This window comes from Stenotrophomonas sp. STK16_22 (genome assembly GCF_051984505.1).
Taxonomy (GTDB): Bacteria; Pseudomonadota; Gammaproteobacteria; order Xanthomonadales; family Xanthomonadaceae; genus Stenotrophomonas; species Stenotrophomonas maltophilia_A.
The window spans coordinates 1,163,462-1,219,059 of the sequence record NZ_CP196972.1; the positions used below are offsets into that span (position 1 = coordinate 1,163,462).

The 55,598-nt window shown below is 64.5% G+C and carries 54 protein-coding genes and 2 pseudogenes (2 of these 56 running past the window's edge); 31 read left to right on the top strand and 25 right to left on the bottom strand.

Annotation, left to right across the window (positions count from 1 at the left end; all coding sequences use genetic code 11):
* The 3 genes from ACSYAO_RS05310 to ACSYAO_RS05320 all read right to left on the bottom strand — a co-directional run.
* Positions 1–1,404, bottom strand: partial view of an ABC transporter permease/M1 family aminopeptidase gene (locus ACSYAO_RS05310; protein WP_100437495.1) — the start only. 2,181 nt of this gene lie to the left of the window's left edge; 1,404 of the gene's 3,585 nt are visible here — the first part of the coding sequence; it begins with the start codon at positions 1,402–1,404; its stop codon lies off the left edge, out of view.
* Between the two features lie 12 nt (positions 1,405–1,416).
* Complete coding sequence (locus tag ACSYAO_RS05315) at positions 1,417–2,319, bottom strand: ABC transporter ATP-binding protein (protein ID WP_100437496.1); 903 nt, start codon at positions 2,317–2,319, stop codon at positions 1,417–1,419.
* Between the two features lie 131 nt (positions 2,320–2,450).
* Positions 2,451–3,482 (bottom strand): LacI family DNA-binding transcriptional regulator, encoded by a 1,032-nt coding sequence (locus ACSYAO_RS05320; protein ID WP_100437497.1) that lies wholly within the window; start codon positions 3,480–3,482, stop codon positions 2,451–2,453.
* Between the two features lie 139 nt (positions 3,483–3,621).
* On the opposite strand from ACSYAO_RS05320, the gene ACSYAO_RS05325 reads away from it, so the two are divergent.
* From ACSYAO_RS05325 to ACSYAO_RS05350, 6 genes are all read left to right on the top strand, one after another.
* Positions 3,622–4,017 carry a hypothetical protein gene (locus tag ACSYAO_RS05325; protein WP_180847428.1) on the top strand — a complete coding sequence of 132 codons (396 nt, stop codon included), beginning with the start codon at positions 3,622–3,624 and terminating at the stop codon, positions 4,015–4,017.
* A gap of 170 nt (positions 4,018–4,187) precedes the next feature.
* Positions 4,188–4,751, top strand: a complete 564-nt coding sequence (locus ACSYAO_RS05330; RefSeq protein WP_440566623.1) for a single-stranded DNA-binding protein — start codon at positions 4,188–4,190, stop codon at positions 4,749–4,751.
* A 139-nt stretch (positions 4,752–4,890) separates the two neighbouring features.
* Positions 4,891–6,216 (top strand): site-specific integrase, encoded by a 1,326-nt coding sequence (locus ACSYAO_RS05335; RefSeq protein ID WP_223276829.1) that lies wholly within the window; start codon positions 4,891–4,893, stop codon positions 6,214–6,216.
* Positions 6,203–7,783, top strand: coding sequence for a site-specific integrase (locus ACSYAO_RS05340; RefSeq protein ID WP_049397656.1), 1,581 nt, complete (start codon positions 6,203–6,205; stop codon positions 7,781–7,783). Before ACSYAO_RS05335 ends, ACSYAO_RS05340 begins: the two co-directional genes overlap by 14 nt.
* Positions 7,776–9,632, top strand: coding sequence for a hypothetical protein (locus ACSYAO_RS05345; protein ID WP_049397655.1), 1,857 nt, complete (start codon positions 7,776–7,778; stop codon positions 9,630–9,632). The genes ACSYAO_RS05340 and ACSYAO_RS05345 overlap by 8 nt, the downstream gene beginning before the upstream one ends.
* A 6-nt stretch (positions 9,633–9,638) precedes the next feature.
* Positions 9,639–10,091: a hypothetical protein gene (locus tag ACSYAO_RS05350; protein ID WP_049397654.1), complete on the top strand. Its 453-nt coding sequence runs from the start codon at positions 9,639–9,641 to the stop codon at positions 10,089–10,091.
* A 55-nt stretch (positions 10,092–10,146) separates the two neighbouring features.
* On the opposite strand, the gene ACSYAO_RS05355 is transcribed toward ACSYAO_RS05350, so the two are convergent.
* Positions 10,147–11,148 carry a DUF6602 domain-containing protein gene (locus ACSYAO_RS05355; RefSeq protein WP_111007898.1) on the bottom strand — a complete coding sequence of 334 codons (1,002 nt, stop codon included), beginning with the start codon at positions 11,146–11,148 and terminating at the stop codon, positions 10,147–10,149.
* Positions 11,149–11,510: 362 nt separating this feature from the next.
* Here ACSYAO_RS05355 and ACSYAO_RS05360 point away from each other — a divergent pair, with 362 nt between their 5' ends.
* The 3 genes from ACSYAO_RS05360 (at position 11,511) to ACSYAO_RS05370 (ending at position 14,864) form a co-directional block, all read left to right on the top strand.
* Entirely contained in the window at positions 11,511–11,963 is a 453-nt protein-coding gene (locus ACSYAO_RS05360; protein ID WP_065427963.1) for an antitoxin Xre/MbcA/ParS toxin-binding domain-containing protein, read from the top strand.
* Between the two features lie 245 nt (positions 11,964–12,208).
* Entirely contained in the window at positions 12,209–13,789 is a 1,581-nt protein-coding gene (locus ACSYAO_RS05365; protein WP_111007899.1) for an ATP-dependent nuclease, read from the top strand.
* Complete coding sequence (locus tag ACSYAO_RS05370) at positions 13,767–14,864, top strand: UvrD-helicase domain-containing protein (protein ID WP_049397650.1); 1,098 nt, start codon at positions 13,767–13,769, stop codon at positions 14,862–14,864. The genes ACSYAO_RS05365 and ACSYAO_RS05370 overlap by 23 nt, the downstream gene beginning before the upstream one ends.
* A gap of 135 nt (positions 14,865–14,999) precedes the next feature.
* On the opposite strand, the gene ACSYAO_RS05375 is transcribed toward ACSYAO_RS05370, so the two are convergent.
* The 6 genes and pseudogenes from ACSYAO_RS05375 to ACSYAO_RS05400 form a co-directional block, all read right to left on the bottom strand.
* Entirely contained in the window at positions 15,000–15,278 is a 279-nt protein-coding gene (locus ACSYAO_RS05375) for a hypothetical protein (RefSeq protein ID WP_049397649.1), read from the bottom strand.
* Positions 15,275–18,472, bottom strand: a complete 3,198-nt coding sequence (locus ACSYAO_RS05380; protein ID WP_180854127.1) for an efflux RND transporter permease subunit — start codon at positions 18,470–18,472, stop codon at positions 15,275–15,277. The genes ACSYAO_RS05375 and ACSYAO_RS05380 overlap by 4 nt, the downstream gene beginning before the upstream one ends.
* A gap of 8 nt (positions 18,473–18,480) precedes the next feature.
* Positions 18,481–19,287, bottom strand: a pseudogene (locus ACSYAO_RS05385) (efflux RND transporter periplasmic adaptor subunit); the annotation flags it as partial.
* A 137-nt stretch (positions 19,288–19,424) separates the two neighbouring features.
* A pseudogene (locus tag ACSYAO_RS05390) lies at positions 19,425–20,692 on the bottom strand (TolC family protein).
* A 54-nt stretch (positions 20,693–20,746) separates the two neighbouring features.
* On the bottom strand, positions 20,747–20,899 hold the full coding sequence (locus ACSYAO_RS05395) for a hypothetical protein (RefSeq protein WP_162838286.1): 153 nt from the start codon (positions 20,897–20,899) through the stop codon (positions 20,747–20,749).
* The gene (locus tag ACSYAO_RS05400; RefSeq protein ID WP_049397646.1) at positions 20,896–21,513 is read right to left on the bottom strand and encodes a cation diffusion facilitator family transporter; all 618 of its coding nucleotides are present in this window, start codon (positions 21,511–21,513) and stop codon (positions 20,896–20,898) included. The genes ACSYAO_RS05395 and ACSYAO_RS05400 overlap by 4 nt, the downstream gene beginning before the upstream one ends.
* A gap of 104 nt (positions 21,514–21,617) precedes the next feature.
* On the opposite strand from ACSYAO_RS05400, the gene ACSYAO_RS05405 reads away from it, so the two are divergent.
* Entirely contained in the window at positions 21,618–22,052 is a 435-nt protein-coding gene (locus tag ACSYAO_RS05405) for a MerR family transcriptional regulator (RefSeq protein WP_049397645.1), read from the top strand.
* Positions 22,053–22,118: 66 nt separating this feature from the next.
* On the opposite strand, the gene ACSYAO_RS05410 is transcribed toward ACSYAO_RS05405, so the two are convergent.
* Positions 22,119–22,679, bottom strand: a complete 561-nt coding sequence (locus ACSYAO_RS05410) for a cyclin-dependent kinase inhibitor 3 family protein (protein WP_049397644.1) — start codon at positions 22,677–22,679, stop codon at positions 22,119–22,121.
* 238 nt (positions 22,680–22,917) lie between these two features.
* Here ACSYAO_RS05410 and ACSYAO_RS05415 point away from each other — a divergent pair, with 238 nt between their 5' ends.
* The 5 genes from ACSYAO_RS05415 (at position 22,918) to ACSYAO_RS05435 (ending at position 28,205) form a co-directional block, all read left to right on the top strand.
* Positions 22,918–23,877, top strand: coding sequence for an NIF family HAD-type phosphatase (locus ACSYAO_RS05415; protein ID WP_223276915.1), 960 nt, complete (start codon positions 22,918–22,920; stop codon positions 23,875–23,877).
* Between the two features lie 385 nt (positions 23,878–24,262).
* Entirely contained in the window at positions 24,263–25,159 is an 897-nt protein-coding gene (locus ACSYAO_RS05420; RefSeq protein WP_197655666.1) for a hydroxypyruvate isomerase family protein, read from the top strand.
* 27 nt (positions 25,160–25,186) lie between these two features.
* Entirely contained in the window at positions 25,187–26,872 is a 1,686-nt protein-coding gene (locus ACSYAO_RS05425) for a GMC oxidoreductase (protein WP_149908841.1), read from the top strand.
* A complete protein-coding gene (locus ACSYAO_RS05430; protein ID WP_094002095.1) occupies positions 26,872–27,447 on the top strand; it encodes a gluconate 2-dehydrogenase subunit 3 family protein in 576 nt (191 codons plus the stop codon). The genes ACSYAO_RS05425 and ACSYAO_RS05430 overlap by 1 nt, the downstream gene beginning before the upstream one ends.
* The gene (locus ACSYAO_RS05435; RefSeq protein ID WP_149908840.1) at positions 27,447–28,205 is read left to right on the top strand and encodes a 3-keto-disaccharide hydrolase; all 759 of its coding nucleotides are present in this window, start codon (positions 27,447–27,449) and stop codon (positions 28,203–28,205) included. The genes ACSYAO_RS05430 and ACSYAO_RS05435 overlap by 1 nt, the downstream gene beginning before the upstream one ends.
* A gap of 30 nt (positions 28,206–28,235) precedes the next feature.
* Here the strand turns inward: ACSYAO_RS05435 and ACSYAO_RS05440 are convergent, their stop codons facing one another.
* Genes ACSYAO_RS05440 through ACSYAO_RS05460 form a run of 5 tightly spaced genes read right to left on the bottom strand, consistent with a single transcriptional unit; the run spans position 28,236 to position 32,871 of the window.
* Positions 28,236–28,532, bottom strand: a complete 297-nt coding sequence (locus tag ACSYAO_RS05440; protein WP_012479397.1) for a c-type cytochrome — start codon at positions 28,530–28,532, stop codon at positions 28,236–28,238.
* An 18-nt stretch (positions 28,533–28,550) separates the two neighbouring features.
* Positions 28,551–29,417 carry a sugar phosphate isomerase/epimerase family protein gene (locus tag ACSYAO_RS05445; protein ID WP_149908839.1) on the bottom strand — a complete coding sequence of 289 codons (867 nt, stop codon included), beginning with the start codon at positions 29,415–29,417 and terminating at the stop codon, positions 28,551–28,553.
* Positions 29,418–29,436: 19 nt separating this feature from the next.
* Positions 29,437–30,561 carry a Gfo/Idh/MocA family protein gene (locus tag ACSYAO_RS05450; protein ID WP_149908838.1) on the bottom strand — a complete coding sequence of 375 codons (1,125 nt, stop codon included), beginning with the start codon at positions 30,559–30,561 and terminating at the stop codon, positions 29,437–29,439.
* A 12-nt stretch (positions 30,562–30,573) separates the two neighbouring features.
* Positions 30,574–31,791: a nucleoside permease gene (locus tag ACSYAO_RS05455; RefSeq protein ID WP_087802945.1), complete on the bottom strand. Its 1,218-nt coding sequence runs from the start codon at positions 31,789–31,791 to the stop codon at positions 30,574–30,576.
* 27 nt (positions 31,792–31,818) lie between these two features.
* Positions 31,819–32,871, bottom strand: a complete 1,053-nt coding sequence (locus tag ACSYAO_RS05460) for a sugar phosphate isomerase/epimerase family protein (RefSeq protein ID WP_197655667.1) — start codon at positions 32,869–32,871, stop codon at positions 31,819–31,821.
* A gap of 95 nt (positions 32,872–32,966) precedes the next feature.
* Here ACSYAO_RS05460 and ACSYAO_RS05465 point away from each other — a divergent pair, with 95 nt between their 5' ends.
* Entirely contained in the window at positions 32,967–33,974 is a 1,008-nt protein-coding gene (locus ACSYAO_RS05465) for a LacI family DNA-binding transcriptional regulator (protein WP_049422751.1), read from the top strand.
* 104 nt (positions 33,975–34,078) lie between these two features.
* A complete protein-coding gene (locus ACSYAO_RS05470; protein WP_032127639.1) occupies positions 34,079–35,131 on the top strand; it encodes a sensor domain-containing diguanylate cyclase in 1,053 nt (350 codons plus the stop codon).
* Here ACSYAO_RS05470 and ACSYAO_RS05475 read toward each other — a convergent pair.
* Positions 35,119–36,015, bottom strand: coding sequence for a LysR family transcriptional regulator (locus ACSYAO_RS05475; RefSeq protein WP_197655668.1), 897 nt, complete (start codon positions 36,013–36,015; stop codon positions 35,119–35,121). The genes ACSYAO_RS05470 and ACSYAO_RS05475 overlap by 13 nt on opposite strands.
* A 108-nt stretch (positions 36,016–36,123) precedes the next feature.
* Here ACSYAO_RS05475 and ACSYAO_RS05480 point away from each other — a divergent pair, with 108 nt between their 5' ends.
* The 13 genes from ACSYAO_RS05480 to ACSYAO_RS05540 all read left to right on the top strand — a co-directional run bounded on the left by ACSYAO_RS05480 (position 36,124) and on the right by ACSYAO_RS05540 (position 48,389).
* Positions 36,124–36,972 carry an isocitrate lyase/PEP mutase family protein gene (locus ACSYAO_RS05480; RefSeq protein WP_134950926.1) on the top strand — a complete coding sequence of 283 codons (849 nt, stop codon included), beginning with the start codon at positions 36,124–36,126 and terminating at the stop codon, positions 36,970–36,972.
* A gap of 135 nt (positions 36,973–37,107) precedes the next feature.
* Entirely contained in the window at positions 37,108–38,133 is a 1,026-nt protein-coding gene (locus ACSYAO_RS05485) for an AI-2E family transporter (protein WP_012510371.1), read from the top strand.
* Between the two features lie 162 nt (positions 38,134–38,295).
* On the top strand, positions 38,296–40,038 hold the full coding sequence (locus ACSYAO_RS05490; RefSeq protein WP_197655669.1) for a GGDEF domain-containing protein: 1,743 nt from the start codon (positions 38,296–38,298) through the stop codon (positions 40,036–40,038).
* A 72-nt stretch (positions 40,039–40,110) separates the two neighbouring features.
* The gene (locus ACSYAO_RS05495) at positions 40,111–40,548 is read left to right on the top strand and encodes a hypothetical protein (RefSeq protein ID WP_032127634.1); all 438 of its coding nucleotides are present in this window, start codon (positions 40,111–40,113) and stop codon (positions 40,546–40,548) included.
* A gap of 14 nt (positions 40,549–40,562) precedes the next feature.
* On the top strand, positions 40,563–41,066 hold the full coding sequence (locus tag ACSYAO_RS05500; RefSeq protein WP_197655670.1) for a GNAT family N-acetyltransferase: 504 nt from the start codon (positions 40,563–40,565) through the stop codon (positions 41,064–41,066).
* 128 nt (positions 41,067–41,194) lie between these two features.
* Positions 41,195–41,776: an NMCC_0638 family (lipo)protein gene (locus ACSYAO_RS05505; protein ID WP_197655671.1), complete on the top strand. Its 582-nt coding sequence runs from the start codon at positions 41,195–41,197 to the stop codon at positions 41,774–41,776.
* 182 nt (positions 41,777–41,958) lie between these two features.
* On the top strand, positions 41,959–42,426 hold the full coding sequence (locus ACSYAO_RS05510; RefSeq protein WP_154264921.1) for a DUF2975 domain-containing protein: 468 nt from the start codon (positions 41,959–41,961) through the stop codon (positions 42,424–42,426).
* Positions 42,426–42,650 carry a helix-turn-helix domain-containing protein gene (locus ACSYAO_RS05515; RefSeq protein WP_032127628.1) on the top strand — a complete coding sequence of 75 codons (225 nt, stop codon included), beginning with the start codon at positions 42,426–42,428 and terminating at the stop codon, positions 42,648–42,650. The genes ACSYAO_RS05510 and ACSYAO_RS05515 overlap by 1 nt, the downstream gene beginning before the upstream one ends.
* A gap of 43 nt (positions 42,651–42,693) precedes the next feature.
* A complete protein-coding gene (locus ACSYAO_RS05520; RefSeq protein WP_049422754.1) occupies positions 42,694–44,232 on the top strand; it encodes a TerC family protein in 1,539 nt (512 codons plus the stop codon).
* Between the two features lie 133 nt (positions 44,233–44,365).
* Positions 44,366–45,502, top strand: a complete 1,137-nt coding sequence (locus tag ACSYAO_RS05525; protein ID WP_164079582.1) for a metallophosphoesterase — start codon at positions 44,366–44,368, stop codon at positions 45,500–45,502.
* Between the two features lie 27 nt (positions 45,503–45,529).
* The gene (locus ACSYAO_RS05530) at positions 45,530–45,940 is read left to right on the top strand and encodes a hypothetical protein (protein ID WP_197655672.1); all 411 of its coding nucleotides are present in this window, start codon (positions 45,530–45,532) and stop codon (positions 45,938–45,940) included.
* A gap of 97 nt (positions 45,941–46,037) precedes the next feature.
* On the top strand, positions 46,038–47,051 hold the full coding sequence (locus ACSYAO_RS05535) for a hypothetical protein (RefSeq protein WP_197655673.1): 1,014 nt from the start codon (positions 46,038–46,040) through the stop codon (positions 47,049–47,051).
* A 78-nt stretch (positions 47,052–47,129) separates the two neighbouring features.
* Positions 47,130–48,389: an MFS transporter gene (locus ACSYAO_RS05540; protein ID WP_262220545.1), complete on the top strand. Its 1,260-nt coding sequence runs from the start codon at positions 47,130–47,132 to the stop codon at positions 48,387–48,389.
* Positions 48,390–48,393: 4 nt separating this feature from the next.
* On the opposite strand, the gene ACSYAO_RS05545 is transcribed toward ACSYAO_RS05540, so the two are convergent.
* Positions 48,394–49,341 carry a nucleoside hydrolase gene (locus ACSYAO_RS05545; RefSeq protein WP_197655675.1) on the bottom strand — a complete coding sequence of 316 codons (948 nt, stop codon included), beginning with the start codon at positions 49,339–49,341 and terminating at the stop codon, positions 48,394–48,396.
* Between the two features lie 151 nt (positions 49,342–49,492).
* Between ACSYAO_RS05545 and ACSYAO_RS05550 the strand changes: the two genes are divergently transcribed.
* Positions 49,493–49,825 carry a hypothetical protein gene (locus tag ACSYAO_RS05550; protein ID WP_197655676.1) on the top strand — a complete coding sequence of 111 codons (333 nt, stop codon included), beginning with the start codon at positions 49,493–49,495 and terminating at the stop codon, positions 49,823–49,825.
* A gap of 148 nt (positions 49,826–49,973) precedes the next feature.
* Here ACSYAO_RS05550 and ACSYAO_RS05555 read toward each other — a convergent pair whose 3' ends face one another.
* The 7 genes from ACSYAO_RS05555 to ACSYAO_RS05585 form a co-directional block, all read right to left on the bottom strand.
* Positions 49,974–50,693: a GntR family transcriptional regulator gene (locus ACSYAO_RS05555; protein ID WP_012510388.1), complete on the bottom strand. Its 720-nt coding sequence runs from the start codon at positions 50,691–50,693 to the stop codon at positions 49,974–49,976.
* Positions 50,694–50,798: 105 nt separating this feature from the next.
* Positions 50,799–52,166 carry an SLC13 family permease gene (locus ACSYAO_RS05560; protein ID WP_032127621.1) on the bottom strand — a complete coding sequence of 456 codons (1,368 nt, stop codon included), beginning with the start codon at positions 52,164–52,166 and terminating at the stop codon, positions 50,799–50,801.
* Between the two features lie 104 nt (positions 52,167–52,270).
* Positions 52,271–53,191, bottom strand: a complete 921-nt coding sequence (mdcH, locus tag ACSYAO_RS05565) for a malonate decarboxylase subunit epsilon (RefSeq protein ID WP_197655874.1) — start codon at positions 53,189–53,191, stop codon at positions 52,271–52,273.
* Entirely contained in the window at positions 53,188–54,045 is an 858-nt protein-coding gene (gene mdcB / locus ACSYAO_RS05570; protein WP_197655875.1) for a triphosphoribosyl-dephospho-CoA synthase MdcB, read from the bottom strand. The genes mdcH and mdcB overlap by 4 nt, the downstream gene beginning before the upstream one ends.
* The gene (gene mdcG / locus ACSYAO_RS05575) at positions 54,042–54,683 is read right to left on the bottom strand and encodes a malonate decarboxylase holo-[acyl-carrier-protein] synthase (RefSeq protein WP_197655876.1); all 642 of its coding nucleotides are present in this window, start codon (positions 54,681–54,683) and stop codon (positions 54,042–54,044) included. The genes mdcB and mdcG overlap by 4 nt, the downstream gene beginning before the upstream one ends.
* A complete protein-coding gene (gene mdcE / locus ACSYAO_RS05580; protein WP_197655884.1) occupies positions 54,676–55,380 on the bottom strand; it encodes a biotin-independent malonate decarboxylase subunit gamma in 705 nt (234 codons plus the stop codon). The genes mdcG and mdcE overlap by 8 nt, the downstream gene beginning before the upstream one ends.
* A 2-nt stretch (positions 55,381–55,382) precedes the next feature.
* On the bottom strand, positions 55,383–55,598 hold the end of the coding sequence (locus ACSYAO_RS05585) for a biotin-independent malonate decarboxylase subunit beta (protein ID WP_197655877.1). Its footprint extends 693 nt past the window's final position; 216 of the gene's 909 nt are visible here — the last part of the coding sequence; its start codon lies beyond the right edge, outside the window — the gene reads right to left on this strand; it ends in the stop codon at positions 55,383–55,385.

Here is a 55,598-nt window from a genome sequence, read left to right on the forward strand (position 1 = left end):
CTGCAGCACCAGCGCCAGGCCCCCCATCAGGATGTAGACCACCGAATCCAGCGCCAGGCTCCGCAGGTACAGCAGCGGCTCCAGATGCGTGTAGCCCTTGGCCAGCTGAACGCCCATCGCGGCCAGCGCGCCGGCGGCCTGGAAGCAGATGATCACCGCCAGCAGTGCGGTGAACTTGGCCAGCAGCGGTACCCAGTTCGGCACCGGCATGGCATCGGTCACTTCATTGATGCGTGCACTGCGTTCCTTCCAGACCAGCTCACCGGCGAAGAACAGCACGATGATCACCAGCAGCCAGCTGAAGGCCCCCTGCAGGCCCATGATCATCTGCGAGGTGACCGGCCAGATCGAGGTGCCGTACAGGGTCTGCCGGAACAGCGCGCTGGGCAGGAAGTTGGCCAGGCCCAGTACCAGCAGCACGATGAACGGCACGCTGCGCAGGACGCCGCGTGTATCGAAGCGCACCTGGCGCAGGAACTGCTGCCACGCCGTGGTGGCAGTGAACGCCGGTATCACGCGCGGCAGCGTCGCGCGGGTGGGACGGACCACGCTGGCATCGGCAACCGGTTGCGCCTGCCTGCGGCCCCAGCGCCGACGGCCACTGCCACTGCGTTCGGTGCGGAACAGCGCGAAGGTGGCGGCGAACAGCGCGGCAGCCACGCCCAACCACAGGGCGCGATTGACCAGCAGGTAACCGGCGAGCTCGGGAATCCCGTTGTTGCGTTCGGCGGTGGACCAGTAGCGGATCGTGCGGCCGAGTGCGCGCATGCCCAGCGGTTCGCTCAGCACCGCGATCCACGTGTTGTCGATGTCGCGCAGCAGGGCCGCGCTGGCGCCATACAGCACGAGGTAGGCCACCAGGCCGATGTAGACCCACAGGATCGAGCGCGTCAGCGCCGCCAGCAGCGACAGCAGCGCGGTGGTGAACAGCAGGTTCGGAATGACGATGACCGCGAACGTCCACGCATAGCCCTGCCAGCTGATCGGGCCCATGCGCTCGGGATCGACCCACGGCATGAACGGCGCCAGCCACAGGCCAAATGCGATCAGCACGTAGACCAGCAAGCCTGCCGCCAGGGCGGCGGCGATGCGTCCGGCCAGGTAATCGCGGCGCTTCACCGGGCTGGCGAAGATCAGTTCGGCGGTGCCGAGTTCGAAGTCACGCAACAGGGCGTTGCTGACGAACAGGGCGGTGACCAGCATTCCGAGCAGGGTGAAGATGCCCAGCATCTGCGCGATCACGGTGGGCGCGTTGCTGTGCACGTTGCCGACGCCGCCACCGATCTGCACGGCGTCGCTGGAGGCGGCGGCGAAGGCAAGCAGGGCGAACAGCCCGGCCAGCAGCCACAGCAGCGGGGAACGCAGCTGCTCGCGCAGCTCGAAGCGGAAGAAGTTGAGGATCATGGCGTGCTCCGCTCAGGCTGCCGCGCGGGCACGGGCCTGCAGGCGCAGGCGCTGGAAGTACACGTCCTCGAGGTCGGGAGCCACGGATGCGAAGCCGTCGCCGGGGTCGTTGGCGCTGTGCACGTGGATCACCGGGCGACCACCGACCAGGCGGGTGGACAGCACCACGTAGCGTGCCTCGTGGTCGGCCAGTTCCGAAGGATCAACCTGCTTGCGCCAGACCTGGTGCTGCAGGGCGTCGATAGCCTCGGCAGGGCGGCCGGTCAGCAGTACCTGGCCCTTGTTCATGATCGCCATCGTCGGACACAGGTCGGTCACGTCCTCGACGATGTGGGTGGACAGGATCACCGCCACGTTCTCGCCGATGGCCGCCAGCAGGTTGAGGAAGCGGTTGCGTTCTTCCGGGTCGAGGCCGGCGGTGGGTTCATCGACGATCACCAGCCGCGGGTCACCCAGCAACGCCTGGGCAATGCCGAAGCGCTGGCGCATGCCGCCGGAGTACGTACCGAGCTTGCGCTTGCGGGCGTCCCACAGGTTTACCTGCTGCAGCAGCCCATCGACCACCTCGCGGCGCTGGGCGCGCTGGGTCAGGCCCTTGAGCACCGCGAAATGCTCCAGCAGGTCCAGCGCGCTGACTTTCGGGTACACGCCGAAATCCTGCGGCAGGTAGCCGAGCCGGCGGCGCACCGCGTCCTTGTCGCGCAGTACGTCGATCGGCGCCTCGCCTGGAATGCTGAGGGTCGCCGTGCCGCTGTCGGCCTCCTGCAGGGTGGACAGCGTGCGCATCAGCGACGATTTGCCGGCGCCGTTGGGGCCGAGCAGGCCGAACATGCCGCGCGGGATGTCCAGGTTGACGTTGTTGAGGGCATGCACGCCGTTGGCGTACGTCTTGGACAGCGAATCGATCTTCAGCATGCGACGTACACCTTTCAATGGGCGATGTCTGCGCGTTATCCGCGCATCAGCCTCCGTGCGCATCCGCCGTTGGTCATGGGGGGGAATTCCGCCGTCGCACGTTGGGGCGTGGGGCGGTGGCCTGGCAGCGCTTACCCACGCAGCGAAGATTCCCGCACCACCAGCTTCACCGGGATGCTCTGGCTCTCCACCGGTTGCCGGCCGATCAGTGCCAGCAGGCGCTCCACCAGCAGCTGTCCGGCCTGCTTGGTGTCCTGCTGCACGGTGGTCAGCGCCGGGGATACCGAGGCCGCCAGTGGGATGTCGTCGAAGCCGGTCACCGCCACGTCCTGTGGCACCCGCAGGCCAGCCTCGCGGAGCGCGCGCATCGCACCGATGGCGATCAGGTCGCTGGCGGCGCAGATCGCATCGATCGGTTCACCGCGCGCCAGCAGCACCTGGCAGGCCTCCTGGCCGGAAGCCTCGGTGGTGATCGCATCGTGCTGCAGCGCCGGCTCCGCAGCCAGGCCGTGTTCCTGCAGGGCCGCGACATGGCCGCGGTAGCGCTCCTGGAATTCGGGGTAATGGCTGGAGGCATGGCCGAGGAAGGCGATGCGGCGGCAGCCCTGCTGCAGCAGGTGGGTGGTGATGTCGTGCCCGCCCTGGAAGTTGTCGCTGCCGATCGACACGCCGGGCTGGCCGGGCAGGGCGGCGCCCCAGCGCACGAAGTGCGTGCCCTGTTCGACCAGCCGCTGCAGGCGGTCGCGCGATTCGTGGTAGTCGCCGTAGCCGAGCAGGATGATGCCGTCGGCCTTGTTGCTGTCTTCGTAATCGGCCTGCCAGTCGGTGGACAGCTGCTGGAACGAGACCAGCAGGTCTTGCCCGTGCAGGGCGCAGGCGCGAGTGATCGAGCCCAGCATCGAATGGAAGAACGGGTTGATCAGCGAGTCGTCGTTGGTCGGGTCTTCGAAGAACAGCAGGGCCAGCGTGCCCGCATTGCGCAGGCGCAGGCTGGAGGCGTTCTTGTCGACCTTGTAGTTCAGCTCGCGGGCGATGCGCAGGATGCGCTCGCGGGTCTCGGCGTTGACCATCGGGCTGCCCCGCAGGGCCCGCGACACGGTCGGCTGGGAGACCCCGGCCAGGTGGGCGATGTCCAGGGAGGTGGCTTTGCCTTTGATGGTCATGGGCACGCGGGAGGGGGCAGGGTGGAAGGTGCCTGGGCATGATGCCATGCGGTGGCTGCCGGCCGTCCTGGCCGTCACTGCTTGTGGCCACGGTCGCGGTCGTGCGACGGTCAACACCATAGCCTGATGGAGCCAAGCGGTGACCTTTCGCCTGTACCCGGGTGTCCCCGACGATTTCGAGGCGCGGATCCGCATCCTTGCGCCAGAGGAGGGGGGGCGTCGCAGCCCCGCCCGGAATGGTATCCGCTGGGATTTCGCCTATGCCGATGACGCCGGGACACCCGAGCTGTTCATGATCTGGCCCGACTTCCGGCACGCTGAGGGCGACAGCTGGGCGACCGAGCTGCCGCTGCCGGTGGGAGAGTCCCTTCTGGCAGGCCTGACCGTGGTCAATGAGGTGCTGAGGGCGGGGTTGCACCGGGAGCGTATCCAGCCGGGCGTGCGCTTCCACTGCCATGAAGGGCCCAAGGTGGTGGCGGTGGGGGAGGTTACGCGGGTCACCGGCCTGCTGCTGGATCGTCCCCTGCTTCGTTGAGGCCGGTTCCGACCCGGATCGGCCGGATTCCCGACGGGCCGGGGGCGAAGGGAATGGTAAGATGCCTCGTTCCGATATCCCCCATTCGCAACCGTGGGAGGTCCAGCGTATCGGCACCCCGTCGGGTGTGCTATCACTGGTCCAGCCCCGGACAACGGAAGAATCCATCTATGGCGCGCGGCATCAACAAAGTCATCCTGGTCGGCAACCTCGGCAACGACCCGGACGTGAAGTACACCCAGAGCGGCATGGCGATCACCCGCATCAGCCTGGCCACCACCAGCGTCCGCAAGGACAAGGATGGCAACCAGCAGGAACGTACCGAATGGCACCGCGTGGTGTTTTTCGGCAAGCTCGGCGAGATCGCCGGCGAGTACCTGCGCAAGGGCAGCTCGGTCTACGTCGAAGGCAGCCTGCGCTACGACAAGTACACCGGCCAGGACGGCGTGGAGAAGTACTCCACCGACATCGTTGCCGATGAAATGCAGATGCTGGGCGGCCGTGGTGACGGCGGCGGTGGCAACTACGGCGGCGACCGTCCGCAGCGCCAGCAGGCGCCGCGCCAGGAGTACGGCGGCGGTGGCGGTGGCCAGCGCGGCGGCCAGGGCGGTGGCTATGGCAACCAGGGCGGCAATCAGGGCGGCGGTTACGGCAACCAGGGTGGCAACCAGCGTCCGCAGCCGCAGCAGGCGCCGCCGATGGATGACTTCGCTGACGACGATATTCCGTTCTAGCGAATACTAGATCAATAGTGGTGATATAGCTTCGAGGAAGGCCCTGTTTTTACAGGGCTTTTCTTTTTTCTACGCTGACTTGCGTAGTCGAAAATTTCATATACAGTTGTACATATGCAAAAACAGTAGAAGAAGAGTGATGGCCATGCTGTCAGTTCATGTGCTTGGCGAAGGAGAACGAGTTCCAATGCTCCACGACGAGCAGGGCGTGCCTTTGTTCTACCCGACCCTGTTCGCTACTTCCCAGCTTCGGAATGCCGGGGCAGCCGTCAACACGATCCGAAACAAGCTTGCCGACATCGTTGTACTTCTGCGCTGGGAGCAGGCCAATGGCCGAGACCTGATCACCGAGTTCCGCAGCGGGCGCCTTCTCACAGTTTCAGACATAGTGTCGCTTCGAGATTTCGCCAAGCTCGACATGCGGGAGTTGAGTTCAGTTGGAGAAGGTGACAAGAAACGAAGCGTCGTCATCGATTTTCTCGAGGCGCGAGTTGCCTCAAATCAGGTGCTGGCCACCATTGGTGGGCAACAGCATTTCAACCGTATCAGCACGTTTGCCGACTATCTGGAATTTACGGCTTCGGTCGTTACACAGCACCAGAACTCGTCTCGAACCGCTCAAGAAATTGCGCGGATGGCCAGAACCATTCGCAAGCACCGACCGCGCGGGTTGGCAAAACAGAGGGATGACGATTTGGATCTGCGCTCGCCACCCTCCGAGTTGGTCGAGCGATTCATGGCGATAGGCACTGAGGGTGATCCGCGCAATCCGTTCCGGCATCCGGAAGTCCAGCTCCGCAATGCCATCATCTTCGGGCTGCTAAGACACACCGGAATGCGACGAGGAGAGCTATTGAGCTTGCGACTCGACCAGTTCGACTTGGGCCATGAGCCGCACGTCTGGGTTCGGCGCAATCAGGATGATAAGCATGACCCGCGACCCTATCAGCCGGTAACGAAGACCAAGGAGCGGCCATTACCGATACCTGAGGCGCTCGCCAATCAGATCGACCGTTACATGCTGAATGTCCGTTCCAGGATCGGCCCCGCCAGAAGGCATCCGTATCTACTTGTCTCGCACAGGAAGGGCGATACATGGGGCAAGCCACTCTCCACCTCAGCTCTGAGTAGCCAGATCTTTTCGCGGATGCGCGCGGTGGACCCCGCCTTTGAGGCGATCCATCCCCACGCCTTTCGACACCATTTCAATTACGAGCTTTCCGTCAGCATTGACAAGCACAACGCCAAGATCCGGTCGGGTGAAGATGCTGAGGCATTGCCGTTCAGCGAGGCTAGGGAGCTGGATGTTCGTGCTTTCCTGAACGGTCATCGCAGCAAGGCATCGGGAGCGACGTACAACCGGCGTCACATTCGTGAAGCCAGCGACAAGGCTGCTCGTCAGGTGCAGGCCGCTCATCCCAAGCGTAGCGATAACTCCAAGGGGGGCGGTGGTGATTCGCGCTAATCCAAAGCAGGTCGATGTCGAGGGAAAGTCGACCGCTCAGACAGTGTCTAAGGATGGTTATCCCTTCAAGCCTTCGGATAAACATTGGCAATTAAACAAGGACGTGCAGATTTCACTAGCGCTGCCGGGGGTGGTTGAAGCTAGAACCGAGGCTGGCTTTCGCGCCACGCTGTTGCGCTATGCGGAAGAGGCATCCGCTCGTCATGCGCGAAATATGGAGACGCGTTTCAAGCGATACCTGCGGGATACAGGAGCGTCGCGGGTGACCGTGGTTGACCTCATCAACTGGCGCGCCAGCCTTGCGGCAGACGAGCAATATCAGTTAGGCGGCCTGAAGGGCTTTCTGCTTGCCTGGCATGACTACGGATTTGACGGCGTCACTAGCGAAGTCGTTGATCTCCTCCAAAGCTGGCGAATAAAGGGGAATGAAAAGGGGGCGGCCGTTGCTAGTGGTTGCCCCGAGAATGGGCCCTACACCGACCTCGAGATGGCTGCGCTCCTGGATTGGGCGAACCTCGCGGTAGCACGAAAGGACATTGCATTCGAGGACTACGCATATCTGCTCACCTTGGCGATGACCGCGCGCCGTCCCGTCCAGATCGCTGCTCTCAGGGGGCGGGATCTCGTTCGTGAAACAGGTGAAGGCGCGCCCATGTTTAGGCTCAACATTCCGCGAGCCAAGCAACGTGGCATCGCTTTTCGAGGTGCCTACCGGTCTCTTGCCATCCTTGAAGACCTATATCTGGTGCTTCGGCAGCAGCATCGACAGTCCGTCGCCGCAGTTCTCGAGGCGATTGGGGGGGCGGTTGATCCTGCCTTGGTAGGTGAGGTGCCGATCTTTCTCAATCGCAAGAAGCTTGAGGATGTTGGAAATTTAGACGAGCTCACCGACTATCTGATGGGTGGCGCGCCAGATCAACTGCATTCAAAAATTGACTCGCTCGATTCCGCTCTACAGCGTTGCGCGAAGGCGTCGACTGCGCACTCGGAGCGTACTGGTGAGTTTATTCGTTTTTCCGCACTGCGATTCCGACACACGCGAGGCACGAAGCTTCGCCGAGAGGGATTCGGTGCAGTCATCATCGCCGAGTTGCTGGATCATTCCGACACCCAGAACGTCCATGTGTACACGGAGAACACCGCTCAAGAGGCGGTAGTCATCAATGAGCTAGTGGGTGCTCGACTCGCTCCCTTCGCGCAAGCCTGCCTCGGCAAGCTTGTCCACTCTGAACGTAAGGCAGTTCGCGGTGACGATCCGCGGAGCCGTGTGCCGAATGATCGTCAACACGCGGTGGGGACCTGCGGTAACTATGGATTCTGCGCTAGCGGCTACCGAGCCTGCTACACATGCTTTCACTTCCAGCCGTGGGTCGACGGGCCGCATGAAGAGGTGCTGGTGGACCTATATGCCGAGAAGGAGCGCACCCGGGAGGCAGGCTGTTCCAACGTCATTGTTAATGCTAATGACCAACTGATCCTTGCTGTCGAGCACTGTGTTTCGATGTGCAAGGATGCGAGGGCTCAGATGCTCGACGCGAATCTGTTGGAGGCGGGCACCCATGGGTGATGTCGTCCAGTTCGTTCCCCGCGCTGAGCGCGAAGCCAGCGGAAACCTTGCCGACTTCATACGCTTGGCAAAAGAGGGTCTGACTGCCTTCGCGAATGGTGGCGCTTGGGATCGCGACAAGTGGCAGCAAAACGAGACCATAGTCGTCTTCGCAACGAAAACAGCACCTCTGAACTCATACTCTTTCACGCCCTTCGTCGAACCATTCATGCAGTTCGCAAAGGCATACATTCGATACAGATATAGCCACAGGCCAGTCAAGAGCTTGGCAATGATGCTCCAAGCACTTCGCTGCGTGGAGGCAGGATTGCTGGCGGCTTGCGGCCGAGGAGATGTCGGACTCCTGAGTGGTGCGGTAATGGACGTTTGCGCCAACAAGTGCAAGGAGTTCTACTCCAGCGAGGACGTGCACCACAAGACCGGGCTCCAACTTCAAGCTGTATTCGACTTCTTACGTGAGAACAGCCTTGTCCCGTCGTTGCCGGCTTGGAAGTCTCCTTTCAAGAAGCCGGTGATCCTGACCGAGGATCTCGGCGAAGCGGGACAGGCCCATCGCATGAAAAAGCTTCCCACCAATGAGGCAATGCTCGCAGTTGCTGACGTGTTTGCCCAGGCCGACGATCGGGAGAGTCAGTTTTACTCATCAATCTTCATCCTGCTTATGGCCGCGCCAGGCCGCGTCTCCGAAGTGCTGAAGCTTCCTATTGACTGCATCCAGTGGGAGGAAGATGACGACGGTAATCTTCAGATGTTCCTGCGTTGGAATGCGGCCAAGGGCAAAGGAGCGACGAAGAAGTGGGTCGTGCCTGTCATGCATGACGTCGTGAAAGAGGCCGTCCGGCGCCTGATCGAAATCGGTGCTCCTGCACGTGAGTTAGTCAGGGCGGCGTTCGAAGGCTCCACGTCTTCGTCTGAAGATGTCGGCACGTCCAATCTCATCAAAGAATTTGGCGGCTTCTACTGGCCCTTCCTTGATGAGAAGAGGGTGCTGACGACCTGGAGTGCTCTGTGCCTGCATCGAGAGAATGAATTCAGTCGCGAGAAGGAAATTAGGCCAGACTCATGGCGGATTCCAAGCGCTAACGAGGTGAATAAGCGCTTGGGCGCTGGCAGCGGCCACGGCGAATCTCTTTTTGACCGTATGGGCCTGCGGAATTTGGATGGCACGCGCATCACGTTGACATCGCACCAGCTCCGTCATTGGCTCAGCACGATGTCAGAACGGGCGGGCATGGACGATTACAGCCTGGCGCGCTGGGCCGGTCGCGCAAAGGTTTCCGACAACCGTCATTACGACCATCGCTCGCCGGAGGAACGCCTAGAGGCTGCCCGTGGGCTGCTTCCGATGCAGCCTGCCCCATTGCTCGAACGCATCAAGCAGCGTCAACCGGTGACGTATCAGGAACTTGGGACTGATCGGCTGGGAACGGCCAAAGCCACGCTCTATGGCATGTGCGTGCACGACTACGCCATGGCACCGTGCCAGAAACAGCGCGAATGCATGACCTGCAAGGAGCATGCTTGCATCAAGGGTGATCACGTTGCGCTAGACCGGATTCGCCTCTTGGAGGCGCAGACGGAAAAACTGCTCCAGCAGGCCATGAAAGCTCATGAGGATGGCGACTTTGGTGCCGACCGCTGGGTGGACAATCACAAGTGGAAGCTCGCGCACGTCAAGGCAATGAGGATGGCATTGGAGCATCCCAATGTTCTGGAGGGAGCGGTCCTCAGGATTCCGGATGGGCACGATCCTTCTCCGGTTCGCCGTGCTCTCATGGATCTTGGCGTTGTCGAAGTGCCCTCCATGGATGCGCTTGGTCCGAAAATGATTGCCTTGGCTCTTACCTGACCCGCCATGCCAAAGAAGATCATCACCAAGGCAACGCTGCCAAAGATAATGCGTGAGCTGGATCGCTGGGACGGCAAGCTCACTTGGCCGCTATTCTGCGAGCGCGCCGCAAAGGTGCTGGACGTGCCTTCGATCTCGAAGCACACGATGTACCTTTATCCTGCCGTCAAGGAGCGGTTTCAGCAGCGTCAAAAGGATTTGCGTGAGGCGAGAGATGCGCTTCCGAGAGATTTCACGTTGGACGCCGCTATCCGCCGCATCACTGACTTGGAAGCGCAGGTTAAACGGTTAGAGGACACCAACAATCTGCTTCTTGATCAGTTTCGTCGATGGCAATACAACGCCTACGCGAACAACGTTCGTATGGACTTGCTTGCATTGGACAAGCCGTTGCCTGAGGTGAACCGTTCTGGTCGCCGGAAAGGTGAAAAGAAGAAGAGAGAGAATAGCGAGCAGTGACCTGGAAGTGGTTTCTTTTGAGAGGTCACGGCAGCTCCGCCGGTCGCAATGCACGCTACTGAGTAGTAGAGCCTCGGTTCGGACCGATCAGAATCCGCTGCCGGCTCTTATCGGCGTCTTGCTGGAAGGGATCCGGACACTGAAAGAGCGGCGCGCGCAAGAAGACCAAGCTAAGCATGGTCGATCTGTTCGAGGTGTGGTGCGCATTGCTGTACGTAGAACCTAACATTCGCTTGGATGAGACGGGGATCCTGTAGTGCTGTTCCTGCGCGCTATAGCCTGCAGCGGAGTGCGCCCCTCCGACCATGTGCGGCTGCTGTAGCCGATTCACCGCAACCGCGTGATGCAGATGGGCGCTAAAGATCTGAAGTGCGCTTCCCTCGCCGTCCCGTGGAGATCCAATGGCGTAGGAAGAGTTAGGGTCGGTGGTCACATCGCCGTGGACGTTCGGATCCGTTCCGGCAACGCATGAGAAGGACCAGGCGGGGCCGTCTAGAACACAGATGCAGTCGGGCAAATGTTCAATTTCCTCAATCCCAAGCTGCTTGAACAGTTCGCCGGAGTTCATCGCTTCAGGCAGCTTTCGGAGGGGGCGCGCAGAATAGGCGATTACTCCCGCAAAGTACGTATTGCGGCGGATGGATGCAGCTTCCATCACGTCGACCGCAGATTTGATGTTCTCAAGGGCCTCGACCAGGCTGCCCGCCCAGCGGTAGTGTCGCCCCTTGGGGGTGAGAAACGATGGGCTGGTACTCATCCGGACGGTTTCCCTCACTATTTCTAGAGAGCTCTTGACCTCAATGATCGCAGCAACGGATTCAGGCCTAACGATCGAAAATTCATCGGCGCGTAACAGCGGGGTAAAGTCCTGCTTGTCATGCGCGAGGCAGTCGATCTGGCGCCAGGATCGATCAACCTGATTGTCTTGCTCTCGATCATGATCGGTCACGAATCCGCTGGTAACCAGGAAGCGTGATGGGAGATGCTGCTTGAGGAACTCTCGCAGACTCGCTTCCCGATAATGCCCATCGTCGCGGTGCGGAGCTGCTCGGATCATTTGTGATGGATTTCCTCTTCCAAGCCCAATGATGCCGTGAAATCCATCGCCGGCGCCTTCCCTATAAGGCCTGTTGCGGCAGGGCATAGAGGCCCAGTAGTCACTGTTGTCCCCTTCAGTGTTTATAGGTCCTGAAGGGGTCACACCACGTTGTTCACTACCAGCCACCACGTGTCGTTGAAATAGAATGCAGACGTGCGGCCGGCAGGCAGTCGGCTGCCAGACCGTCGGCCGAGGCGGGGCTGTTAGGCCTCCCTCGCACCGAACGGTCGAGATGACATGAGCATCGCCCGCCTATGTAGGCCAACCATTTAGTCAATCGGCGCATCGCGGAAGGGTGCGATGAGTGAAACGGGAGTAGCATGACTCATCTGCTCCCCCAGGCCAGAGGGATGATCTACCCAATCGCCAGTGACGCCACCAGCCTGGAAGGACCTGCTCTGCGCGCGTTTACCAAGATGGCAGAAGTTTGGAAACTAAGCGCTCATGAGCAGTCGGCAATCCTGGGTAGGCCCATCGACGTTGCTTGTGCACAGCTAGAGGCGGGAGTGACTGACGGCCTTTGGCCAGAAACACTCGAGCGAATCAGCTATGCGCTCGGCATATACCGGGCACTGCACATCCTCTTCCCTGATCAGCAGCAAGCTGACAGCTGGCTACGACGCCCCAACAGCGCAGCACCGTTCAAGGGGACCCCGGCCTTGGCCTTCATGTGCTCTGGTCAACTCAACGACCTTGCCACTGTTCGTGACTATCTAGAGGCCCAGGGAATCGCCGCCTCCCTGACAGCTCCGACGACGTCCAGCAGTCTGTGACCGAGCACCACTAAGAAAGTCGGGACTATAACCACCACCTCGTCACAACCACCAAACCGCATAGCCGATACGTGAGACGAGCGAAGACGATGGATCCTGTTCATTTAGCAGTCTTTGATGGCTTACCTTCTGTGCCCGCCAGGCCTGTCCAGAACAAATTCTTTCCAAATCCAGTCCAGTTGGCATCGTTCTTACGAGCCGCGTAAAGTTCTGTAGAGACAGGATAGTCCACCGGGGGATGGAGCATGCCGATCGAACGTATTGTTATCGAGAACTTCAAGTCTTTTCGCCACCTCAATCTGCAGCTCAATGCGCACATGAACCTTGTGGTTGGTGACAACGAGGTGGGAAAGTCCACCTTGCTGGAAGCGATCCACGCAGTGATAACTGGGCAGCTGTATGGTCGCAACCTCACCTACGAGCTCACACCCTATCTTTTCCACCAGCCAACGGTGAGGGAGTACTTAGCGGCTCTGCGCGCGGGAACGCCTGCGTCACCGCCCAGGATCTCCATTGAAGCCTATTTGGGGAACGATCCCGCGCTGGCGTCTTTGCGCGGCACCAACAACTCATTAGGTCTAGACGGTGCAGGCGTCCGATTGCTGGTCGAGCTCAGCGATGACTATCGCGAGGAATTCAACGCCTACCTGCAGCAACACCAGGGCGCGACCAGCCTCCCAGTGGAATACTACACGGTGCGCTGGTACTCCTTTGCCAACAACGGTGTCACCGCTCGTACCATCCCGTTCGATTCAACTATCATCGACACCCACGGTATCAAGACACTGTCCGGAGCCGATCGCTATATCGCCAGCATCATCGAACAGGCGCTTACCCCAGCGCAGCGCGTGTCGCTATCTCTGAGTTTTCGCCGCATGCGGCAAAGCTTCGCGGAAGAGGGCGACGTTGCCGCCATTAATGCTTATCTCACTGAGCACACGGGGGACATCAGTCACAAAGCATTGACGGTGGGCGTGGACTCTTCACCGCGCTCAACGTGGGAAACCAGCTTGTCACCGTACCTGGATGAGCTTCCTTTCACCCAAGCTGGCAAGGGTGAGCAAAGCGCAGTAAAGATGAAGCTGGCTATGCATGCTGCAGGCTCGGCGCATGTACTGCTGATCGAAGAGCCGGAGAACCACCTCTCCTTCTCTGGCATGAGCCAGCTGATTGACAAGATTTCAGCGCTCTCTACAGCGCAGCAAGTGGTCATCGCAACCCACAGCAGCTTCGTTCTGAACAAGTTGGGCGTGGACAATGTGATCCTGTTCAGCGCCCAAGGCCAGATGAAACTGGATCAGTTGCCGCATGATACGCACGATTACTTCATGAAGCTTCCTGGCCATGACACGTTGCGACTGATTCTGGCCAAGCGGGTAATTCTGGTGGAGGGCCCGTCCGACGAGCTGATCGTGCAACGTGCCTACCTGGATCACCACGGTGTAGCACCATTGGCCCGTGGCGTGGACATCATCTCGGTCAAATCACTGGCGTTTAAGCGCTTCTTGCAGATTGCGGAGCGCCTGCGTATTCAGGCCAAAGTCGTCACCGACAACGATGGTGATATCGCGCTAGTGCAAGAGCGATATGCCGACTTCCCCAATGCCATCTACTACGATTCTGACGAGACCGCCCCATCGTTGGAAGAACAACTTATTAAAGCCAACTCACTGGACGAGCTGAACACCGTGCTGGCCCAGTCATTCGCCGACGAGGTGGCTTTGCTCAAGTACATGAAAGGTCACAAGACCGATACGGCTCTAGCCATTTTCAACAGCCCTCATTCAATCAGGTTCCCGGACTATGTCCAGCGTGCTATCGCCTAACCGGGTACTGCTATCGGCAGCCGGCTCTGGCAAGACCACCTTGCTGGTCCGCCAGGCCTTGGAGCGACCACAGCGCCGCATCGCTATGCTCACCTATACCTTGGAGAATCTCGAAGAAATTCGACGCTCATTCGAGGCCCATGCCGGCGCGGTGCCCGCGAATGTTACCTTGTATAGCTGGTACGGATTTCTGCTACGCGAGTGTATTCGACCTTATCAGGCGGCACTGTGTCGCGAGCCACGGGTTGAATCGATTCAGTTCGTTGAAGGACGGACTAACAACCGGGCACCCCGCTCGCAGATTTCCCGCCACTATCTGGCAGGCGACAGGATGTACTCGGATCGGGCCTCGGATTTCGCCGTTCGTTGCGATGAGCTAACTCATGGTCAGGTCATCTCGCGCTTGGCGGACATGTACGACGAAGTGTACGTCGATGAAGTGCAGGACTTGGCTGGCTACGACCTAGATCTGATTGAGCGCCTGTTGAAGAGCCCCATCGGCGTTACGCTAGTGGGCGACACGCGCCAAGCGACCTACGCCACCAACTACGCGCCTCGGTACAGCCAGTTCCGCGGACCGAACTTGGCGACGTTATTCCAGCTTTGGGAGTCGCACGGCCTGTGCCAGATCGATCACCGCCTCACGAGTTTACGATGCGTGCAGGCCTTGTGTGATCTGGCCGACGCGCTCTATCCACAGATGCCCCGGACCCAATCAGGCAATGATCAGTTGACCGGTCACGATGGCATATACCTGGTCGCGCCCGAGCATGTCACTGCGTACATGCAGGAGTTTGCCCCAGCCGTGCTGCGGCATGACCGACGGCAGGCTTGCGATGGCCTACCAGCAATGAACTTCGGTCAGTCCAAGGGACGCACCTATAGCCGTGTGCTCATCTTCCCTAATGGGCCTTTGACGCAGTACCTGCGCACTGCCGACGCGTCCCGCATAACGGCGCCACCCAAGTATTACGTCGCCTTCACCCGGGCGAGGCAGAGTGTGGCGTTTGTGTATAACGGCACGTGCGCGCTTTTGGGCCACCAAGTCTATACCCCTCAAGCTCAAACGACTTAGCGCCGCAACAGTTTGCACGGACACGCAGTAGGCCCACGGACTGGGCATGGCTGACCGACGTGACGAGTACAGTGCTGGAGCGGCTGGCAACGTAGGGTAGCTTCGTGGCAACGATCTGTACGGGCTTTGCAGCGGTCACAATTTCTTCAAGGGCGCCGCCGTGGGTGGCGGCGGCACTGGCCCAGGGTCGTTGAAGGAAAGCACTGCCCGCTCGATGCCGAATTGATCGAAAAGTACCCGGGCGATCACAGCGTGGACCACGTCAAGGTCCACCGAGGGGGCAGCGACAGTGATGGTGGCCGCAATCGCGCGTCCAGGTGCCAGGCCTGGGACGAGCCGCAGGCCGTCTACCGCTTTCACGCCCGGGTCCGTGAACATCGCTGCCCGGACCTCTTCCAAATTGATCTCGTTCATGAGGTTGAGGGATCTTGGATAGCGCCATCGCCACGACTGCCGCGGTCGCGATGTAGCCAGCGGTACAGCACCGGCAGGACCAACAGCGTCAGCGCGGTCGAGGACACGATACCGCCGATTACGACCGTGGCCAGCGGCCGCTGTACTTCAGAACCAGCGCCTACGTTCAAAGCCATCGGCAGGAAACCAAGGGAAGCCACCAGGGCAGTCATCAAGACCGGTCGTAGTCGCCCCAGGGCGCCATCCCGGACAGCATCTTCGAGGGCGTCGCCTTGCTCACGCAGTCGGCGGATGAAGGCAATCATGACCAAGCCATTGAGTACTGCCACGCCCGAAAGCGCAATGAAGCCTACGCCCGCAGAGATTGACAGCGGAATTCCGCGTAGAGCCAAGGCGATTACGCCACCAGTCAATGCCAAGGGAACGCCACTGAACACGATGGCGGCATCCTTGGCCGAGCCGAAGGCCATGAACAGCAGGGCGAAGATCAGCGCCAATGTGACCGGGACAACTACCGCCAAGCGCTGGCTGGCCGAGATCAGCTGCTCGAACGTGCCGCCATAATCGATCCAGTACCCCTCTGGAAGAGGTACATCCTGGCCGATGCGGGTACGCAGATCGCCAACGAATCCGCCAAGATCACGCTCACGCACGTTGGCGGTGATCACCACTCGACGCTTGCCGTTCTCACGATTGATCTGGTTGGGCCCGCGCTCTACCTGTATCTTCGCCACTTCTCGTAGTGGAACAGTGCGAGGCCCACCGTTGGCACCAGCGGCTACACGGCTGGACTCATCGATACTGGTGCTCTCCGGCAGTGGAATGGGCAGGTCCGCAAGCACAGCCGGGTCTTGCCGCAGCGATTCGGGCAAACGCACCACCAGGTCGAATCGGCGGTCGCCCTCGATCAGCTGGCCAGCGACGCTACCGCCGATGGCGGTTGCCACCGTGTCCTGCACGTCACCCGGATTCAATCCATACCGCGCCAATGCCGCTGGATCTGGCGTGATGGTGAGCAGTGGTAGGCCAGTAACCTGCTCGGCCTTGACGTCTTCGGCGCCGGGGACCCCGCGCAGGACGCGCTCGACCCGGCTGGCCAGGCGGGTCAGCTGGTCAAGATTGTCGCCGTAGACCTTGACCGCAACGTCCGAGCGAACGCCGGAGATCAATTCGTTGGTGCGCATCTGGATGGGCTGAGTGAACTCGTAGTTGCTACCCGGGATCTCCTTGGCCGCCGCCTCCAGCTCTTCCACCAGCTCGGCCTTGGGCTTGCGCGGGTCGGGCCACTGGTCGCGGGGCTTGAGCATCAGGAAGGTGTCGGCCATCGACGGCGGCATAGGATCGGTGGCCACCTCGGCGGTGCCGATCTTTGAGAAGATGTTGGCCACCTCCGGGAACTGGGCCAGGCGCTTCTCCAGCGTTTCCTGCATGGCCACCGACTGCTCCAAGCTGGTGCCGGGAATACGCATGGGCTGCAAGGTGATGTCGCCCTCATCCAGGCTCGGCACGAACTCCGAACCCAAGCGGGTGGCCAGCACGCCACAGCCCACCACCAGCACGGCCGCGCCGGCCAGCACCACCACGCGCCGACGCAGGGCCCAATCCAGCAGCGGCGTATAACGGGCACGCGACCAGCGCATCAGGCGGTTGTCGTGCTCAGCCACACGGCCGCGCAGGAAGCTGGCGATCGCCGCCGGCACGAAGGTCAGCGACAACACCATGGCGCCGGTCAGGGCCAGCACCACCGTGATCGCCATCGGGTGGAACATTTTTCCTTCTACCCCGGACAGCGCGAAGATCGGCAGGTAGACCGCGGCGATGATGCCCAGGCCAAACAGGCTGGGACGGATCACCTCGGCGGTGGCCGAGGCGGTCAGGTCATAGCGCTCTTCATCGTTGAGCTGGCGGCCCAGCGCGTGCTGCGCCTCGCCGAACCGGCGCAGACAGTTCTCGATGATGATCACCGCCCCGTCCACGATCAGGCCGAAGTCCAGCGCGCCCAGGCTCATCAGGTTGCCCGACACGCCGCCACGCACCATGCCGATGATGGTGAACAGCATCGCCAACGGGATCACCGCCGCGGTGATCAACGAGGCGCGCACATTGCCCAGCAGCAGGAACAGCACCACCACCACCAGCAGCGCGCCCTCGATCAGGTTCTTGGACACCGTGCCGATGGTGCGATCCACCAGCGCGGTGCGGTCATAGACGGCCTTGGCATGGACGCCGGCAGGCAGGCTGGCGTTGGCGGCATCCAGCTTGGCCGCGGCCGCCTGGGAGACTTCCCGGCTGTTGGCGCCGAACAACATGAAGGCGGTACCGACCACGACCTCATGGCCATTCTGGGTCGCCGCACCCGTGCGCAGCTCCTTGCCTTCGCCTACGCTAGCGACGTCGCGGACGCGAATGGGCACGCCATCGCGCCGGTCCAGCACGATGTTCCCAATCGCGTCCAGATTGGCCAGCTGGCCGGGCACGCGGACCAGAAATTGCTGGCCGTTGCGCTCGATGTAGCCGGCACCGATGTTCTGGTTATTGCGCATGACCGCTGCGACCACATCGTTCAGCGTAAAGCCCAGTGCCACTAACTGGGCCGGATCCGGGGTGATGTGGATCTGCCGCTCAAAGCCACCGATTGTGTTGACCTCGGTCACTCCAGGCGTGGTGCGCAGCTGCGGCCGGATCACCCAGTCCTGCAGGGTGCGCAGGTCCGTGGCGGTATACGGGGTGCCGTCGGGCTTGCGGGCGTTGGGCTCAGCCTCCACGGTGTACATGAAGATCTCGCCCAGGCCGGTAGAGATGGGACCCATCTCTGGGTCCAACCCTTCGGGCAGCTGAGATGCGATCTGCTGTAGCCTTTCGGCGACCTGCTGGCGGGCAAAGTACAGGTCGGTGCCGTCTTTGAAGACGACAGTGACCTGGGAGAGTCCGTAGCGCGACAGCGAGCGGCTGTAGTCCAGCTTTGGTAGCCCGGCCATGGCCGTTTCAATGGCGAAGGTCACTCGCTGCTCGGCCTCCAGCGGCGAGTAACCCGGGGCCTGGGTGTTGATCTGGACCTGGACGTTGGTGATGTCGGGCGTGGCGTCAATGGACAGGTGACGGTAGCTCCACACGCCCAGTGCGACTAGCGCAGCGGTGAGCACCAGCGTCAGCCAGCGGTGGCGGATGGACAGACCAATGAGGCGTTCGAGCATGGCGGGCCTCATTCCTCTTCCACGGTGGATTTTTCGATGTCGGCCTTGATCAGGAAGCTTTGGGCCACCACCACTCGTTCACCCGCCTTGAGCCCTTCCAGCACTTCGGCGCGTTCGGCGTCGCGGCGCCCCAGCTTGATCGGCCGGGTGTGGTACGTCTCGCCCTGCTGCACGTAGACAACGTCCTGGTCCTGTGCGGTCTGCAGGGCGGTGATCGGAACCACCAGCGACGCCGATTGGCGATCCACGGTGACCCGCGCCTTGACCGCTGAACCCGGCCGCCACAGCCCATCGGTATTAGCCACGGTGGCGCGGGCGATGGTGCTTTGGCTGGCAGTGGCGGTGCCGGGCAGGACGCGCTCCAATGTGGTCTGCGCCGTGACGCCATCGCTCAAGCGGGTGACCGTCACCGGCACGCCGGCACTGATGTGCTGGGCGTCGGCGCCGAAGATGTGCAGGTCCACCCACAGCGTGGACAGGTCGGCGACCTCGAACAGCGGGGCGCCCTCAGGCGCCGACATGCCCACGGTGGCCGTACGCGCCATGACCACGCCATTGATCGGCGCGGTGATGGTGTAGGTGGTCAGGCTGAGGTTGCTCTCCACTGTCGCGAGCACCTGGCCGGTGCGTACCTGGTCACCCACGCCCACTCGCACGGAACGGACCGGTCCGGGGAAGCGTGCAGTGACCTGCGCGATGCGCCCATCGATTGGGGTCAACAGCCCTTGCACCTCATGCTCATCGGCAATCTCACCGGGTCCAGCCGGCGCGACCTGGATACCCGCCGCCTGCGCAGCTTTGGCCGCGATCTCGGTTTCCAGCGGCGCTTCCTCGTGCTCGCCGTGCTCTTCGCCCTCAGCGGCGTGGCCTCCTTCAGATGCTTCGTTGGGGGTCGACGCGTTGCAGGCCGCCAGCATCAGGGCCATGCCCAGTGCGGTCCAGGAAAAGCGATTCATGGGGTCTCTCCAGTGGAAGCGGCAGCCGGCGGCGTGACAAGCGCCTGGCCGGTCAGTCGTTGAATTTCGATCAGGGCGCGCTGCGCATCCAAGGCGACGTCCAGCTGTTGCTGGGCCATGGCGGCGCGTTCGGACTGCAACTGTGCCCATTCCAGGTAACTGATCGCCCCAGCACGATAGGCACGCTCAGCGGCCTGCTCGGCTCGGGCCAGCTTCGGCAACACGTCGCCGTGCAGGCGCGCCACCTCGGCCTGTGCCACGGTGTAGCGGCCATGGGCTTCGACCAGCGTGACAGGCCCTTGGCCTCGCGCTCGATCGTCAGGACCTGCAGCTCGGCTTCGCCGGCGCGAATCTCTGGCTGTGCGCGGCTGCGGCTACCCAGCGGCATGGATAAGCTGGCGACCAGCGCGGTGTCATCGGTCTCCTGTAGTCGGCGCACTCCGAGCTGCCAGGACAGGTCCGGTGAGGCCGCTGAACGCGCCAGCTGCAGTCGTGCCTGCGCGATCCGGCGGGCGTCGGCAAACTGCGCCAATTCCGGAGTCCGTTCCAACTCATCGGCCAGCGTCTGCATGGAGGCGATCTTCGGCAGGGCCATCGGATCGGCCGGGGCCACCTCGAAGCTGGGAGTACGTTCGCCCCACAAAGCGGCCAGATGCTGACGAGCAGCGAGTCGCTGTTGCTCGGCCCGATCACGCGTCAGCTCGGCCCGCGCAAGCGCTGCCTGCGCGGTGAGCAGCACCGACTCGGGTGAAGCGCCGGCCTGCAGGCGCTGCCTGGCGGCGGCCACGGTTCGCTGGCGTTGGCCAACATCGATGTCCGCTAGGCTTCGTTGCCGGTCGGCACCAACGACAGCCAAATAGCGCTGCGCCGTCTCGGCTAGCAAGTCCAGGCGCCCGGTCTCGCGCTGCACGGCCAGCGCATCAATCCGGCTTTGTGCCAAGGTACGGCGGGCGTCGAGCTTGCCGCCGCGCTCCAGCACCGAACTCAGGCTCAAGGTCAACTCGGCGCTGTCCAAGCCACCGGCCGCGCCGGTGCCCAGCGCGTTTTCGACCTCGGCACCGAGCGTCCAGGGTGGGCGCTGCACCGCCTTATCTCGCTCGGCAACGAGGACAGTGGCTCGCGCATCGACCAGACGCAGCTCGGGATGGGTTTGGGCTACGCGTGCAAAGGCATCGTCCAAGGTCATCAACTCGACCGCCGCCGCAGGCATCGCTGCTGCGCCCGTTAACAGCAACGCGGCCAAGGCCGCCCATCGCACAGACATGGAAGTACTCCGAAGGTTCTCGAGATCACAGGGATCGGCCTGCGCCCATATGCGTCACCCGGAAATTGGCGGTCGAAAGGGCGCGTGCAGATGCTCATACGCATCTGCACGCGTTTCGGCCTCGATTTCAGGCAAATACCGGCCGACAGCCAATTGCGCCAGCAGCAACCAGCGCAGGGAAAATCCCAGCTGGCCGCCCGCGGTCATGCAGGGGTCTTGCGCGCGTCGGCGCGTGCCCGGCGCGCGTCGCCCAATATTTCAAAGGCTTCCTTCATCACGTAGAGGCCGATAAGGGCACCGATTACGAAATCCGGATATGGACTGGCCAGCCACCACACCAGTAGGCCAGCCAGGATCACGCCCACGTTGGCTACCACATCGGCTCGGGTGAAAAGCCACGTCGCCCGCAGATGTACTTCGCCAGACTTCAGTGGCGCCAGCATGCGAAGGACCGCGAGATTGACCACTAGCGACAATAGAGCCGTACCGATCATCCACCCGCTTACCGGTTCAGCCCCGTGGAGTACGCGGCGACCGACCTCGACCAGCACGCCAACGCCCAGAATCAGCAGCACGCTACCGCTGACCCAAGCAGCGTTGGCCTTGAAGCGCGCCGTCCGACCAATAGCGACCAACCCAATGGCGTAGGCCGTGGCGTCGGAGAGCATGTCCAGTGCGTCGGCAAGCAAGCCGGTGGAATGGGCGATCCAGCCGGCAATGCCGCCAATCACCGCCATTGCAGCGTTCAGGGCCAGAGCGATCCACAGCACGCGCCGTTCCTGCGCGTTCTTTGCCTCGTGGTGGCAGCCGCAATCACTCATCGGATCTTCTCCATCGCAGGGGAGCCGGGCCGGCGCGGTCCGCTGGCATGGCAGGGCCCACGAGGGTAAAGTCCGTAGCTACTACGGAGTCAAGCCTACTACGAATGAAAATTAGTGACGCCGCCACCGCCAGCGGGTGCCATCTGGAGACGATCCGCTACTACGAGCGTATCGGCTTGCTCCCGAGGCCGGGACGATCAGGCAATGGTTACCGGGTCTACGGATTGGCGGACATTGAGCGCCTGCGCTTCATTGCCCGCGGTCGGGATTTGGGCTTCAGCCTGGAAGAGGTCCGTAGCCTGCTGCAGCTGGCCGGAGACGAGGGCCTGTCGTGCGTGGATGTGGATCGTCTGGCCCGCAGCCACTTGTCCGACATTCGCGCCCGGATGGCAGACTTGCAACGTATGGCCAACGAACTGGAACGGGTAATCGCCAGTTGTCACGGCGGACAGCGAGCTGAGTGCACCATCCTGTCGACGCTGCGCCAGCCGACTTCCGAGGACTCCCCACGCAAGGAATCGAGCAAGAGCGCTACCTAGGCACCCGCGGTCCAAAACCTATGACTTCTGCAGTCCGGCCGGTCGACGGTGTCAGTTGCCTGTAGCCTAGCTGCCCGAACCTGGACTCCAGGCGCGTATGAAGTCCTCCTGCTCATGCGTCTCGATCGCACCCGGCCTGACCTGACGAACCATGCTCATGGCCTGCTCACCAGTGGCAGCCGTGCCTGTTTCTAACAGCAACAAGCACGCTACGGTGCCAGCTCGTCCTAGCCCGCCCTTACAATGCACAACTGCGCGGCTTCCGCGCAACAACTCATTACTGAGTGCTGGGCCCAACTCGCGCCATGCCTCCAAGAAGGAACTGTTAGGCGCTGCGCCGTCTACGATTGGAAGTCCGTACCACTTGATTCCCTGCGCCATCGCCCGCTCTGGCAGCGCGGCAATCCTAAGCTCATCGAACTCCCATGGCTCAATCAGGGAGATCAGGTACCCGGCGCCCCACTGGCGAATCGCGCAAAGGTCCACGTCAATGTCACGACTCCATGGCCCCGTCATCGCGGCCTTTTGAAACTTCCCTGGCGCGAAAGTTACACCTACTGCGCCGCCACTGACTCCGACAGCGATCGTGGCGATATGCAGAGGATGTGTGTGACTAGTTCTGAACATTGTCGATCCCTCATCGCGGCAACTAAGAGAGCCGCGGCGCAGCGGCGACCACCCATGGCTTCTATGCCGATCCTTGAGCTAAACATTCCAGCCGACCTAGTGGTGCCGCCCTGCCGAGCAGCACAGCAAAGGTGATCCTTTTGTCAGTTGCAGGCAACAAGTACCAGTAGGCTCACGTGTTGGACAGCGAGAGTGTCCAGGAGCAAGGTGTACACACGCTCCTCGCTAGAGACAACACATGAAGCCGAGCATTCTGGCATTGGACCTCGAAGGGACACTCATTTCCAATGCGATAAGCCAGATTCCAAGACCCGGCCTCTGTCGGTTCTTGGAGGACGTCCGATCGCACTTCAGTCAGCTCATGATGTTTACGACTGTGCCGGAAGAGCGCTTTCGCAGCATTGCCGATTTGTTGGTTCGTGAAGGAAGCGCGCCTCCGTGGTTCGCGAGCCTTGAATACATCCATTGGACGGGCAGCACGAAGGATCTACGGCTAGCCACACCAAAATTAGGCGCGGCCTTGCTGCTTGATGATCATCGCCCCTATGTACACCCAGGACAGGAGCATCTGTGGGTTCAGATACCTCTGTTTGCGTCTCCCTACCCATCAGAGGACGAGGGATTAGCGATCGCGCTTCGACTCCTGCTCGATCGCATCCACGCAACGGGCAATTTCACTGAAGCATCTCTCCAAGAACAGCTAAAGCCACAGGCAGAAGCAACGGGCGCACCACGGCGTTCCGACGCCTGCTCATCGGCCCAGAAGATCCTGTCCGACGCCGCCGTCAGGCGAGATGAACTTGCCGCACAGTGGCATAGCGCCGCCGAAGTCAGTTCACAGCTCGGCCCGTCATTGACCAGTGGTAGCGGCCTAGCCGGTCAGCTGCGCAGAGCCGGCCAGCTACTCGGGGTCTATGTAACGAAGCCTGTGCCCGGCTATCGCTACCCAGACTGGCAGTTTGGTGAAAACGGCGAGCCCGTTGAATATTTGGCAGAAATCCTGTCAGCACTGCGTGCAATCGGTCATTTCGAGATCGAGCCGTACGGGCAACTTCACAGCACCGGATGGCGTGAGGCAGAGTGGTTTCTCTCACCGCACGCTCTGCTCAACGGCATGCCACCTGCCGAAGCCCTCAGCTCTGAACCGGCTCGCGTGCTGCGGGCGGCCCGTACCGAGTTCGGGCAAGGAGAGTCATAGCGTCCCCCTCTGAAGTGTTGAGAAAAATATAGGATTGAGGTCAGTGGGCACTCTTTCTCACCCAAATTTTCCATTTGGTAGAATAAATGGTGCTATCCATGGTGAATGAGTTCCTAGAAAGGCAGTGTTTTAGAGAGATGCCTAGTAATGAGGTATGCACAACATGTGTGCACAACCGTTCTGATCGAACGCTCGTTCGCAGCAGAAAAGAAAGCCCCGCTCATGCGGGGCTTTTCTTTATCCGGAATCCCTTCGGAGTTGTGCCCCGCAGCATCGGTTTTCGTGCACCGCGACTTGCAAACAGACAATTTCCTCCCCTATGGTGCAATCGATTGCATTGCTGTGAATCGTTGCGTTTGATACCGGTTGGGAGGCCGGCAGGTGGATGTCCATCCATTCGATCAGACCGGCCCCGGCGGCGGGCCTCACGCGGCGCGATGCGTTGCGCATGGCGGTTGCTGGAGGCGTAGCTCTGGGTACTGCGGGTACGCTGCCTGCATTCGCCGCCATGGCGCCGCTCAAGGGCAACCTGAAGCACTCCGTGGCCCGTTGGACCTTCCCGCAACTGTCGGTCGCCCAGCTCTGCGCGACGGTGAAGGACATCGGCTTTGCCGCGATCGACCTGGTCGGCCCGGAAGACTGGTCCACGCTGAAGGCGAATGGCGTGTACAGCTCGATGTGCAACGGCGCAGAACTGGGCCTGACCAAGGGCTTTGCCGGCCGCGAGTTCCACGACCAGCTGGTGGAACGCTACACGCGGCACATCGATCTGGTCGCCGATGCCGGCTATCGAAACCTCATCTGCTTTTCCGGCAACCGCAACGGTATGGACCCGCAGGACGGCATGGCCAATGCCGAGGCCGGGCTCAAGCGCATCCTCGGACATGCCGAGAATCGCGGCGTGGTGCTGGTGATGGAGCTGCTCAACTCCAAGGTCGATCATCGCGACTACCTGTGCGACCACTCCGCGTGGGGTGTGGAGCTGTGCCAGCGGCTCGGCTCGGACAATTTCGGCCTGCTCTACGACATCTACCACATGCAGATCATGGAGGGCGACATCATCGCCACCATCGGCAAGCATCACGCCTGCTTCAAGCACTACCACACCGCAGGCGTGCCCGGCCGGAACGAGATCGGAGACCAGCAGGAGCTCCACTATCCAGCCATCTGTCGCGCGATCCGCGACACCGGTTTCAAGGGGTATCTGGCGCAGGAATTCACGCCTGCAGCGCCCGATCCCGTTGCCTCATTGCGCGAGGCGATCCGCCTCTGCGACGTCTGAAACGATATCCACCCAGGTGAGAAACCCATGGCAGATAATCACTACGACGCCATTGTTGTTGGCTCGGGAATCAGTGGCGGTTGGGCGGCGAAGGAGCTGACCGAGAAGGGCCTGAAGGTCCTGATGCTGGAACGCGGGCGCAACATCGAGCACGTCAAGGACTACGTCAACGCGATGAAGGAGGCGTGGGATTTCCCGCACCGCAACCGGCCAACGCAGGCGATGAAGGCCGAGTTCCCGGTGCTGATGCGCGACTACGGCCTGGCCGAGAACCTGGAAGGGATGTGGGCCAACGAACAGGAATCGCCCTACATCGAGACCAAGCGCTTCGACTGGTTCCGTGGCTACCACGTCGGTGGTCGTTCCTTGATGTGGGGGCGGCAGAGCTATCGCTTCTCCGATCTGGATTTCGAGGCCAACCTCAAGGACGGCATCGCCACCGACTGGCCGATCCGCTACGCCGATATCGCGCCATGGTACGACCATGTAGAGAGGTTCGCCGGCATCGCCGGCACGCGCGAAGGACTGGACGTGCTGCCGGACGGCGAGTTCCTGCCGCCGATTCCCTTGAACATCGTCGAGAAGGATGTGGCCGCGCGCATCAAGAAGGCCTTCGGCGGAACGCGCCATATGATCCACTCGCGCACTGCCAACATCACCCAGCCGATGCCCGAGCAGGGGCGCGTCAACTGCCAGTACCGCAACAAGTGCATCCTGGGTTGTCCCTTCGGTGCCTACTTCTCGACCCAGGCGGCGACGCTGCCGGCGGCGATGAAAACCGGGAACCTGACCTTGCGGCCGTTCTCGATCGTCAAGGAAGTGCTCTACGACAAGGATCGCAAGCGTGCGCGTGGCGTGGAGGTGATCGACGCCGAAACCGGCCAGACCTACCAGTACACTGCCAAGGTCATTTTCCTCAACGCGTCGTCGTTCAACTCGACGTGGCTGCTGATGAATTCGGCCACCGATGTCTGGGAAGGGGGGCTGGGCTCTTCGTCCGGCGAGTTGGGGCACAACGTGATGGACCATCATTTCGGGGCCGGCGCCTCGGGCCGGGTCGAGGGTTACGAAGACAAGTACTACTTCGGCCGCCGTCCCTGCGGCTTCTACATTCCGCGGTTCCGCAACGTCGCGGCCGACAAGCGCGGCTACCTGCGCGGGTTCGGCTACCAGGGCGGTGCCAGCCGCACCGGATGGTCGCGCGAGATCGCCGAGCTCAACATCGGTGCCGATCTGAAGGAGGCACTGACCGTGCCGGGTGACTGGCGCATCGGCATGACCGGGTTCGGTGAAATGCTGCCCCACCACGCCAACACGATCCGCCTGGACCACGACCGCAAGGACAAATGGGGACTGCCGGTGCTGGCGATGGACGTGTCCATGCGCGCCAATGAACTGGCGATGCGCAAGGACATGGCCGCCGATGCCGCCGAGATGCTGGAGGCGGCCGGGGTCAAGGACGTGAAGATGCACGACAACGACTACGCCCCGGGCAAGGGCATCCACGAGATGGGGACCGCGCGCATGGGACGTGATCGGAAAAGCTCGGTATTGAATGCGCACAACCAGGTCTGGGATGCCCCCAATGTCTATGTGACCGACGGTGCCTGCATGACCTCCAGCGCCTGCGTGAATCCCTCGCTGACCTATATGGCGCTGACCGCGCGCGCGGCCGACCATGCGGTACGCGAACTGAAAGCGGGGAACCTCTGATGGATCGCCGCGAACTGTTGAAGATGATCGTTGCCGCTACCGGTGCGGCCATGGTTGGCCTGCCTGCGCTGGTGCATGGCAAGGTGCCGGCTGCCGGGGCGATGCCCGCGTTCTCCGATGCCGACATCGGCATGCTGGACGAGATCGCCGAAACCATCCTGCCGCGGACAAGGACGCCCGGGGCCAAGGACGCGGGTGCCGGTGCGTTCATGGCGACGTTCGTCAGCGACTGCTACACCGCCCGGCAGCAGGCGACGTTCCGCGCCGGCCTGGCCGACATCGACACGCGCGCCGGTGGCCGTTTCGTATCGCTCACGCCGGAAGCCCGCACCGGGTTGCTGCGAAGGCTGGACGCCGAAGCCAAGGCACGCAATGCCGACGTGACCGAGACCGGCACTCCCGAGGAAGGCGAGGCCATGCCGCATTACTTCACGATGATCAAGCAGCTGGCCATCTTCGGCTTCTTCACTTCAAAGGTCGGGGCGACCGGTGTGCTGCAGTACGTCGCCGTGCCGGGCCGCTACGACGGTGACCTGGCCTATGTCCCCGGTACGCCCGCGTGGGGGACCAGCTGATGAACGCCACCCTGATGATCCGCCCTGCGTTGATCACGGCCGGCCTGCTGGCCGCTGCATCTGCATTCGCTCAGGACGGCGCCGACGCTGCGCGTGACCCGAAGAAGACCGAAGTGTGGACGCCCGTGCCCGCAGTCGTGGCCACGCCGGCAGGCAAGGCCCCCTCCGACGCGATCGTGCTGTTCGATGGCCAGGATGTCTCGGCGTGGGAGGCAGAGCAGGGCGGGCGCGTGCCCTGGACGGTTGCCGATGGCGCCATGACCGTCGTTCCGGGCAGCAAGGGCATCCGCACCCGGCAACGCTTCTGCGATGTCCAGCTGCATGTCGAATGGCGTACCCCCACCGAGACGAAGGGCTTCGACGGCCAGAACCGGGGCAACAGCGGCATCTTCCTGCAGGAACTGTACGAGCTGCAGGTGCTCGACAGTTACAACAACCCGACGTATGCCAACGGCCAGGCGGGTTCGATCTACAAGCAGGCCATGCCACGGGTGAACGCCTCGCGCGCACCGGGCCAGTGGCAGGTCTACGACATCATCTGGAAGGCACCGCGCTTCTCGCAGGGCGGCGGCCTGACGTCGCCCGCGCGCATCACCGTGCTGCACAACGGCGTACTCGTGCAGGACGACACCGTGCTGGCAGGCAGGACCGAGTACATCGGTGCGCCTTCGTACGCACCCCATGCGTGCGCGCCGCTCTATCTGCAGGAGCATGACTCCAGGGTCAGCTACCGCAACATCTGGGTGCGCGAACTGTAGCGGTACGCAGCCGGCGTGGTCGCCGGCCGCCTACTTCGCCAGATAGCTGGCGAGGTCGTCGATCTCCTGCTGCGACAGCTGGGCAAAGGGCGGCATCAATCCTCCGCCCTTCCTGATCTTGTCCTTGACCTGGGCGGGCTGAAGCCGCTTGCCGACGTCGGTAAGCGCTGGGAAGGTCGGCGGTACGCCGGCGCGTTCAGCACCGTGGCAGGCAGTGCAGTGCTGGGCATAGAGTTTCGCGCCGGCGGCAGGATCGTCCTTGGCCCGGGCTGCCGTTGAAGTGCTCATGCCGCCCAGGGCCAGGGCCAGGGCCAGGATCATCTTCATGTGGGGCTCCTTGATGCGTCAGCGCCGTGCACGGGTGGGCACGTTGGCGGGCAGGTGTTCACGCAGGTAGTCCGCGCCGGTCTGGATGACCTTGGCCGGGTCGCGTGGCTGGTCGTGTTCGACGATGTACCACTGCACCTTGGCCGCCGCAGCGGCGGGCAGGATCGCGTTCCAGTCCAGCACGCCCTGGCCCACCGCGGCGAATCCGCCTTCATCCTGGGCCTGGCCCTTCGGCGCATTGTCCTTGGCGTGCACCGCAAACACGCGGCCACGGAATTTTCCCAGCATCACCGCCGGGTCCAGGCCCGCGCGTGCAACCCAGGCCAGGTCCAGTTCGGTCTGCAGGTCGGGCCCGGCCGCTGCGAACAGCAGCTCCAGCCCGGTCTGACCGTCGAAGTCGGCCAGCTCGAAATCGTGGTTGTGATAGGCCAGGCGCATGCCCTTGCCGCGCACCTGCTTGGCGATGCGGCCCAGCTCCTTGCCCAATGCGGTCCAACCTGCGGCATCGGTGGGCCGGTCCTTCGCGTCCAGGTAGGGCACCACCAGCGTGGCGTTGCCGATCGATCGGTTGAAGGCCACCACGCCGTCCAGGTCTCTGCGCAGCTCGGCCAGCGCAACGTGCGAGGAGATCGCCCTGATCGAATACCTGTCCAGCAACTGCTTGAGTTCGCTGGCGCTGACGCCCTGGGTCCCCACCGTTTCCACCGCGTGCACGCCCGCGTCGTGAACGATCTTCAACTGCTGGTCGAGCGATCCGGCATTGCGCAGTGAGTACATCTGCACTGCGATGGGCTTCTGCGCGGCGACGGCTTCGCTGGCGAGGCCGGGCAGTGCCGTGAGCACCAGGAGTGCGAGGGCTGCGGCTCTGCGGACAGGGGTTTTCATCAGGCGTTCCTCCCGGGATTCAATCGATGGTGGTCCAGGCACGTGACCTGGCTGATGCAATGACGCGATCGACGATCCGTGCCGAGCGCAGGCCGTCTTCGAAGGTGGGCAGGCCCTGCGGCCGCTCGCCTTCAATGGCGCGGTAGGTGTCGGCCACAAACGCCTCGAAACACTGGGCGTAGCCCTGTGCATGCCCGGCCGGCAGCACGGAAAGGCGGCGTTGTTCGGCGCTGCCGGCACCGGGGCCGCGCATGAAGATTTCCTCGCGCTGATCGGGCAGGCCGATCCAGAGTCGTTCGGCATCCTCCTGGTTGAAGACCACGCTGGCCTTGGCGCCATCGATCTCGAACCAGAGGCGGTTGTGGCGTCCGGCCGAGACCTGGCTGACCGTCAATGACGCCAGCGTGCCGGCGCCGGTCCTGAACATCGCTGCGGCCACGTCTTCGCTGGTGACAGCCTGCATCGCGCTGGCGGCCGTTGGCGTGCTGAAGCTCTGCCCGCTGACGGCGCCACGCTCGGCGATTACCGTGGAGAACGCCGCGTTCACTTCGGCGAAGCCCTCGCCACTGACCCATTCGACCAGGTCGCACCAGTGCGAACCGATGTCGGCGAACACGCGCGACGTGCCTCCCAGCGCGGGGTCCACGCGCCAGTTGTTGCTGGCCGGATCCAGCAGCCAGTCCTGCAGGTAGCTGCCGTGGATCAGGTGCAACGGCCCCAGATCGCCCCGGGCGATGCGTGCGCGCGCCTCTCGGACCACTGGGTGGTAGCGGTAGACGAAGGGCACCGTGGCAACCAATCCGGTCGATGCGGCCAGCGCCGCCAGCGCCTGTGCATCATCCAGCGTCGTCGCCAGCGGTTTCTCGCAGATCACGTGCTTGCCGGCTTCCAGCGCAGCCTGTGCCATGGCGCGGTGCAGATGGTTGGGCGTGCACACGTGCACGACCTGTACCTGCGGATCGGCGATCACCTCCTCGATATCCCGGTAGGCGCGCGGGACATTCCAGGACTGCGCGGCCTCATGCGCGCGCTGCGCTGACGAGGCGGCTACGCCGCGCACCTCGGCACCGGCCAGTAGTGCCGCACGACGATGCACTGCACCGATCATGCCGGCGCCGACGATGGCGATTCCAAGCTTGGGCATCGACGGGGATCCTCAGGGTGTGGAGGGCGCGGCCGTGACCGTCGGCCGGTCGCGGAACAGCAGCAGGAAGGCGATCAACACCACCAGTGCAACGCCGGCCGGGAACAGCCAGATCTGCTGCCAGTCGGGGCCGGCCTCGGTGGTGAAGTGCTCCACCACCGCGCCGGACAGGAAGGTGCCGATCAGCATTCCCACGCCGTAGGTAGCCAGGGTGATGAAGCCCTGCGCGCTGCTGCGCGCGGCGGGGCCGGCATGCGCATCGGTGTAGATCTGGCCGGTGACGAAGAAGAAGTCGTAGCAGATGCCGTGCAGCACGATGCCGATCACCAGCAGCGAGAAGCCGCTGCCCGCATCGCCGAAGGCGAACATGGCGTAGCGCACCACCCAGGCGGCCATGCCGACCGCCAGCATGGTCTTCACTCCCAGCCGCACGAACAGGAACGGCATGGCCAGCATCAGCAGCACTTCGGAGACCTGGCCCAGCGACTGCAGGCCTGCTGCACCCCGCACGCCCAGGTCGTTGAGATACGGATTGGTGAAGTTGTAGTAGAACGACAGCGGGATGCAGATGGCGATGGACGCCAGGAAAAACACCAGATAGGCACGCGATTTCAGCAGACGCAACGAATCCAGCCCCAGGATCTGCCCCAGCCCGGCATCGCGCTGCTGTGCCAGTGGCGGCGTGTGCGGCAGGGTGAATGCATACAGGCCCAGCACCAGCGATGCCAGCGCGGCCATGCGGAAGGTGAGTTCAAGCCGATGGGCCTGTTCCCAGCCCAGCCAGCCGATCAGCACACCGGCGACGATCCAGCCGATGCTACCGGCCACGCGTACCAGCGGGAACTGTTTCTCGGGCGACTGCATGTGCCGCATCGCCACGCTGTTGGCCAGTGCCAATGTCGGCATGAACAGCAGCATGTAGCCCATCACGCAGGCGGAGAACATGCTGAAGCTGGATGCCGTGGACGCCAGCCACATCAGCACCGCGCCCGCCAGGTGCAGCACCGCAAGGATGCGCTGCGCCGCGAAGTAGCGGTCGGCGATCAGCCCGACCAGGAACGGCGCCACGATGGCGCCGATGGACTGGCTGAGGAAGGCGGTGGCCACCTGGCTGGCGCTGGCCTGCAGCGGGCCCTGCACCAGGTAGGTTCCGAGGGTGACGAACCACGCCCCCCAGATGAAGAACTGCAGGAACATCATCGCGCCCAGGCGCGACATGGCGTGCGTCATGGCTTGCCCTCCAAGGGCGGTCTTGGCTCAGATTCCCAGCATGCGGTGCAGTGATGCGGCGTCCGTGCCACTGTCGGCAAAGTCGTCGAAGGCGCGTTCGGTCACGCGGATGATGTGGTCGCGGATGAAGGCGGCACCCTCGCGTGCGCCGTCCTCGGGGTGCTTCAGGCAGCATTCCCATTCCAGTACCGCCCAGCCGGGGAAGTCGTACTGGGCGAACTTCGAGAAGATCGCCTTGAAGTCGATCTGGCCATCACCGAGCGAACGGAAGCGGCCCGGACGCTCGATCCAGTCCTGGTAGCCGCCATACACGCCGCTGCTTGCGCTGGGGCGATACTCCGCGTCCTTGACGTGGAAGATGCCGATGCGCGCGTGGTAGCGGTCGATGAAACCCAGGTAGTCCATCTGCTGCAGCAGCAGGTGGCTGGGGTCGTACAGGATCTTGGCGCGGGGGTGATGGTCCACCACATCGAGGAAGCGTTCGAAGGTCGCGCCGTCGTGCAGGTCCTCACCCGGGTGGATCTCGAAGCACAGGTCCACGCCGCAGGCGTCGAACGCATCCAGGATCGGGCGCCAGCGGCGGCCGAGTTCGGCGAAGGCTTCTTCCACCAGTCCCGGTGGACGCTGCGGCCAGGGATAGAAATAGGGCCAGGCCAATGCGCCGGAGAACGTGGCATGCGCGGTCAGCCCCAGGCGCTGGCTGGCTTTGGCGGCCAGCAGAAGCTGCTCGACTGCCCAAGCCTGGCGGGCAGCCGGATCGCCGCGCTTGTCCGCCGGCGCGAATCCGTCGAACAGGCTGTCGTAGGCCGGATGCACCGCGACCAGCTGCCCCTGCAGATGGGTGGACAGCTCGGTGATCTGCACGCCATGACCGGCCAGCATGCCGGCGACGTCGTCGCAGTACGCCTGGCTGCGCGCGGCCTCGGCCAGATCGAACAGGTGGGGCGCGCCGGTGGGGACTTGTACGCCAGAATAGCCCAGACCCGCGGCCCATCCGGCCAGCGTGTCCAGCCGATCAAAAGGAGCTGTGTCGCCGATGAACTGCGCCAGGAACAGCGCTGGACCCTTGAGCGTCTTCAACGTGATTCGCCCTCGATGCAATCGATTGCATTATCCTAGCAGGGGCTCACGCAGGACCTGTTGTGCACTGCACAGCAGACAGGAGAACTAACGCCATGGCCACCATCTACGACATCGCGAAGCACGTCGGCGTCTCCGCAGGCACGGTGTCGCGGGCGCTTTCCCGGCCGGACAAAGTGCTGCCGGCCACGCGCGCGCGTATCGAGCAGGCCGCTGCCGCACTCGGTTATGTGCCCAACACGGTGGCCCGCACGCTCAAGACCCAGCGCAGCGGCAAGATCCTGGTTACCGTCCCGGACATCGCCAATCCATTCTTCGCGCAGATCCTGCAGGGGGCGGAGGACGCCGCACAGGCGGTCGGCTATGCGGTTCTGCTCGGCGATACCCAGCATCAACCCGACCGCGAGGAGCGCTATGCGCAGATGCTCCGGCGCAACGAGGCCGACGGCATGATCGTGCTGGGGCACCGCCTGCCGCCCACGGCGCGCGAGATCGTCCAGCAGCGCGGTGCCGCCGCGCCGGTGATCAACGGCTGCGAGTTCGACCCCGCACTGGGCATTCCCAGCGTCCATATCGATAACGCCGCGGCCGCGCGCGTGGTGATGGAACATCTGTATGGGCTGGGACACGAGCGGATCGCCGTGGTCGGCGGACCGCCGGACAATCCGCTGCACCAGCAACGGCTGGAAGGGGTGCGGGCGGCTGGCAAGGCGCGTGGACGCCTGCGCCAGCTGAACATCGTGCCGGGTGACTTTTCGGTGGAATCCGGCCATGCGGCTGCCATGGCGCTGCTGGACGGCATGTCTGCGCCAACGGCGATCTTCTGTTTCAGCGATCAGATGGCGCTGGGCACCCTGGCGGCCTGCCGCGATCTGGGCATCCGCGTGCCGGAGGACCTGTCCATCGTCGGCTTCGATGATCTGGCATCTTCCCGCTACCTCACGCCGCCGTTGACCACCATCCGGCAACCGATGCGGGAGATCGGTGAGCGCGCGGTCAACCTGCTGCTTGCCATCATCGAGCACATGGATGTGCCGCTGCAGCAGACGCTGGATTTCAGCCTGATGCTGCGGGGGTCAACGGCGCCACCCAGGCGTGGGTGAGGCAGGGTAACCGCCGTGAATCCTTGATCCCGAATTGACGCAGAGCTGTCAGACTCACCAGAGGCCGCCCGGCAAGGGCGTGCGATCGCGCAAGGGGGTCGGCAATGCCGTTCTTGACGGACTCGACGGAAGTCGCGGTCGAAGGCATCGGCGCGGCACGTCGCATCGGCTGGATGCGCTTCGTGGGCAATGGGCTGGGCGCGATTCCCATCGCCTCGATCATTCTTGAACGTCAGGACGGCCCGTGGGCCTGGGTGTTGCTGCTGCTCAACGCGCTGGCCTGGCCGGCGCTCGCGCTGGTGCTGACCCAGCGCTCACGGCAGCCTGCGGTGGTCCAGTTCCGTTGCATGGTGGTTGATTCCTTCTTTGGCGGTGGCTGGATCGCCTTCATGGGGCTCAGCGTGGTACCCAGTGCGTTGTTCGCCGCGCTGCTGGTCGCCGACAAGATCGCCGCCGGTGGGGTGAAGCTGGCGGTACGGGCCACACTGGCACTGGTAGCGGGATTCGCGCTCACCTGGTGGGGGCTCGGGTTTCCTTACCAGCCGGTGTCATCGCAGCGCACGATCGTGCTCAGCGTGCCGTTCCTGTTCGTCTACGGCATCGGCCTCAGCATCCTCAGCTGGCAGCTGGCGCGGCGAGTGAAATCGCAGAACCGCCAGTTGAAGCGGCTGAGCCGCATGGACCCGCTGGTGGAGCTGGCCAACCGCGGCTTCCTGATCGTCCGTGCGCAGCAGGCACTGGACAAGGCGCAGGGGCAGGGTGGTTTTGCCTGCCTGCTGATGCTTGATGTGGATGACTTCAAGCGCATCAATGACTCGCACGGTCATCGCGCCGGGGACGAAGTGCTGCGCCATATCGCCTCCACCTTGCGCGCCTTCGCCCGGCCCGGCGATACCCCTGCGCGGCTGGGAGGCGACGAGTTCGTCGTGCTGCTGCAGGACTGTGCGCCCGTCGATGCGATGCATGTGGCAGAGCGGGTTCGGCTGCAACTTCTGGAGGCAGCACGGCAGGCAACCCCGGGCATCGAGTTCAGCGTCAGCATCGGAATCGCGGCGACGCCGCGCGGTGGCAGCGTCGAGGACTGGCTGGCACTGGCCGACCGCGCGCTGTACCACGCCAAGCGCCAGGGCAAGAACAACGCCAGCTATGGCGAATGAGGTGTTGCCAGGTCTCTGGCGCAGGCCAGCAGCTGGGCGGCCGTTGCCGGAGGCTTGCAGCGCACCGCCAACTGCAGCGTAGTGGTCGGCATGCCCAGTTCCAGCGCAACAAAAGCCAGGCCGCTGCGGTGCATGCTCTGCATCGAGGCCGGCACGATGGCGATGCCCAGGCCGGCAGCGGCAAGGTTGATCGCCGAAGCCACCTGCGGCGCTTCCTGCTGGATGGTAGGCGCAAAGCCCTGGCTGCGGCAGGCAGCGACGACGTCTGCACTCAGGCCCTGGCCCGATTTCCGCGAGAACAGGATGAAGCGCTCGTCGCGCAGCTCGGCCAGCGCGATGCTTGTCCGGCTCGCCAACGGGTGATCGGCCGGCAGTACTGCCACCAGTGGCTCGGCACTGAGTTGCTGTGTCATCCGTTCACCGCTATCGGAAAACGGCGGGCGCACGATCACTGCATCGAGTTCGCCATCATCGAGGCGCCGGACCAACGATTCACTGCCATCTTCGACCAGCTGCACCTGCACCGCCGGATGTGCCCGCTGGAAGCTGCGCATCAGCGCGGTGACCGCCTCGTTGTAGGTCGCCGATTCGGTCAGCCCCAATGTCAACGTACCGACCTCGCCGCGTGCGGCGCGCAACGCCTCCTCCTTGGCCTGGTCGACGCGCGCGAGGATGTCCTCCGCGGCTTTCCAGAATACCTGGCCAGCATCGCTGAGCACGATGCCGCGTCCCTGCCGGTGGAACAGCGGTGTGCCGATCTCTTCCTCCAGGGCGCGGATCTGCTGCCCGAGCGGCGGCTGGGCGATATGCAGGGCCTCGGCGGCCTTGGTGAAGCTCTGCAGCTGGGCAGTCATGACGAAGTAGCGCAGGTGCCGCAGTTCCATTGGAACCTCAAACGTTCTGGTGCTGTACGAACACGGTATTGGACGGTCGCCGCTGGCGGCAACATCATCGGTATCCCACGGCAGATGTCCAACGACAAGGGAGACCCCATGAAAAAGACACGTCAGTTGCGCGATCTGCTCCGCCAGGGCAGCGTGATTGCGCCAGGTGCATTCGATGGATTGTCGGCACGCCTGGTGGAGCTGGCCGGCTTCGATGCGGTCTATGCCAGCGGCGGCGCCATCGCGCGTTCGGCCGGCGTGCCGGACATCGGCCTGCTCGGCCTCAGCGAAGTGCTTGCGCAGGTTGAACGGATCGTCGATGCCTGCGATCTGCCGGTGATCGCCGACGCTGACACCGGCTTCGGCGGCACCGCGAATGTTGAACGCACGGTGCGCGCGTTCGAAAGGGCAGGGGTTGCCGCACTGCATATCGAGGACCAGGCCTTCCCCAAGCGCTGCGGACACCTGGATGACAAGACGCTGGTCGACGCGGGCGAGATGTGCACGAAGATCCGTGTCGCCTGCCAGTCGCGGATCGACCCGGAGTTGATGATCATCGCGCGTACCGATGCCATCGCCTGCGAAGGCCTGGATGCGGCGATCGAACGGGCGCAGGCCTATGTGGACGCGGGCGCGGACATGATCTTCGTCGAGGCACCGGAAGCGCTGGAGCAGATCGAGGTGATTTCGCAGCAGGTTCCCGGGCCGAAGCTGATCAACATGTTCCACAGCGGCAAGACGCCGCTGGTGCCGGTGGCGCGGCTGGCCGAACTCGATTACCGGCTGGTGATCATTCCCTCGGACCTGCAGCGCGCTGCGATCCGGGCCATGCAGCGCACCCTGCAGGAGATCGCAGCGACTGGCGACAGCGGGCGTGTTGCCGGCGAGCTGGCCAGCTTCGGCGAGCGTGAGACGATCGTGCGCACGGCGCGGTATCTGGCACTGGACCGGGTGTGATCCGGGCGTGATTGCGGACGTGCCGATGGACGGAGAAGGGGCGGCGGAATCCGCGTGTGTTGCCTGTTCATCCTGCACCCGGAATCATCGCCGCCAATCCTCTACCATGGGCCACCCTGCCCGGACGTGCCGCCCATGCAAGACGCCCTCGTTGCCCAGCCCAAGCCCCCCGTCCCGAGGATCGCGGCCTGGCTGATGATGCTGCTGGGCATGTGGCTGGCGCTGAAGCTGGGCCTGGTGGTGACCCTGCTGTCGGGCCTGCTGGTGTTCCAGCTGACCCACCTGCTGGCCTCCACCGTGGAGGGCAAGCTGCCGCCAGGCCGGGCGCGGGCGATCGCGGTGATCGTGCTGTCAGCGGTGATCATCAGTGCGCTTGTACTGGCCGGGATCGGCGTGGCGTCATTTTTCCGCAACGAGACCGGTGGACCGGACGCATTGCTGGCGCGGCTGATGGAGATCCTCAATTCGTCGCGGCACCAGGTGCCGGCGCTGCTGCAGCCGTACATCCCCGAGGACATGCCGGCGCTGCGCACGGCACTGAACGACTGGGCCGCCGAGCATCAGCGCCAGCTGGGCGTGGCCGGTACCTCGGTGGTGCAGGTGGGCGTACGCGTACTGATCGGTATGGTGCTGGGCGCGATGATCGCGCTGTATGACGAACTGCCGCTGCCGAAGATGGGCCCGCTGGCGCAGGAGCTGATCGGCCGCACCAGCCGCCTGGCCACCGCGTTCCGCCAGGTGGTGTTCGCGCAGGTGAAGATCTCGCTGCTCAACACCGTGTTCACCGCCATCTTCCTGCTGGGCGTGCTGCCGTTGTTCGGCGTGCACCTGCCACTGTCCAAGACCCTGGTACTGATCACCTTCATCGCCGGCCTGCTGCCGGTGGTGGGCAACATCATTTCCAACACCATCATCACCATCGTCGCGCTGTCGGTCTCGTTCTACGTGGCCGTGGCGGCGCTGCTGTACCTGATCGTGATCCACAAGCTGGAGTACTTCCTCAATGCGCGCATCGTTGGCGGCGAAATCCAGGCCCGCGCCTGGGAGCTGCTGTTGGCGATGCTGGTGATGGAAGCGGCGTTCGGCCTGCCCGGCCTGGTGGCGGCGCCGGTGTTCTACGCCTACGTGAAGCGCGAACTGGTCGACCAGCGCTGGATCTAGTACGGCAGGGTGTGACGCATTCGCCCCAGCCCGGCGCGGGGTGAGACCTTGCCGGCGCGTTCGCGGTGGCTGCGGTATGCCTATGGTCACGGTTCGCGCGGCACTGGCTTGGCGCTGCCGGGACCGGCGGCTACAGTGATCCGCACTTCAGGGGAAATTTGCATGGCCGGCAAGGCATCGCCCATCGGACTGCGGACCTGGGTCTGGATCCTGGCAGGGTCGTTCGTGGTCTGTACGCTGCCGTTGATGGCCATCGCGCTGTTCCAGGGCGCGCTGCGCTACAGCGCTGCCGAGGACAACCTGGTCAGCCTGCGCCAGCTGCGCCAGACCTTCGAACTGGCCAACCTGGTCTCGGCCGAACGCGGCCCGGCCAACAGCCTGCTCGGTGCCGACCCGGCCGATGCCAGCGAGCATGCGCGGCTTACGCTGCAGCTGGCGGTGGTACGCAGGCGTGTGGACACCGCGCTGCAGCAGCTGGATGCCGTGTTCACGGCTGATCCGGGCGTGGTGGATGAGCATGGGATGCTGGCAGACGCGCAACGTCGCCTGCAGTCGGCGCGCGCGGGCGTGGACCGGGTGGCAGCGCAGCCGCGCGACGCACGACGCGTCGAAGACGTGGAGCGCGCGATCAGCGGCATGTTTGCCGTGGTCGACCGCCTGCACCTGCTGACCTCGGCACAGATCAACGTACTGGTCCGGGCCGACCGCGAAGCGGCGATTCCAGCCATGCAGGGGCAGGTGCTGATCGACCTGCGCGAGCACGGCGGGCGTCTGGCCTCCAACGTGATGGCGCCGGTGGCGGTACCCGGTGCCTGGCGCAACGAACAGGTGCGCGCGGCGCTGCAGACCGAGGGCCGCCTGCTGGAACTGTGGCGGCTGGCCGGCAGCCACGAATCGGTGTTCCGCAGTGATCCGACGCTGTCCTGGCATTGGGATATGGCGCGCCGGCAGTTCTTCGGCGAGTCACTGCCGATGATCGAACAGCTGATCGACGACGGACGGCGTGGCCTGCCGCCGCCGTGGACCGCTGCCGAGTTCACCACGCGCTACGTGCCGACCCTGCAGTCGCTTGAGGCGCTGCGTGACGGTTACCTGAGTGTGTCCATCGCCAGGTTCGAGCACACCCGCAACCGGGAGGCCACGCGGCTGGCGGTACTTCTGGCCACCGCGCTGGGAACCCTGGTGGTACTGGGTGTGGCGCTGCGTATCGCGCATCTGCAGATCCTGCGGCCTCTGCTGCAGGCACAACGGCAGGTGATCCAGATTGCCTCCGACGCGCCGGGGCCCGAGCAGCATGTCACCCATCCGCTGGCCGAGATGCAGCGCCTGTTCGATGCGATTGAAGTGCTGCGCGAGAAGTCGCGCGAACGCTCGGCGCTGACCAGCGAGCTGCGCCAGCTGGCCGGCACCGATGAATTGACCGGACTGCTGAACCGTCGCGCGCTGGAGGAACTGGTGCAGCAGCGCCACGACGAGGGGCGGATGAGCGCAGTGGTGATCCTGCTGGACGTTGATCGCTTCAAATCGATCAATGATGGTCATGGCCACGATGCGGGTGATGAAGTGTTGGTACAGGTGGCGCAACTGCTGCAGCGCCATCTTCGCCGCAGCGACAGCATTTCCCGCTATGGTGGCGAGGAGTTCCTGGTGCTGCTGGCCGACGGTGACCTGGCCGCTGGCCGACAGCTGGCCGAATCGCTGCGGCTTGCGCTGCAGCAGCTGGACATCGTGGTGGCCGGCGGTACCGTGCTGCGGGTGACCGCCAGCTTCGGCGTGGCCCGCGGTGCTACCGACGCCTTGGGCTGGCGGACCCTGCTGCGTGCCGCCGATGCGGCCATGTACCAGGCCAAGGCGCAGGGCCGCGACCGCGTGCGGGTCGCCGGTGGTGGGCGCATTCCACGCTGAAACATCATGTTCATCGCTGGCGCACGCATGGCTGCCTAGACTGGACCTTCGACCATTTGGCAGGAGCGCATCATGACCGTTCGCCCCGTCGTTGCTGCAGCGCTGCTGGCCGGGATGCTGGCCGGCTGTACCTCCACTTCGTCGCAGACCGCTGCGGATGCGCCACGCCACCCCTCGGTTGCCGCCGACCTGAGCCCGGTGCCGGCTTTCACCGGCGGCGGTGCGGGTTGGAGCATTGAGATCGCCTCCACCGGCCAGGGCAACCACGATGCCAGCCTCAGCGCTGACGGCCGTACCCACAAGGGCACGCTGCGCTATCCGGGGCAGCCGGCCGATGCACCGAGCTCGCTGATCGTGCTCAACGGCGAGCTTGGCCAGCAGCCCGCCATCGTCGAGATCAAGCGTGAGTCGTGTCGCACTGCCGAAGGTGTGGACACCCTGGCCAGCGTGCAGGTGACGATGGAAGGGCAGCCGCAGCGCCGCGGTTGTGGCCACCTGGCCGTGTACTGATCCTGTGCGCCGTCGTGCTTGAGATTCCAACCCTGCACACCGTGCGCCTGCGGCTGCGTCCACAGCAGCTGGATGACTTCGGCGTCTATGCCGCGTTCCTGGCCTCGCCGCGTGCGCGGGGCATGGGCGGGCCGTTCGGTGAGGTGGCGGCGTGGGGGCAGTTCTGCCATGACCTCGCCAGCTGGCATCTGTTCGGCCATGGCGCGTTGATGATCGAGCGTGCCGATACGGGAGCCTGCATCGGCCAGGTCGGGATCAATCATGGCCCGCTGTTTCCTGAAAAGGAGCTGGGCTGGTTGCTGTACGACGGCCATGAAGGGCAGGGGTTCGCCACCGAGGCGGCCGGCGCGCTGCGCGACTGGGCCTTCGTGGTGGCGCAGCTGCCGACCCTGGTCAGCTACATGGCGCCGGACAATATGGCATCACAGGCCGTTGCGCAGCGGCTGGGCGGCGTGCTCGATGTGCAGGCCGCGCGCAGCGATGCGGATGATCTGGTCTACCGCTACAGCACCCGGTAGTGCCGGCCGCTGGCCGGCATCATCGGTGCACCCGGGGGCGTCATCTACGCATGTCAAGCCATGACCCATTGCGCGTGGCGCCCGGGCTTTGCCATCCTCCCTGCTGTTTTCCGTAGCGTGGAATCCCGATGCGTCCTGTGTTCTGGCTGGCTTTGGCCCTGCTGCCCACCCTGGCGGTGGCGCAACCCGCGCGTACTGCAAAGGCCAAGGCCCCAGCGCAGGATCCCTTCAGCGAGCTGTTCGATACTGCCTGCATGCAGCACATCGGTGCCCCGGCGCGGTTGCAGTCGCTGATGGAATCCAATGGGCTGTCGCCGTTGCAGCCCGCCGAAGCCGCGACGCTGTTGCAGGGGCAATCGGGCGTGGCCTGGATGGTGCCTCTGGCCAGTGGCCGCTATGCGGTGAGCTGGGCTGACGATGGCACGTGTACGGTCTACGCCGAAAAGGCCGACGCGGCGGTCGTGCAGAAGGGATTCGCCCGGTTGGTGCAGGCCGCACCGAAGTCGTTGCAGGTGCGGTCGCTGCCAGGGCGTGGGCCGCTGTCGGCCGATCAGGTGGCCATCCAGTACGGCTGGGCCACGCCGGGGCAGGGCAAGCTGCAGGTGCGATTCCGCCTGGTCACACGGCAGGCGGCCGAAGCCGGCGTGCAGGCGATGGCCTCGGCGGCCCCGGGCGAAGCGATGCTGGTGCAGGGCGCGCCTGGGCCCTGAAGGGCCCACGCTCGCGATTCAGCCTTTCACGCGGCAAGTGGTATATCGTTTATCGATAAATCCACCCGGGGCGGCGAGGCCACCCCAATGCCGGAGGCCGCTTGACCGCTCGTCCCGCCCGCGCCAGACCCGCGCGAGGCTTGTTCACCCTGGCCCAGGCCGCCGTACAGGCGGTGCGGGCGATGTGCTGGCTGGGCATCCTGGCCGCACTGCTGGCCGTGCCGCTGGTCGCCCACGACCGCAGCTGGCTGCTCGACAGCATCCACGACGCTGATGCCGCTGCCGTGCATGGCAGCGACCTGTTCCTGCATTTCTGCCTGGGCCTGGGCGCGATCGTCGCGCTGCTGGTGCTGTGCCTGATGTTCCTGCGCCACCTGCTGCGGCTGTTGAAGTCGGCGGCGCGCGAGCGGCCGTTCACCCACGCCAATGCACAGCGGCTGCAACGCATGGCGTGGCTGATGCTGGCAATGGAGCTGCTGTCGATCCTGATCGGCGCCTACGCGGCCTGGATGGGCCCGGACTTCACCTGGATGGAGGTGGGCGGCGGCATGTCGATCACCGGCCTGGTCGCGGTGCTGATGCTGTTCGTACTGGCCCGCGTGTTCGCGGTGGGTGCAGCGATGCGCGACGATCTTGATGGTGTCATCTGATGGCGATCGTCATCACCCTGGACCGCATGCTGCAGGAACGGGGCATGACCCTGTCCGAGCTGGCCGGGCGCATCGACATCACCCTGGCCAATCTCTCGATCCTGAAGACCGGCAAGGCGCGCGCCATCCGCTTTTCCACACTTGATGCGATCTGCCGTGAGCTGCAGTGCACGCCCGGTGACCTGCTCGGGCATGACCCGGCGCAGGCGCAGGAGGCTGACTGAGTGTTTCCCCTTTTCCCTTACCTACTGACGAAACGGACCTGAAATGGAATGGTTGGCTGACCCCTCGATATGGATGGGCCTTGCAACCCTGGTCGTGCTGGAGATCGTTCTCGGCATCGACAACCTGGTGTTCATCGCGATCCTGGCCGACAAACTGCCGCCGCACCAGCGTGACCGCGCGCGGGTGATCGGCCTGGCGCTGGCCCTGCTGATGCGGCTGGTGCTGCTGGCCGCGCTGGCATGGATCATGAAGTTGACCGAACCGCTGCTCACGCTGTTCGACCACAGCTTCTCCGGGCGTGACCTGATCCTGCTGGGCGGTGGTCTGTTCCTGCTGTTCAAGGGCACGATGGAACTGCACGAGCGGTTGGAGGGCCGCGAGCATCACGAGGATGGCAAGAAGGTCTACGCCAGCTTCGCGATGGTGGTGGCTCAGATCGTGGTGCTCGATGCGGTGTTCTCGCTGGACTCGGTGATCACCGCAGTTGGTATGGTCGACAACCTGGGCGTGATGTATGCCGCGGTGACCATCGCGATGGTGCTGATGCTGGTGGCCAGCAAGCCACTGACCCGTTTCGTCAACAAGCATCCTACGGTGGTCGTGCTGTGCCTGGGCTTCCTGTTGATGATCGGTTTCAGCCTGGTGGCCGAAGGCCTGGGCTACAAGATCCCGAAGGGTTATCTGTACGCGGCGATCGCCTTCTCGATCCTGGTTGAAGCCTTCAACCAGTGGGTGCGCTTCAATCGCGAGCGCAACGAGCGCCGCCAGCCGTTCCGTCAACGTACTGCCGACGCCGTACTGAGGATGCTCGGCGCGCGGCCGGCCAACGGCCATCACGACGAAGAGGCCAGCGAGCAGGTGGATGCTGAAGAGCGCCTGCAGCCGGCCGAGCACGAGATGATCCGCAGCGTGCTGGGCCTGGCTGATCGCCCGGTGTCGAGCGTGATGACCGTGCGTGCCGACGTGCAGTGGATCGACCTGGCACGTGGGCAGGAGGATGTGGTGGCACGCCTGGTGGCATCGCCGCACACCCGCCTGCTGGTGGGTGATGGCGACCTGGACAGCCTGCGCGGCGTGGTGCAGAGCCGCGACCTTCTGGCCGACCTGCTGCAGGGCAGGCCGCTGCAGCTGGAGGGCAACCTGCGCGAGCCGCAGTACGTGCTGTCCAGCGCCAGCGCACTGCAGGCGCTGGAACTGATCCGCCAGCACCCGGTGCCGTTGGCGGTAGCGGTGGACGAGTACGGCAGTGTGGAAGGCCTGGTGACCGCCAACGATCTGCTGGCGGCCATTGCCGGTGACCTGGTCGACACCCAGGACGAGCGCTATGGCGTGGAGGCGCAGGGCGAGAACCAGTGGGAGGCCGACGGTGCGCTGACCCTGGACGACCTGCAGCGCCTGGCCGGCGTGTCGCTGCCGCGCAGTGCCGACTACATGACCATCTCCGGTCTGGTGCTGGAGCGTCTGGGGCGCCTGCCGGACATCGGTGACACGGTGGAGATTGCGGATGTACGCATTACCGTACTGGCAATGGAGAAGCGTCGCATCGCCCGCCTGCGGGTTGAACGCATCGGGCTTTCGTAGAGTCGAGCCTGCTCGACTGGCCCTCTGTAGAGTCGAGCCATGCTCGACTGCCTCCTGAGCAGCCGGGTACGGGCCCGGCTCTACACAACACTGCCGGCAACCGTCACCATGGCGGGCCCGTTTTCCTTCCCGGATGGTTGCAGTGCTGAGTACGATCGGTTTGTTGATGGGCCTGTATGTGGCCTGGCGCCTGTTCTGGCCACTACGCATGCCCATCTGGATGAAGGTCGTGCTGTCGCTGCTGCTGGTGAGCGTTGCCGTGCAGCTGCGCATCGTCGCCATGTTCTGGGGCACGATGGCCTCGCCGGAAATCCCGAAGCTGGCCATCGCCTCGTTGGCCACGGGTTCGACTGCCGTACTGCTGCTGGCGCTGTTCCTGCTGGTGCTGGACGCGGGCCTGCTGGTGTCGCGCATCCTGCGCAGGCCACGTGCTGTATCGGCGTTGCGCGCGCCGAAGCTGCGCCCGGCGGCGGGTGTGCTGGCGCTGCTGGTCAGCGCCTATGGCGTCAGCCAGGGAATGGCGGTGCCCAAGCCCAGGCAGATCGAGGTGAGCATCGCCGGGTTGCCGGCCGGGTTCGACGGCTATCGCGTGCTGCAGCTGACCGACATCCATGCCAGCCGCCTGCTGACCGGCGACTGGGTGCGCAGGGTGGTGGAGGAGAGCAACGCACTGAAGCCGGACCTGATCGTGATCACTGGCGATCTGATCGACGGCAGTGTCGAGGCCCGTCGCGACGACGCGCGTCCGTTGGCCGACCTGCAGGCGCCGGATGGCGTCATTGCCATCACCGGCAATCACGAGTACTACGCGCAGTACCAGGACTGGATGCAGGCGTTCCGCGCGCTGCACATGCAGGTGCTGGAGAACAGTCATCTGCAGGTACGACGCGGTGACGCGGCGCTGACCATTGCCGGCGTCACCGACCCGGTGGCCGCACGCTACGGTCTGCCGCTGCCGGACCTGGAGGCCGCGCTGGCTGGCGCCGATCCGGGCGCGCCGGTGATCCTGCTCGACCATCGCCCGCGCAACGCACGCGAGGCTGCCGCGCGTGGGGTGAAGCTGCAGCTGTCCGGGCATACACATGGCGGCCAGATCATTGGCATGGACCAGCTGGTGAAGCGCGCCAATGGCGGTTATGTGTCGGGGCGTTACGAGGTGGATGGCATGACACTGTACGTTAGCAATGGTGCTGGCCTGTGGGCCGGTTTCCCGGCACGCATCGGCGTTCCTTCGGAGATCACCCTGATCACCCTGCGCCGCGCCCCGTGACCCCTGACAAACCACATGGAAGGAACCATGGCCCATCCCCGCGCACCCATGGAACGTCTGATCCGCGCCAATGCGGACGAGATCAATCGGCTGCGCCAAGCCATCCGCGAAGCCGCTGGCGCGCGCTGGCGTGGCCCGGAAGAAATGCAGCGGCACACAGCAGCCTGCGCGGAATACAACCAGCGCTATGAACAGCTTGCTTTCCCGGGTGGCTACGCCAATGCACTGAAGCAACTTGCCGAACGCGATCCAGATACGGTGGATGTCGTGCTGACCTTCCTTGAGGTGCGCCCGTACTTCTTCCGTTCCGGATATATGTGGAAGACGCTGCTGAAGCGTGTGCAGCGGGTGCCGATGGGCGCGAAGCAGCAGGCCCGGATGCAGAAGATCCTCGATGCCTACGCCGCTTACAGGGCGGTAAGCCAGCACACCGGGTAGCTCCACGCCATGCGTGGAGGTCGCGCAGCACCCAGCGTCCCAGCCGGCCCCGGATCGGCGATCATCTGCACTGGGTTCTGAAACCAGGAAACACGCAATGCAGGGAGCGCATCATTCAATCCGGCGTCCGCGCCACGTCGCGCTGCTGGTTGGTCTGCTCGCGCTGGCGGCATGCCAGCGCACAACGGATGCGCCGACCGGAGCACCCGCAGCGGGCACACCGCTTGCCGCCCCGGCCATGGCAGAAGACCTCTCTCCGCTGCTCGATGCGCTGCCGAGCTGCGTGCTGGACGGCTGGTACATCGACGTTCAGACCGATCGCCCGGCCCATCCCTGGCTGGCCGCGAATGCGCCGAAACCCTGCAAGGTGGACGAAGAGAATGAGATCGCCACGTTCTGCACGGGTGGGCAATGGAAAGGATTGCCGGTGGAAGAGGTGATCCTGCCGACGATGACGTTCGTCTCGTTCCGTGGGGCCAGGATTGCCTTGCCGTTGGAGAAGGCGCGTTCAATCGCCCGCCAGCACCTGGGGCAGGACTTCCCGGGTGGCGCGGCTTACGAAGCGGGCCGCGAACCGAAGCTGATGGCTGATCCTGAAGATGCGCAGCGCTCGTGGCTGCTGTGCAGCACGCCGGAGCCGGGAGATGACGCGGGCAGCCAGGCAGGCGTGAGCTATTCCGGCATGAACCTGCCCTACGACCACGACAGTTGCAGCTACCGCTACAGCCCGGTCGACTTCTGCGATGCGCGGCACCGGGCCGCCATTGAAGAAGCTCTCCAGCATCAGAAGCCCAATTTCAACCAGCACTATCTGCTGGTACAGGTCGATGATCGTCCCGAGTACTTCCAGCGCACGCTGGTGCTGGTCGACACCCGCACCGGACGCGCCACGCCATTGCCGATCGATGCCTTCACCGGCCCGGCGGGGAAGGGCGGAGACGCCGCCGGCTACGGGACCCTGGAAACGGGTGCGGACCAGCAGCAGTTCTGCCTTGATGGTGCGTTGCTGGTCTACCGCGTTTTCGAGGAAGGACGCTTCTGCTTCGGCTTTGACGGTGAGCGATTCACCGGCCATGAAACCCAATACATGCAGGCGACGGACAGCCGATGACCGGTATTTCACCCCGGCCATGACATCCTGCCCCGAACCTGCGCAACCGGGATCGAGGCTGTTGAAGGCGAACACGCAATGACTGCCGAGCGGCAGCGCTCGATGTGGGTGGCCGGCCTGTCCACGGTGGTGGAGTGGTACGACTTCACCTTGTACCTGTACTTCGCCACGGTGCTGTCGCGGGTGTTCTTCGGTGGTGGCGAGCAGGCGCTGCTGGTCACCCTGGCCGGCTTTGCGGTGTCCTACCTTATGCGCCCGCTGGGCGCACTGTGCTTCGGCCACCTGGGCGACCGCCTGGGCCGGCGCTGGATGCTGCTGGCATCGATGGCCTTGATGGCAGCGGCGATGCTGGCCACCGCGCTGCTGCCGACAGCGGCCACGGCGGGCACTACGGCGGGCGTGCTGCTGTTGGTGCTGCGCTGCGTGATGGCGTTCTCGGTAGGTGGTGAGTACACCGGCGTGGTGGCGTATCTACTGGAAAGCGCGCCGGTGCGGCGACGTGGCCTGGTGACCTCGCTGGCATCGGCGGCCAGTGAAGTGGGCGCGCTACTGGCGGTAGCGATCTCCGCGCTGACCGTGGCGCTGTTGCCCACCGCGCAGCTGGACAGCTGGGGCTGGCGCATTCCGTTCTTCTTCGGTGCCGCGCTGGCACTGGTGATCCTGGTCGCGCGCTCGGGCATGCACGAATCGCCGGAGTTCGAACGCCAGCGTCGCGAGGGCAGTATTCCGGCTACGCCGCTTCGCCACGTATTGCGTAACCACCCGCTGGCAGTAGCGCGCACGTTCGCGATCTCGGCGCTGGGCTCGATTACTTACTACGTCGGCATCACCTATGTGCCCGCATTCCTGCATGCGCGGGGCCACGATGAGGGCGATGCGCTGTGGCTGTCGACGATTGCGGCCGTGGCGGTCATCGCGATCACGCCCCTGTGCGGCGCATTGTCCGACCGCGTCGGACGAAGGCCGGTGCTGTTGGGCCTGACCGTGCTGGCAGCGCTGCTGCCGCTGTCCCTGTTCGCGTGGATGGCGCAGGCGACGCCGCTGGGCATCGCGCTGGCCGCGGTATTGCTGGCCTGCGTGGCCGGTGGCGTGAGCGCGGTGGCGGCCCCGGCCACGGCCGAGCAGTTCCCCGGCGAAGGGCGGGTCAGCGGGCTGGCACTGGGGGTGACCATGGCCACGGCGTTCTTCGGCGGGGCAACGCCATGGCTGGCGCAATGGTGGGTGGAGCGCAGCGGCTGGGCAGCGGCGCCGGGCGCGATGATCGCGCTGGTGGCGGTGCTGGTGCTGCCGGTGCTGTGGACCCTGCCCGAGACGGTCCCGGGCAGGGCCAGGCGCTAGCAGGTCAGACCTTCAGGGTCTGCTCGATGTCGGCCAGTACCGCGGCCGCATCCACGCCGATGGCAATCGACTGCACCACGTGGCCATCCCACACGCTGGGACCGAACGCCAGGCCTTCCGGCTTGGGAATGGTCATGCCGCGGGCGACACCGTCGGTGGCCACGCGCACGCTGGCGTGCTCGAACTGGAACAGCTCCGGGCGGGTCAGCGCGATGCACGCGCAGCAGTCGTGCACGACCATGCCCTTGTGGCCGGCCTGCAGGTAGAAGTCCACGTAGTCCTGCGACAGCGCACGCACCAGCTCGGCGTCGGCACCGCCGATGGCAGCCAGCGTGTCCAGGCCGTCACGGTCCATTTCCACGCGGGTGGTCACGTCCAGGCCGATCGCAGTAACCGGCCAGCTGGCGGTGAACACCACGTCGGCGGCTTCGGCATCGCCCCAGATGTTGGCCTCGGCGGCCGGGGTGATGTTGCCGTTGACGTGGAAAGCGCCACCCATGATCACCACGCCGCGCACCAGGCCGGCGATGTCCGGGGCCTGCTGCAGGGCCAGGGCCAGGTTGGTCATGCGGCCGACCGCGACCAGGGTCACCTCGCCCGGATGGGCGCGGACCAGGTCGATGATCAGCTGGTGGGCGGGGCGCGCATCGGCGGCCACGTCCAGGCTGGCCGGCACCGGGTGGTTGCCCAGGCCGTTGTGGCCATGGATGTGAACCGGCCAGGCTTCCGGGGTGGCTTCCGGCTGCAGCGGGCCGCCGGCACCGCGTGCGACCGGAGCGGCAAAGCCCCAGGCCTGCTTCAGGTACAGCGCATTGTGCGTGGTCGACTCCACCGAGGCGTTGCCGAAGGTGGTGGTGACGCCGATCAGGTCGATCTGTGCGTGCTTGTGCAGGTACAGCAGCGCCAGGGCGTCGTCGACGCCCGGGTCGGTATCGAAAATGACTTTCAGCATGTTGTTGTTCTTCTTCTTCCGTGTGGTGCGGGGGGCGCCGGCGGCCCGGAAGCAGGCCGGCGCGCCCTACATTGTCCCATCTTCATGACAGGCAGGGCCATTGCCGGGGTGGCAGGCCATAATGCCCCCAGTCCAGGCATGGAGTCGCCGAATGCTGATCGTTACCCTTCTGCTGGTCCTGCTGGTGCTGGGCCTGAACGTGGTGGCTACCGTGGTGATCGTCAGGCGCGATGGCCTGTCGGCCGGGGGGCGGGCGGTGCAGCTGCTGCTGGTCTGGCTGCTGCCGCTGGTCGGTGCGATCCTGTGCATGGCAGTGGCCACGGCCGATGGCTCACCCGCGCGGAGCGATGGCAGTGGCGGTGGGCCCGCCGATTTCTCCGGCGGCTATTCCGGGGACAGCCACAGTCATCACAGCTACAGCAGCTCCGACTGTGGAAGCGACGGCGGCAGCAGTGACGGTGGTGCTGGCAGCTGCAGCGATTGAGGTCTCTGTAGAGTCGAGCCATGCTCGACTGCACTTCGCTCCAACGCCGCGGTGCCTGATCGAAAGGCAGTCGAGCATGGCTCGACTCTACAGAACAGCGGTTGGCTGCGGCCGGTAGTGCCGGCCGCTGGCCGGCAACCTCAACAGCTCAGCCGCCGCCTTCGGTCGGCAACGGCGCGGGAACGTTCAACAGGCCCCCTGCCGCCACATAGGCGGCCAGTGCCTGGCCCTGGCTCAGCAGATGGCGTTCCATGGTGCGTTCGGCAGCCTGCGCGTCGCGGCGGCGGAAGCATTCCATCAGCTCGCGGTGTTCGGCCAGCGACTGCGCGGTGCGACCCGGGGTCAGCAGCTGGCGGCCACGATGCATCTTCAGGATGCGGTGCAGGTCGTGGGTGATGCGGATCAGCCACGGGTTGCCCGCGTAGTGCTGCACGGTTTCGTGGATCAGGTAGTTGTTGCGGTAGTACTCGGCGATGTTGCCCTCGGCCGCCGCTGCTTCCATCGCTGCATGCAGGTCTTCCAACTGCTGCACGCCGGCGTCGTCGATGTGCTTCACCGCCTCATGCGCGCAACGGCCTTCCAGCATCGCCATCACCGGGAACAGCTGGTTGAGGTCTTCCAGCGTCAACCGGGTGACCCGGCTGCCACGACCGGCATCGATCTGCACCAGGCCTTCGGCGGCCAGCAGCTTCAGCGCCTCGCGCAGGGGCGTGCGGCTGATGCCCAGTTCTTCGCACAGCGCGGGCTCGTCGATCCATTCTCCCGGCGGCAGCCGGTAATCGTAGATGCGCTCGCGCACGTGTTCGGCCACCTCTTCGTACAGGGGTGCGCGCTTCTTCGGTGACCGCGGGGCAGGGGCAATGGCCATGGTGGAAGTGTACCGCCAGGTAGTGCCGGCCGCTGGCCGGCAACCCATGATTGCTGGATGGCTTCATGAGAGTGCCGGCCAGCGGCCGGCACTACCGTTGGGTCGTTACATCCAGCCTGGCACCACGAACACCAGCCAGGCCAGCAACGGCCCCAGTGCCACCACCAGGCCGCTGTAGACCAGGAAGCGGCGGAACAGGGTCTCGCGCTCTTCCTTCGCTGCCGAGGCCACCACCAGTGCGCCATTGGTCGAGAACGGGCTGACATCGACGATGGTGGATGACACCGCCAGCGCGCAGATCACGCCGGCGGCGCTGAGGTGGCCCTGCATCAGGAACGGCACCGCCAATGGGATCGTCGCGCCGAGTACCGCTGCCGACGAAGCGAATGCGGAGACGATGCCGCCGACGTAGCAGACCAGCAGCGCACCGAGCAGCGGGATGCCGATGTCGGACACACCGTTGCCGATGAAGTCCACCGCGCCGGCATGTTCCAGCACGCCGATGTAGGTCACCACGCCGCAGATCAGCAGCACGGTGGACCAGCTGATGCCATCGACCGCACCCTTCTGGCTCTGCGGGGACAACAGCGCCAGCGCCACCGCCACGGTGATCGAGACCAGGCCGACGTTGAGGTTGTAGATCAGCGCGGCCACGCCCAGGCCGAGCAGGCCGATCAGGGTGAACAACCGCTCGCGGGTCAGGTTCACCGCATCCAGTGCCACCGGATCATTGCTGAGCGTGCCGCCGCCTGCCGCGACCAGCGCGCCATGACCTTCGATCGCGAACTGGCGCGACGACGCCTGCGGGCCACCGGCCATCGCCAGCTCGGCATTGCCGAGTGTTCCTGCTGCGGTGATCGAGCCACGGCGCAGCAGGGCGATGCCACCAAAGGCGAAGAAGCAGATCGTCGCCATCATGAAGTTGAAGCCCAGACTGGTCAGGAACACCGCCATCTCGGTCACTTCCAGCCCGGCTTTCTGCACCACGCCATTGGTGATGCTGCCGTACACGCTGATCGGCGAGAAGCCGCCCGCCTGCGCACCATGGATGACCAGCAGGCCCATCATCAGTGGATTGATGTTGTACTGCTTGGCAAAGCGCAGCGCGACCGGGCCGATGATCGCGACCGCCGCTGGGCCCAGTGCACCGAACGCAGTGAGGACCGCGGTGATCACGAACATCACCCACGGAATGGCCACGATATGGCCGCGAACGGCTTTCACTGCCCAGTGCACCAGCAGGTCGATGGTGCCGTTCTTCTGCGCGATGGCGAACAGATAGGTGATGCCGACCAGGGTCAGGAACAGATCGCCGGGAAAGCCGGCCAGGACCTCCTTGCCGCCCATGTCGACCCACAGCCCGCCGATGATGAAGGCCAGCGCGAAGGCGACGGCACCCATGTTGATCGGCATCGCGGTGGCGACGATGAACATGATCACCAGACCGATGATCGTTGCGATTTGTGGACTCATGCGCCCTCCCAGACACGTGACTCACGTACAGCGCGGATGGAGACCCGCCATCCCGGGGTAAGGCGACGTACTGCGTGTTGCGTGATACGTACTGCTCGAACCCGTTACTGCAGCCGCTCCAGCGCGCTGCGGACCCACGCCGCGGCGCCTTCAAGGCTCTGGAACTCTTCCACCGCGCGCACTTCGCAACACGGATAGGCCGGCGCGATCATGCGCGCCAATGCGTTGCCCGGGCCCAGCTGCAGGAACACCCGCGCGCCACGCTCGAAGGCCTGGCGCATCACCTGCGCCCATTCGATGGTCTGCGCGAGCTGCGCCGACAGCGTGTGGACTGCCGTTGCGCGATCCCGCACCGGTCGCGCATCGATGCCGGCCAGCAGCGGCAGGCGTGGGGCCTGCAGTGGCGAGGCGTCGAGTGCGGCAGCGAACGGTGCGACCGCCGCTGTCAGCAACGGTGTGTGTGCAGGCACGTGCACCGGCAGTGGACGGATGTCCGCACCCTGCGGCCGCGCGGCATCGGCCAGCCGCTGCAATGAGGCGTGCGTGCCGCCCACGATGAAATGGTCCTGCCCGTTGGCGATGGCCACGTGCGCTCCGTGCAGATCGCACAGCGGCTGCAGTACATGGCGTTCCAGGCCAAGCACTGCCTGCAGGCCTGCATCGGCGGGGCTGGCACTGTCCATCAACAGCGCGCGCTGCGCAGCCAGGGCAAGGCAGGTGGCCGCATCGACGCCGCCGGCGATGGCATGTGCGGCCAGCTCGCCGATGCTGTAACCCGCGATCACCGTCGGCGTTGGCAATACCTCGCGCAGGCCCTGCCAATGCGCCAGGCTTGCTGCGCACAGCAGTGGTTGCGCCCGCACATTGTCGAAGTGGTCGTCGGCCGCCGCAGCGGCGAATACATCGCGGCCGAGCAGTTCGCTCGTGGCATCGAGCACCGGCCGCGCGGCAGCCAGATCGCGCACGCGATCGAACATCGCCGCGTGCTGCGCGCCTTGGCCGGGGCAGAGCAGGGCCAGGCTCATGCCTGCTCCTGCTGCAGCAGGAACACGCTGCAGGCCAACAGGTCTGCGCTGCCGCCCGGGCTCAGCCGGCGCATGACGAAGCCGTCACCGATGCGACGCAGATGTACCTGCCAGTCCGGCGCGAAGGTGCCACCGGCGTCCAGGAAGGTGCGTGCCTGCCGCTGGGCCCAGCGCAGGCCGTCGGCGCCGCCGCGGTGCAGCAGGTTGAGGTCATCCACGCACGCGATCAGCTGCATCAGGGTCTGGCACATCGCGGCCTCGCGCGGCAGGCCGCTGGCCAGTGCGTGGCGCAGGGCAGGCAGTGCCACTTCGCGCAGCAGCGGGTAGCCGGCGGCCGCTTGTTCGCGCACACCTTGCACGCCGTGCCGTGCACGCGCGCGCTGGCCAGGGCTGTTCGCATCCAGAGGCGCGTCGGCGAGCTCGGGCGCCCAACGGCGCACTTCCTGGCAGACCTGCTCGGCTGCGGCGACACGGCCCGCGCGGCCCCAGCAGGCAGCGGACGCGGCCACCAGCAGGCCAAGGCTGAAGATCGCACCGCGATGGGTGTTGATGCCCGCAGTGGCGTGCAGCATCGATATCTCGGCGGCGATGCCATGCCGGCGCAGCGTCTGGAACGGCGCCGCGCCGGCACCGGCGTCGGCCACGGCGATGAAATAGTGGCGCAACGCGAACAGGCTGCGCAGGAAGGTGCCGGCATCCATGTCGTGGTGGCTGCCGCGATCGAACGGTGTAACCAGTCCCGGTTTGGGGGCAAGGGCCAGTTCGGCGTGCAGGCTGGCGATGGCAAGGCGCCCCAGGCGCGCGCTGTCCACCGCCGGGGTGGACCGGGCGACGCGCTTCACGACGGCGTTCATGCGACAACTCCAGTGGCGTTGAACAAGGCCTCGCGCAGTTCCAGAGCGGCACCATCAATGCGTTTGACCAGTACTTCGCGGCTGCGACCGGCGTATTCGCGCCAGTTCACCGCGCCACCATCCACCAGGCACAGTTCGCCATCCACGCGATGCCCATAGGCGCTTTCCCAGTGCTGCAGGCGTTCGACCAGCAGGTCGGCCTGGCGCGCGTCATCCACCTGCCACAGCAGGTCGATGTCCGAGCGCGGGTGCACATAGGGCAGTCCGGTGAGGTGCTGCCATGCGAAGGCGCCGAACACGCGGGCCGGTGCAAGCCGCAGCATTGCCTGCAACGCCGCCTGCCAATCCGCCGGAACGCCGCCGGCGAGAACGTGATCCAAGGGTGGGGGAGGCTGCAGCTGCTGGACGTCCTGCAGGGCCACGCGCAGCGCCAGCCGTTGCTTGCCTTCGCTTGGCGGTAGCGGTACCCCCAGGCGCAGCCGAGGGTCGGGGTCGTCCGCCGCACAGCGCGCCACCATGGCCGGCAGGCCCTGCGCGAACCACGCTGCCAGGCGTGGTTTCTGTGCAGTCACGTCAGCCCGCCAGTCGGCATCGGCCGACAGCCAGGCCAGCGTGTGGCGGGCGGGCCGCTCAGGCATCGCCGTGGGCCACCGCAGTCGAAACCCCTGCCGCCAGGGTACGACCGCCGCGCTGTGCGCCGCGTGCGGCACGCAGGTCGCCTTCGGCGGGCGTGCGCAGCGCCTGCAGCAAGTGCTGGGCAAGATCCCCCTCCCACAGCGATTCCACCGCACCCATCGCCACGTAGTTCTCCACGCCCGGCGCGAACACCGGCGAGGTCTGGCTGAGTGCCTGCAGTTTCTCCAGCGGTTGCTTGGTCACCCGCGCCATCGCGCGCAGGTCCATCACCCGCACCTGTGCATCGGGCAGGGCGTGGATGTGGTCGGCCATCAGGCCGAACGACAGAAAGCCGCCGCTGACCGACTCGCCATAGACCAGGGTCACCAGCCGCGCACCGCGTCGGCGTGCCAGATCCAGCGTCTGCGCCAAGTGAGCGAAGTAGCCGTTGATGCCAAGCAGTTCGTCGCGCCGCGCCAGGCGCTGGCCAGCGGTGTCCACCAGCATCACGATCGGTCGCTGTGGAAGCGCGGCGGTGCTGGCAAGCACGGCTTTGGCCAGTGCCAATGCGTGGTCCACGCCGACTTCGAGTTTGTCGGCGGTACCGATCACGGTCACCTCGCCATCCTCGGTGGTGGCGCTGCCGGTCAGCACCGAATCGTTCACCGCAATGGCATGCCCATGCGGGAACAGGGCATCGAGCAGGGTCTGCAGCGGCATGCTCATGGCAGGCTCCGGTCGGCGGTGGCGATGAGGAACGCATCGGTGTCGAGCAGCGGCAGTCGCTCGGGGGCAGTGATACCCAGCCGCGCCCAGATCTCCAGGCCATCGCGGCAATCGCCCCAGGCCTGCACGCGCGCCTTCAGTGCCGCATGGCGTTCCTGCAGCGCGGCCAGTGCAGTATCTGGATCGGTGCTGCTGGTATCGGGCTGCAGCGC

Coding starts and splice junctions, on each gene's coding strand:
- ACSYAO_RS05315 (WP_100437496.1), bottom strand. CDS start 2,319: ATGCTGAAGATCGATTCGCTGTCCAAGACGTACGCCAACGGCGTGCAT.
- ACSYAO_RS05320 (WP_100437497.1), bottom strand. CDS start 3,482: ATGACCATCAAAGGCAAAGCCACCTCCCTGGACATCGCCCACCTGGCC.
- ACSYAO_RS05330 (WP_440566623.1), top strand. CDS start 4,188: ATGGCGCGCGGCATCAACAAAGTCATCCTGGTCGGCAACCTCGGCAAC.
- ACSYAO_RS05335 (WP_223276829.1), top strand. CDS start 4,891: ATGGCCATGCTGTCAGTTCATGTGCTTGGCGAAGGAGAACGAGTTCCA.
- ACSYAO_RS05345 (WP_049397655.1), top strand. CDS start 7,776: ATGGGTGATGTCGTCCAGTTCGTTCCCCGCGCTGAGCGCGAAGCCAGC.
- ACSYAO_RS05350 (WP_049397654.1), top strand. CDS start 9,639: ATGCCAAAGAAGATCATCACCAAGGCAACGCTGCCAAAGATAATGCGT.
- ACSYAO_RS05355 (WP_111007898.1), bottom strand. CDS start 11,148: ATGATCCGAGCAGCTCCGCACCGCGACGATGGGCATTATCGGGAAGCG.
- ACSYAO_RS05360 (WP_065427963.1), top strand. CDS start 11,511: ATGACTCATCTGCTCCCCCAGGCCAGAGGGATGATCTACCCAATCGCC.
- ACSYAO_RS05365 (WP_111007899.1), top strand. CDS start 12,209: ATGCCGATCGAACGTATTGTTATCGAGAACTTCAAGTCTTTTCGCCAC.
- ACSYAO_RS05370 (WP_049397650.1), top strand. CDS start 13,767: ATGTCCAGCGTGCTATCGCCTAACCGGGTACTGCTATCGGCAGCCGGC.
- ACSYAO_RS05375 (WP_049397649.1), bottom strand. CDS start 15,278: ATGAACGAGATCAATTTGGAAGAGGTCCGGGCAGCGATGTTCACGGAC.
- ACSYAO_RS05380 (WP_180854127.1), bottom strand. CDS start 18,472: ATGCTCGAACGCCTCATTGGTCTGTCCATCCGCCACCGCTGGCTGACG.
- ACSYAO_RS05395 (WP_162838286.1), bottom strand. CDS start 20,899: ATGACCGCGGGCGGCCAGCTGGGATTTTCCCTGCGCTGGTTGCTGCTG.
- ACSYAO_RS05400 (WP_049397646.1), bottom strand. CDS start 21,513: ATGAGTGATTGCGGCTGCCACCACGAGGCAAAGAACGCGCAGGAACGG.
- ACSYAO_RS05405 (WP_049397645.1), top strand. CDS start 21,618: ATGAAAATTAGTGACGCCGCCACCGCCAGCGGGTGCCATCTGGAGACG.
- ACSYAO_RS05410 (WP_049397644.1), bottom strand. CDS start 22,679: ATGTTCAGAACTAGTCACACACATCCTCTGCATATCGCCACGATCGCT.
- ACSYAO_RS05415 (WP_223276915.1), top strand. CDS start 22,918: ATGAAGCCGAGCATTCTGGCATTGGACCTCGAAGGGACACTCATTTCC.
- ACSYAO_RS05420 (WP_197655666.1), top strand. CDS start 24,263: ATGTCCATCCATTCGATCAGACCGGCCCCGGCGGCGGGCCTCACGCGG.
- ACSYAO_RS05425 (WP_149908841.1), top strand. CDS start 25,187: ATGGCAGATAATCACTACGACGCCATTGTTGTTGGCTCGGGAATCAGT.
- ACSYAO_RS05430 (WP_094002095.1), top strand. CDS start 26,872: ATGGATCGCCGCGAACTGTTGAAGATGATCGTTGCCGCTACCGGTGCG.
- ACSYAO_RS05435 (WP_149908840.1), top strand. CDS start 27,447: ATGAACGCCACCCTGATGATCCGCCCTGCGTTGATCACGGCCGGCCTG.
- ACSYAO_RS05440 (WP_012479397.1), bottom strand. CDS start 28,532: ATGAAGATGATCCTGGCCCTGGCCCTGGCCCTGGGCGGCATGAGCACT.
- ACSYAO_RS05445 (WP_149908839.1), bottom strand. CDS start 29,417: ATGAAAACCCCTGTCCGCAGAGCCGCAGCCCTCGCACTCCTGGTGCTC.
- ACSYAO_RS05450 (WP_149908838.1), bottom strand. CDS start 30,561: ATGCCCAAGCTTGGAATCGCCATCGTCGGCGCCGGCATGATCGGTGCA.
- ACSYAO_RS05455 (WP_087802945.1), bottom strand. CDS start 31,791: ATGACGCACGCCATGTCGCGCCTGGGCGCGATGATGTTCCTGCAGTTC.
- ACSYAO_RS05465 (WP_049422751.1), top strand. CDS start 32,967: ATGGCCACCATCTACGACATCGCGAAGCACGTCGGCGTCTCCGCAGGC.
- ACSYAO_RS05470 (WP_032127639.1), top strand. CDS start 34,079: ATGCCGTTCTTGACGGACTCGACGGAAGTCGCGGTCGAAGGCATCGGC.
- ACSYAO_RS05475 (WP_197655668.1), bottom strand. CDS start 36,015: ATGGAACTGCGGCACCTGCGCTACTTCGTCATGACTGCCCAGCTGCAG.
- ACSYAO_RS05480 (WP_134950926.1), top strand. CDS start 36,124: ATGAAAAAGACACGTCAGTTGCGCGATCTGCTCCGCCAGGGCAGCGTG.
- ACSYAO_RS05485 (WP_012510371.1), top strand. CDS start 37,108: ATGCAAGACGCCCTCGTTGCCCAGCCCAAGCCCCCCGTCCCGAGGATC.
- ACSYAO_RS05490 (WP_197655669.1), top strand. CDS start 38,296: ATGGCCGGCAAGGCATCGCCCATCGGACTGCGGACCTGGGTCTGGATC.
- ACSYAO_RS05495 (WP_032127634.1), top strand. CDS start 40,111: ATGACCGTTCGCCCCGTCGTTGCTGCAGCGCTGCTGGCCGGGATGCTG.
- ACSYAO_RS05505 (WP_197655671.1), top strand. CDS start 41,195: ATGCGTCCTGTGTTCTGGCTGGCTTTGGCCCTGCTGCCCACCCTGGCG.
- ACSYAO_RS05510 (WP_154264921.1), top strand. CDS start 41,959: ATGTGCTGGCTGGGCATCCTGGCCGCACTGCTGGCCGTGCCGCTGGTC.
- ACSYAO_RS05515 (WP_032127628.1), top strand. CDS start 42,426: ATGGCGATCGTCATCACCCTGGACCGCATGCTGCAGGAACGGGGCATG.
- ACSYAO_RS05520 (WP_049422754.1), top strand. CDS start 42,694: ATGGAATGGTTGGCTGACCCCTCGATATGGATGGGCCTTGCAACCCTG.
- ACSYAO_RS05525 (WP_164079582.1), top strand. CDS start 44,366: ATGGTTGCAGTGCTGAGTACGATCGGTTTGTTGATGGGCCTGTATGTG.
- ACSYAO_RS05530 (WP_197655672.1), top strand. CDS start 45,530: ATGGCCCATCCCCGCGCACCCATGGAACGTCTGATCCGCGCCAATGCG.
- ACSYAO_RS05535 (WP_197655673.1), top strand. CDS start 46,038: ATGCAGGGAGCGCATCATTCAATCCGGCGTCCGCGCCACGTCGCGCTG.
- ACSYAO_RS05540 (WP_262220545.1), top strand. CDS start 47,130: ATGACTGCCGAGCGGCAGCGCTCGATGTGGGTGGCCGGCCTGTCCACG.
- ACSYAO_RS05545 (WP_197655675.1), bottom strand. CDS start 49,341: ATGCTGAAAGTCATTTTCGATACCGACCCGGGCGTCGACGACGCCCTG.
- ACSYAO_RS05550 (WP_197655676.1), top strand. CDS start 49,493: ATGCTGATCGTTACCCTTCTGCTGGTCCTGCTGGTGCTGGGCCTGAAC.
- ACSYAO_RS05555 (WP_012510388.1), bottom strand. CDS start 50,693: ATGGCCATTGCCCCTGCCCCGCGGTCACCGAAGAAGCGCGCACCCCTG.
- ACSYAO_RS05560 (WP_032127621.1), bottom strand. CDS start 52,166: ATGAGTCCACAAATCGCAACGATCATCGGTCTGGTGATCATGTTCATC.
- mdcH (WP_197655874.1), bottom strand. CDS start 53,191: ATGAGCCTGGCCCTGCTCTGCCCCGGCCAAGGCGCGCAGCACGCGGCG.
- mdcB (WP_197655875.1), bottom strand. CDS start 54,045: ATGAACGCCGTCGTGAAGCGCGTCGCCCGGTCCACCCCGGCGGTGGAC.
- mdcG (WP_197655876.1), bottom strand. CDS start 54,683: ATGCCTGAGCGGCCCGCCCGCCACACGCTGGCCTGGCTGTCGGCCGAT.
- mdcE (WP_197655884.1), bottom strand. CDS start 55,380: ATGCCGCTGCAGACCCTGCTCGATGCCCTGTTCCCGCATGGGCATGCC.